The organism is Aeromonas sp. R1-1 (assembly GCF_040908495.1).
Lineage (GTDB): Bacteria > Pseudomonadota > Gammaproteobacteria > Enterobacterales > Aeromonadaceae > Aeromonas > Aeromonas veronii.
On sequence record NZ_JBFODV010000272.1, the window covers coordinates 1 to 53,025 of the forward strand.

At 57.5% G+C, this 53,025-nt stretch carries 53 protein-coding genes and 2 pseudogenes; 7 read left to right on the top strand and 48 right to left on the bottom strand.

Translation table 11 applies throughout. The annotated features are described in order from the left end of the window. Window positions 1–147: 147 nt before the first annotated feature. From AB5Y92_RS18270 to fliE, 39 genes are all read right to left on the bottom strand, one after another. Entirely contained in the window at window positions 148–960 is an 813-nt protein-coding gene (locus AB5Y92_RS18270; protein ID WP_164536348.1) for a VacJ family lipoprotein, read from the bottom strand. Window positions 961–1,045: 85 nt separating this feature from the next. Next, complete coding sequence (gene ccmI / locus AB5Y92_RS18275; protein WP_201987459.1) at window positions 1,046–2,314, bottom strand: c-type cytochrome biogenesis protein CcmI; 1,269 nt, start codon at window positions 2,312–2,314, stop codon at window positions 1,046–1,048. Next, window positions 2,311–2,793: a cytochrome c-type biogenesis protein gene (locus AB5Y92_RS18280; protein ID WP_368215590.1), complete on the bottom strand. Its 483-nt coding sequence runs from the start codon at window positions 2,791–2,793 to the stop codon at window positions 2,311–2,313. Before AB5Y92_RS18280 ends, ccmI begins: the two co-directional genes overlap by 4 nt. Before the next feature lie 11 nt (window positions 2,794–2,804). Beyond that, entirely contained in the window at window positions 2,805–3,335 is a 531-nt protein-coding gene (locus AB5Y92_RS18285) for a DsbE family thiol:disulfide interchange protein (RefSeq protein ID WP_368227333.1), read from the bottom strand. After that, the gene (locus AB5Y92_RS18290) at window positions 3,332–5,287 is read right to left on the bottom strand and encodes a heme lyase CcmF/NrfE family subunit (RefSeq protein WP_263085795.1); all 1,956 of its coding nucleotides are present in this window, start codon (window positions 5,285–5,287) and stop codon (window positions 3,332–3,334) included. The genes AB5Y92_RS18285 and AB5Y92_RS18290 overlap by 4 nt, the downstream gene beginning before the upstream one ends. Window positions 5,288–5,369: 82 nt before the next feature. Beyond that, entirely contained in the window at window positions 5,370–5,861 is a 492-nt protein-coding gene (gene ccmE / locus AB5Y92_RS18295) for a cytochrome c maturation protein CcmE (protein ID WP_005334685.1), read from the bottom strand. After that, window positions 5,858–6,064, bottom strand: a complete 207-nt coding sequence (gene ccmD, locus AB5Y92_RS18300; RefSeq protein WP_005353657.1) for a heme exporter protein CcmD — start codon at window positions 6,062–6,064, stop codon at window positions 5,858–5,860. Before ccmD ends, ccmE begins: the two co-directional genes overlap by 4 nt. Window positions 6,065–6,066: 2 nt before the next feature. Beyond that, a complete protein-coding gene (locus AB5Y92_RS18305; RefSeq protein WP_368227334.1) occupies window positions 6,067–6,807 on the bottom strand; it encodes a heme ABC transporter permease in 741 nt (246 codons plus the stop codon). Window positions 6,808–6,977: 170 nt separating this feature from the next. Then, window positions 6,978–7,646, bottom strand: a complete 669-nt coding sequence (gene ccmB / locus AB5Y92_RS18310) for a heme exporter protein CcmB (protein WP_005353658.1) — start codon at window positions 7,644–7,646, stop codon at window positions 6,978–6,980. A gap of 4 nt (window positions 7,647–7,650) precedes the next feature. Further along, window positions 7,651–8,295 (bottom strand): cytochrome c biogenesis heme-transporting ATPase CcmA, encoded by a 645-nt coding sequence (gene ccmA / locus AB5Y92_RS18315; protein ID WP_368227335.1) that lies wholly within the window; start codon window positions 8,293–8,295, stop codon window positions 7,651–7,653. A gap of 198 nt (window positions 8,296–8,493) precedes the next feature. Then, the gene (locus tag AB5Y92_RS18320) at window positions 8,494–8,871 is read right to left on the bottom strand and encodes a DUF2802 domain-containing protein (protein ID WP_005353661.1); all 378 of its coding nucleotides are present in this window, start codon (window positions 8,869–8,871) and stop codon (window positions 8,494–8,496) included. 28 nt (window positions 8,872–8,899) lie between these two features. Continuing rightward, complete coding sequence (locus tag AB5Y92_RS18325) at window positions 8,900–9,388, bottom strand: chemotaxis protein CheW (protein ID WP_005298836.1); 489 nt, start codon at window positions 9,386–9,388, stop codon at window positions 8,900–8,902. Between the two features lie 69 nt (window positions 9,389–9,457). Continuing rightward, window positions 9,458–10,330: a chemotaxis protein CheW gene (locus AB5Y92_RS18330; RefSeq protein WP_368227336.1), complete on the bottom strand. Its 873-nt coding sequence runs from the start codon at window positions 10,328–10,330 to the stop codon at window positions 9,458–9,460. After that, the gene (locus AB5Y92_RS18335) at window positions 10,327–11,121 is read right to left on the bottom strand and encodes a ParA family protein (protein ID WP_019444728.1); all 795 of its coding nucleotides are present in this window, start codon (window positions 11,119–11,121) and stop codon (window positions 10,327–10,329) included. Before AB5Y92_RS18335 ends, AB5Y92_RS18330 begins: the two co-directional genes overlap by 4 nt. A 4-nt stretch (window positions 11,122–11,125) precedes the next feature. Beyond that, complete coding sequence (locus AB5Y92_RS18340; protein WP_164536345.1) at window positions 11,126–12,046, bottom strand: flagellar motor protein MotB; 921 nt, start codon at window positions 12,044–12,046, stop codon at window positions 11,126–11,128. A 2-nt stretch (window positions 12,047–12,048) separates the two neighbouring features. Continuing rightward, window positions 12,049–12,786 carry a flagellar motor protein gene (locus AB5Y92_RS18345; RefSeq protein ID WP_164536344.1) on the bottom strand — a complete coding sequence of 246 codons (738 nt, stop codon included), beginning with the start codon at window positions 12,784–12,786 and terminating at the stop codon, window positions 12,049–12,051. Window positions 12,787–12,788: 2 nt separating this feature from the next. Further along, window positions 12,789–13,904 (bottom strand): chemotaxis response regulator protein-glutamate methylesterase, encoded by a 1,116-nt coding sequence (locus AB5Y92_RS18350; RefSeq protein ID WP_164536343.1) that lies wholly within the window; start codon window positions 13,902–13,904, stop codon window positions 12,789–12,791. Window positions 13,905–13,936: 32 nt separating this feature from the next. After that, window positions 13,937–16,129: a chemotaxis protein CheA gene (locus AB5Y92_RS18355; protein WP_368227337.1), complete on the bottom strand. Its 2,193-nt coding sequence runs from the start codon at window positions 16,127–16,129 to the stop codon at window positions 13,937–13,939. 11 nt (window positions 16,130–16,140) lie between these two features. Further along, a complete protein-coding gene (locus AB5Y92_RS18360; protein WP_005353668.1) occupies window positions 16,141–16,881 on the bottom strand; it encodes a protein phosphatase CheZ in 741 nt (246 codons plus the stop codon). Window positions 16,882–16,893: 12 nt separating this feature from the next. After that, entirely contained in the window at window positions 16,894–17,277 is a 384-nt protein-coding gene (gene cheY / locus AB5Y92_RS18365; RefSeq protein WP_013723552.1) for a chemotaxis response regulator CheY, read from the bottom strand. A gap of 111 nt (window positions 17,278–17,388) precedes the next feature. Further along, window positions 17,389–18,108 carry an RNA polymerase sigma factor FliA gene (locus AB5Y92_RS18370; RefSeq protein ID WP_164536341.1) on the bottom strand — a complete coding sequence of 240 codons (720 nt, stop codon included), beginning with the start codon at window positions 18,106–18,108 and terminating at the stop codon, window positions 17,389–17,391. Beyond that, window positions 18,101–18,976: a MinD/ParA family protein gene (locus AB5Y92_RS18375; protein ID WP_013723550.1), complete on the bottom strand. Its 876-nt coding sequence runs from the start codon at window positions 18,974–18,976 to the stop codon at window positions 18,101–18,103. Before AB5Y92_RS18375 ends, AB5Y92_RS18370 begins: the two co-directional genes overlap by 8 nt. A 1-nt stretch (window position 18,977) precedes the next feature. Further along, window positions 18,978–20,402 (bottom strand): flagellar biosynthesis protein FlhF, encoded by a 1,425-nt coding sequence (flhF, locus tag AB5Y92_RS18380; RefSeq protein WP_164536340.1) that lies wholly within the window; start codon window positions 20,400–20,402, stop codon window positions 18,978–18,980. 16 nt (window positions 20,403–20,418) lie between these two features. After that, a complete protein-coding gene (gene flhA, locus AB5Y92_RS18385) occupies window positions 20,419–22,521 on the bottom strand; it encodes a flagellar biosynthesis protein FlhA (RefSeq protein ID WP_005353675.1) in 2,103 nt (700 codons plus the stop codon). 107 nt (window positions 22,522–22,628) lie between these two features. After that, a complete protein-coding gene (gene flhB / locus AB5Y92_RS18390) occupies window positions 22,629–23,759 on the bottom strand; it encodes a flagellar biosynthesis protein FlhB (RefSeq protein ID WP_019444721.1) in 1,131 nt (376 codons plus the stop codon). Then, entirely contained in the window at window positions 23,752–24,549 is a 798-nt protein-coding gene (fliR, locus tag AB5Y92_RS18395; RefSeq protein ID WP_019444720.1) for a flagellar biosynthetic protein FliR, read from the bottom strand. Before fliR ends, flhB begins: the two co-directional genes overlap by 8 nt. Continuing rightward, window positions 24,546–24,815: a flagellar biosynthesis protein FliQ gene (gene fliQ / locus AB5Y92_RS18400; protein WP_040065332.1), complete on the bottom strand. Its 270-nt coding sequence runs from the start codon at window positions 24,813–24,815 to the stop codon at window positions 24,546–24,548. Before fliQ ends, fliR begins: the two co-directional genes overlap by 4 nt. 25 nt (window positions 24,816–24,840) lie before the next feature. Next, the gene (gene fliP / locus AB5Y92_RS18405) at window positions 24,841–25,614 is read right to left on the bottom strand and encodes a flagellar type III secretion system pore protein FliP (RefSeq protein WP_047439655.1); all 774 of its coding nucleotides are present in this window, start codon (window positions 25,612–25,614) and stop codon (window positions 24,841–24,843) included. After that, window positions 25,601–25,981 carry a flagellar biosynthetic protein FliO gene (gene fliO / locus AB5Y92_RS18410; protein ID WP_164536339.1) on the bottom strand — a complete coding sequence of 127 codons (381 nt, stop codon included), beginning with the start codon at window positions 25,979–25,981 and terminating at the stop codon, window positions 25,601–25,603. Before fliO ends, fliP begins: the two co-directional genes overlap by 14 nt. Further along, a complete protein-coding gene (gene fliN / locus AB5Y92_RS18415) occupies window positions 25,978–26,370 on the bottom strand; it encodes a flagellar motor switch protein FliN (protein ID WP_005298791.1) in 393 nt (130 codons plus the stop codon). The genes fliO and fliN overlap by 4 nt, the downstream gene beginning before the upstream one ends. Before the next feature lie 49 nt (window positions 26,371–26,419). Then, complete coding sequence (fliM, locus tag AB5Y92_RS18420; RefSeq protein ID WP_005334736.1) at window positions 26,420–27,490, bottom strand: flagellar motor switch protein FliM; 1,071 nt, start codon at window positions 27,488–27,490, stop codon at window positions 26,420–26,422. A 7-nt stretch (window positions 27,491–27,497) separates the two neighbouring features. Continuing rightward, window positions 27,498–28,013: a flagellar basal body-associated protein FliL gene (gene fliL, locus AB5Y92_RS18425; RefSeq protein ID WP_043822474.1), complete on the bottom strand. Its 516-nt coding sequence runs from the start codon at window positions 28,011–28,013 to the stop codon at window positions 27,498–27,500. Window positions 28,014–28,070: 57 nt separating this feature from the next. Further along, entirely contained in the window at window positions 28,071–29,999 is a 1,929-nt protein-coding gene (locus tag AB5Y92_RS18430) for a flagellar hook-length control protein FliK (protein ID WP_368227338.1), read from the bottom strand. A 67-nt stretch (window positions 30,000–30,066) separates the two neighbouring features. Next, window positions 30,067–30,507 carry a flagellar export protein FliJ gene (gene fliJ, locus AB5Y92_RS18435; protein WP_151285827.1) on the bottom strand — a complete coding sequence of 147 codons (441 nt, stop codon included), beginning with the start codon at window positions 30,505–30,507 and terminating at the stop codon, window positions 30,067–30,069. 27 nt (window positions 30,508–30,534) lie between these two features. Beyond that, window positions 30,535–31,866 carry a flagellar protein export ATPase FliI gene (gene fliI, locus AB5Y92_RS18440; protein WP_005334747.1) on the bottom strand — a complete coding sequence of 444 codons (1,332 nt, stop codon included), beginning with the start codon at window positions 31,864–31,866 and terminating at the stop codon, window positions 30,535–30,537. Between the two features lie 52 nt (window positions 31,867–31,918). Next, complete coding sequence (gene fliH, locus AB5Y92_RS18445; RefSeq protein WP_368227339.1) at window positions 31,919–32,743, bottom strand: flagellar assembly protein FliH; 825 nt, start codon at window positions 32,741–32,743, stop codon at window positions 31,919–31,921. A 68-nt stretch (window positions 32,744–32,811) separates the two neighbouring features. Beyond that, complete coding sequence (fliG, locus tag AB5Y92_RS18450; RefSeq protein WP_005334749.1) at window positions 32,812–33,873, bottom strand: flagellar motor switch protein FliG; 1,062 nt, start codon at window positions 33,871–33,873, stop codon at window positions 32,812–32,814. Then, a complete protein-coding gene (gene fliF / locus AB5Y92_RS18455; RefSeq protein WP_368227340.1) occupies window positions 33,866–35,575 on the bottom strand; it encodes a flagellar basal-body MS-ring/collar protein FliF in 1,710 nt (569 codons plus the stop codon). Before fliF ends, fliG begins: the two co-directional genes overlap by 8 nt. A gap of 62 nt (window positions 35,576–35,637) precedes the next feature. Beyond that, window positions 35,638–35,955 (bottom strand): flagellar hook-basal body complex protein FliE, encoded by a 318-nt coding sequence (gene fliE, locus AB5Y92_RS18460; protein WP_005362062.1) that lies wholly within the window; start codon window positions 35,953–35,955, stop codon window positions 35,638–35,640. A gap of 154 nt (window positions 35,956–36,109) precedes the next feature. Between fliE and AB5Y92_RS18465 the strand changes: the two genes are divergently transcribed. Both AB5Y92_RS18465 and AB5Y92_RS18470 read left to right on the top strand, forming a co-directional pair. Further along, entirely contained in the window at window positions 36,110–37,021 is a 912-nt protein-coding gene (locus AB5Y92_RS18465; RefSeq protein ID WP_368227341.1) for a GyrI-like domain-containing protein, read from the top strand. 66 nt (window positions 37,022–37,087) lie between these two features. Then, complete coding sequence (locus AB5Y92_RS18470) at window positions 37,088–38,839, top strand: amidohydrolase (protein ID WP_368227342.1); 1,752 nt, start codon at window positions 37,088–37,090, stop codon at window positions 38,837–38,839. Between the two features lie 91 nt (window positions 38,840–38,930). On the opposite strand, the gene AB5Y92_RS18475 is transcribed toward AB5Y92_RS18470, so the two are convergent. The 3 genes from AB5Y92_RS18475 to AB5Y92_RS18485 form a co-directional block, all read right to left on the bottom strand. Continuing rightward, window positions 38,931–39,716: a hypothetical protein gene (locus AB5Y92_RS18475; protein ID WP_368227343.1), complete on the bottom strand. Its 786-nt coding sequence runs from the start codon at window positions 39,714–39,716 to the stop codon at window positions 38,931–38,933. 213 nt (window positions 39,717–39,929) lie between these two features. Continuing rightward, entirely contained in the window at window positions 39,930–41,369 is a 1,440-nt protein-coding gene (pyk, locus tag AB5Y92_RS18480) for a pyruvate kinase (protein WP_005362071.1), read from the bottom strand. Window positions 41,370–41,532: 163 nt separating this feature from the next. Beyond that, entirely contained in the window at window positions 41,533–42,387 is an 855-nt protein-coding gene (locus AB5Y92_RS18485) for a MurR/RpiR family transcriptional regulator (RefSeq protein ID WP_005334759.1), read from the bottom strand. A 347-nt stretch (window positions 42,388–42,734) separates the two neighbouring features. On the opposite strand from AB5Y92_RS18485, the pseudogene glk reads away from it, so the two are divergent. After that, window positions 42,735–43,706: pseudogene (glk, locus tag AB5Y92_RS18490) on the top strand (glucokinase); the annotation flags it as partial. A gap of 205 nt (window positions 43,707–43,911) precedes the next feature. Here glk and AB5Y92_RS18495 read toward each other — a convergent pair. After that, entirely contained in the window at window positions 43,912–44,412 is a 501-nt protein-coding gene (locus tag AB5Y92_RS18495) for an SRPBCC domain-containing protein (RefSeq protein ID WP_139741077.1), read from the bottom strand. A 160-nt stretch (window positions 44,413–44,572) separates the two neighbouring features. Here AB5Y92_RS18495 and AB5Y92_RS18500 point away from each other — a divergent pair, with 160 nt between their 5' ends. Next, window positions 44,573–44,992, top strand: coding sequence for a GNAT family N-acetyltransferase (locus AB5Y92_RS18500; protein ID WP_144714606.1), 420 nt, complete (start codon window positions 44,573–44,575; stop codon window positions 44,990–44,992). On the opposite strand, the gene AB5Y92_RS18505 is transcribed toward AB5Y92_RS18500, so the two are convergent. The 5 genes from AB5Y92_RS18505 to AB5Y92_RS18525 all read right to left on the bottom strand — a co-directional run bounded on the left by AB5Y92_RS18505 (window position 44,982) and on the right by AB5Y92_RS18525 (window position 50,773). Next, entirely contained in the window at window positions 44,982–45,500 is a 519-nt protein-coding gene (locus AB5Y92_RS18505) for a hypothetical protein (protein WP_005353702.1), read from the bottom strand. The genes AB5Y92_RS18500 and AB5Y92_RS18505 overlap by 11 nt on opposite strands. A 10-nt stretch (window positions 45,501–45,510) precedes the next feature. Beyond that, entirely contained in the window at window positions 45,511–46,284 is a 774-nt protein-coding gene (locus AB5Y92_RS18510) for a transcriptional regulator (RefSeq protein WP_368227344.1), read from the bottom strand. A 376-nt stretch (window positions 46,285–46,660) separates the two neighbouring features. Further along, the gene (locus AB5Y92_RS18515) at window positions 46,661–48,187 is read right to left on the bottom strand and encodes a methyl-accepting chemotaxis protein (protein WP_368227345.1); all 1,527 of its coding nucleotides are present in this window, start codon (window positions 48,185–48,187) and stop codon (window positions 46,661–46,663) included. A gap of 64 nt (window positions 48,188–48,251) precedes the next feature. Beyond that, entirely contained in the window at window positions 48,252–48,983 is a 732-nt protein-coding gene (locus AB5Y92_RS18520; RefSeq protein WP_005334783.1) for an ABC transporter substrate-binding protein, read from the bottom strand. Between the two features lie 551 nt (window positions 48,984–49,534). After that, complete coding sequence (locus tag AB5Y92_RS18525) at window positions 49,535–50,773, bottom strand: uracil-xanthine permease family protein (protein WP_368227346.1); 1,239 nt, start codon at window positions 50,771–50,773, stop codon at window positions 49,535–49,537. A gap of 306 nt (window positions 50,774–51,079) precedes the next feature. Here AB5Y92_RS18525 and AB5Y92_RS18530 point away from each other — a divergent pair, with 306 nt between their 5' ends. The 3 genes and pseudogenes from AB5Y92_RS18530 to AB5Y92_RS18540 form a co-directional block, all read left to right on the top strand. Then, window positions 51,080–52,498 carry a hypothetical protein gene (locus tag AB5Y92_RS18530; protein ID WP_368227347.1) on the top strand — a complete coding sequence of 473 codons (1,419 nt, stop codon included), beginning with the start codon at window positions 51,080–51,082 and terminating at the stop codon, window positions 52,496–52,498. Continuing rightward, window positions 52,495–52,836: an RT0821/Lpp0805 family surface protein gene (locus AB5Y92_RS18535; protein ID WP_368227348.1), complete on the top strand. Its 342-nt coding sequence runs from the start codon at window positions 52,495–52,497 to the stop codon at window positions 52,834–52,836. The genes AB5Y92_RS18530 and AB5Y92_RS18535 overlap by 4 nt, the downstream gene beginning before the upstream one ends. 90 nt (window positions 52,837–52,926) lie before the next feature. Next, a pseudogene (locus tag AB5Y92_RS18540) lies at window positions 52,927–53,025 on the top strand (IS1595 family transposase); the annotation flags it as partial.

The window sequence follows — 53,025 nt, forward strand, 5'->3', positions numbered from 1 at the left end:
AGCGAGTAATCGCGCTGTGTCCGTTTCACACCTTGTCCCATCGGGCTCTCCATTTATTAGGGGGAAAGGTGTAAACCATATTCAGGACGGGACAGCGTAAATGAATAAGGCGCCCGCAGGCGCCTTTTACATATCGAGATAGCCCGTTTACTGGTCCAACTCGTCCATATATTCATCCAGATTGGTATCGTCGGCCTGCTCTTGCTGAGACGCTTTCAGCTCGGTCTGCTTGCCCGTCACCTTGCCCTGGTTATATTGCAGGTAGAAGTCCTTGGTCAGCGCATAAGGATCGAGGGAGTTGTCGATGATCCGCTCCTGATCGATCAGCTTGGCACGTGTGCCCAAGCCATCCAGTGCCCAATGTGCAACCTTCATCGGGAAGGTTAACAAGGCATAGGGGAAGTAGAAGCTGTCAATCGCATCGCCAACCAGCTCCCGGGTGGTAGTCGGGCCGTAGACAGGCACCATGATGTAGGCACCATTACCGATATCGGCCCTGCCCAGCACGGTGTCCATTTCCAGCTTGTTACGCTCGAGGCCAGCATGTTTGGCCACATCGAAGATACCCAGCAGACCGACCGTGGTGTTGAGGGTAAAGCGCCCCAGGTTGGTGCCCGCCCCCTTCAAATCACCGGTGATCAGATGGTTCACCATGCTGCTTGGCTCATCAAAGTTGGCAACAAAGTTGGCAATGCCATCCTTCACCCCTACCGGAATGTAGCGGGCATAGGCATGTACCACAGGACGTGCCACATAGGGTTCCAGCACATCATAGTTGACCGCCCACATGGCCCGGTTGGCCCCCTGGAAGGGATCGCGGGGATCGGCCGCCGTACTGGTGGCACCCGGATTATTCATGCCGGGATTGAGATCCAGACTCTCTGGGCCAGGCTTGGGTGGGCCACCGGCACAGCCAGCCAGCAAGAGTGCTGCCAGTATGGCCCCTGAACGAAGATACATATGATTGTCCTGACGTTTTATTTTGATTTATCAGAAGTATAGATAACCCGGCTCCTATCCAGGAGCCGGGTTATCCAAAGGCATATTAGAGGGCGTGATCGATACGGATGTCAATCGGAGCAGCAGGGATCTCGGCCGTCTTGACCGGCACGGATACCCCTTCGAAGGCTCCTTCCTTGTTCATCACATTACCACCGCGCGAGAGACGTGCCTTGAACTGCAGCTCCGGATAGGCCGCCAGCTTGCTGCCTTCCATCATGGCATCGCCATCCCCTAGTGACAGGGTAACTGGCAGGGTTGGCCCTGCGATACGCTTCACGGCGATGGGCATGGGCGGCCCGTTGGGCACCACGGCAAAGACGAAGAGATGGGCATCTTCCGGCATCTGAATGCCCGCCGCCAACGTGACGTGGATGGGGAATTCCCCCTCCTTCACCGCCAGCGGTTGCCCCTCAACTGTGCCCGCTTTGGCTGCGCCTGAATTCGTCACCTCGATGCCGCGCTGCTTGAGCTGCGCGCGGGCATACTCCATGGAGCGCTCGACCATCACGTAACGAGGAGTGCCTTTCTCCATGAGTGGCAACATCGCCTGCCAGCGAGCCAGCGCGGTCTGGAAGTCCTCTTTTTGCAGCGCCATAAAGGCATAGACGGAACGCGCTTCAATATTGTCCGGATCCTGCGCGATAGCAGCCTGCAACAGGGCATCCGCTTGCGCCTCATCCCCCGTCATCATCAGCGCCTGCGCGTAGGGTACCGCCACCAGCGATTTCTGGGGAGCTAGCGTGTAGGCCCGCTCCAGCGCCTCGCTGGCCATCTCGGGATCATTGCCATCCAGCGCCAAGCGTCCCAGCAGCAGCCAGCCACGGTAGTCGTTCGGTTCATCCTTGAGGCGGGTACGCAGTGCCAGCGTGAAATCCAGTAGATCCTGCTCGGTCACCTGGGCATCGCGTTCCACCAGAATGCGGTTGCTCAGCTCGCCAAGACGGCTGCTGGCATCTTGCCAGCGACTCACCTCTTGCCAGGAGCCCAACTTGTAGTAGAGCCCCAGACTCACCACCAACAGCACCAGCACACCCGGGATCCAGATCAGACTCTTGCCACTGCGGGCAGTCTGCTCCACATCGGGAATATCATCCAAGAGGCTTCGTTGCAGCTCGACCAGCGAGTCGGACTCCTCAGCCAAGACACCCTGCTCGCGCTCTTCACCAATCTCCAGCAGCCGCTGGCGATAGAGCTGTTTGTTGAGCGCCGAGCGACTGATGCTCTGTTTGCCTTCACCACGCCACAGCGGCACGACGAGCGCCAGACTCACCAGCACCAGCAAGCCCGCAATCACTATCCAAAAAGCGGTCATTGTTTCTCTTCCTCTTTGAGCAGCTCGGCCAGTCGGCGCTGCTCCTCCTCGCTCAAGGCGTTATCCAGTTGTTTTTTCACCGCAGGGGGCCGGCGGCTGCGCATCACGACCACGGCGCCACCGATCAGGATCACCAGCAGCGGGCCGAGCCAGAGGATCAGAGTGGAGGCCATCAGGGGCGGGTTATAGAGGATAAAGTTGCCGTAACGGGCCACCATGTAATCCACGATCTCCTCTTTATCCTTGCCCTCGCGCACCATCTGGTAGGTCTTGTCGCGCAAGTCCTTGGCTAGCCCCGCATTGGAGTCGGCGATATCCTGGTTCTGGCACTTGGGGCAGCGCAGCTCCTTGGTCAGTTCGCGAAAGACCTGCTCCTGATTGTCGTTGTCGAAGGTGTAGACATCGATAGCGGCCATGGCGGGTGCTTGTACCACCCATCCCAGCAACAGCAGCAGCAGGGAAGCAATAAATACTCTCATCAGGACTCCCCTCACTTCATGGCATCAAAGATGGGTTTGAGGGTCGACGCCCAGTTCTCGGGGTTGATATCCCCCACGTGGCGATACCGGATGATCCCATTGCTGTCGATAAAGAAGGTCTCCGGCGCGCCATATACCCCGAGATCCAGCCCCAGCATGCCGTCCGGATCATAGAGGTTGACCTGATAGGGGTTGCCCAGCTCAGCCAGCCACTTGATCGCCTTGTCGCGCTCATCCTTGTAGTTCATGCCGATGATGGGAATGCCCTGCCCCGCCAGTTGTTTGAGGTAGGTGTGCTCGCCATAGCAGGTCGGGCACCAGGTGGCCCAGACGTTGAGCAACATGGGGCGACCGGTCAGGATACTGCGATCGTGCTGTTTGTTCAGATCGTAAATGTCCTGCAGGGTGAACACCGGCACCTCTTTACCCACCATCACGGACTCAAGCTTGGTGGGATCGGAGTAGAGCCCTTTGAACAGGAACACAGCCCCCAGCAAAAAGACGATAAAGGGGATTAAAAACAACCAGGTCTTTTTGTTCATGCCTTGGCCTCCTCCTCACGACGGCCGAAACGGTAACGCTTGTCGAGCATCGCCAGTACGCCACCAATGGCCATAAAGACGCCGCCGAACCAGATCCAGCGCACGAACGGCTTGTAGTAGATCCGCACCGCCCAAGCACCGTTGTCGAGCTGCTCCCCCAGCGCCGCATAGAGATCGCGGGTGATACCGGCATCGATGGCCGCTTCGGTCATCGGCATCCGGGTCACCTTGTACATCCGCTTCTCGGGCTTGAGCAGGGCGACCTGCTTGCCATTGCGGTGCACTTCCAGAACCCCCTTGAAGCCATCGTAGTTGGGGCCGTTCTTCTCTTTTATCCCGGTAAAGACGAACTCGTAATCGGCAAAGTGCACCCGATCACCCGCCTGCATTCGCAGATCCTTCTCGATGCTGTAGTTCTGGGTGCAGGCGATACCTATGATGCTGACTGCCAGCCCCACATGGCCAAGGATCATGGCCCAGTGGCTGTTGCCAAGCTTGCGCACACCGACCGCAAAGCTGTGCTTGTGGGTCGCTCGCGCCCAAGTCTCCTGCACGCTGGTGACGATGATCCAGGCCCCCAGACCAATCCCTACTGCCGCCCACGGCTTGAAGGTTTCGGCAAAGAGCAGCGGCAACAGCAAGGCTGCGGCCAGACTCAGCACCAGTGCCACAACCACCTTGCTTTTGAGTTCCCCCAGCTCCTGACGACGCCAGCGAAACAGCGGGCCAATCCCCAGCAGCAGGGCAAACGGGATGATCAGCCAGCTGTAGATGTGGTTGAAGAAGGGAGTACCGATGGAAATGCTCCCCAGCCCCAGCTCCTTGTGCACCAGCGGCAGCAAGGTACCGAGCAACACGGTCAGCAGACCCGCCACCAGCATGATGTTGTTGCAAAGCAGCAGGGTCTCGCGGCTCCACAGCTCGTGTTTGCCGTGGCTCTTCACCTGCGAGCCTTTAAAGGCAAACAGCAGCAAGGAGGAGCCGATCACCGCCAGCAGGAAGCCGAGAATAAACAGACCGCGGGTCGGATCGGAGGCAAACGCATGCACCGAGACCAGCACGCCGGAGCGCACCAGGAAGGTACCCAGCAGGCTCAGCGAGAAGGCTGAGAGGGCCAGCAGCACGGTCCACGCCTTGAAAGTGGCGCGCTTCTCGCTCACCGCAAGCGAGTGCAGCAGAGCGGTGCCCGCGAGCCAAGGCATAAACGAGGCGTTTTCTACCGGATCCCAGAACCACCAGCCACCCCAACCGAGCTCGTAATAGGCCCACCAGGAGCCGAGCACGATGCCAAGGGTCAGGAATACCCAGGCCGCCATGGTCCAGGGGCGCGACCAGCGGGCCCAGGTCGCATCGAGACGACCGGTCATCAGCGAAGCAATGGCAAAGGCAAACGCCACCGAGAAGCCCACATAACCCATGTAGAGCATCGGCGGATGGAAGATAAGACCCGGATCCTGCAGCAGCGGATTGAGGTCACGACCATCTACCGGGAAATAGGGCAAGGTGCGGGTGAAGGGATCGGAGGTGAACAGCACGAAGGCAGTGAAGCCGACCGAGATCAGCCCCAGCACACCGAGTACCCGTGCGACAGCATCGAGCGGCAGACGACGACTGAACATGGCCACCGCCGCAGTCCAGCCACCCAGGGTCAGTACCCACAGCAGCAGGGAGCCTTCGTGGGCGCCCCATACGGCGGAAATGCGATAGGCGAGCGGCAGCAGGCTGTTGGAGTTAGTGGCCACATACTGCACGGTGAAGTCGTTATCGATAAAAGCCCAGGTCAGGCAGAGAAACGACAGCAGCAGCAGCAAGAACTGGGCATAGGCGAGCGGACGGGCCGCCGACATCATGCCAAGACGCCCCCAACTGGCGCCCAGCAGCGGGTAGCTCCCCAGCAGCAGGGCAGTGGCAAAGGCCAGGATCAGCGCAAACTGACCTAATTCCGGGATCATGAAGGCATTCCTTTCAATTGAACGGTGACAACAGCCGCACCACGCACGGCAGGCAAAGCGGAAAAGGCAAACACCACAGGGATCACTGCTTGGCTCCCTTCAACTGCGCCTCGGTATACTCCGGCTTGAAGTGCATGCCGTTGGTGGCATCGGCCACTTCCGGCGGCATGTAGTTCTCATCGTGCTTGGCCAGCACCTCGAACGCCTCTACGGTCGTGGCATCCTTGAGGGTGCCCTGGGCAACAATCCCCTGCCCTTCACGGAACAGATCCGGCAGGATGCCGTCAAACTCGACCTTCACCAGATGACCGCCGTTATCCACCAGCTTGAAGGCAACCTTGAGGCTCTGGGGATCCCGCTGTACCGATCCCGGCACGACCAATCCACCGATGCGCAGGCGCTGCCCCTCTTCCGGCTTGATCTTGTCCGGCCCCTTCCCCTCCACCAGCTCGCTCGGGGTGTAGAAGAGGTCGATATTCTGACTGAGGGCGTAGAGCACCAGCCCGCTGACGGTCGCCAGACCCAGGGTAATGGCCAGAATGATGGTGAGGCGTTTTTTGCGTCTCGGATTCATAGGGTGTTCTCCATCTGCTGGGCCGCCTTGCGACGGGCCTCACGCGCCTGTTTGCTGCGCAACTCGGCGAGCAGGCTGCGGGTTTTCATGCGGGTAGAAATGATGATGCCGACCAGACACACCAGCGTCAGGCCAAATGAGAGCCAGACATAGAAGGCGTAACCGCCCATCGCCATAAAATCACTGAAAGAGGCAAAGTGCATGCTTACTTCTCCTGCTCTGCAATCTCTTTGACCCAGGGGCGATGCCACTCCCGCATCAGGAGTTCATTGCGAAAACGCATCAGGGTCAGAGCCCCGAGAAATGCGGCAAACGCCAGGATCATGATGAGCAGCGGCCAGAGCATCTCGGGTGAAATGGAGGGTTTGTCAAATTTGGTGATGGTGGCCCCCTGATGCAAGGTGTTCCACCACTCCACCGAGTAGTGAATGATCGGCAGGTTGATCACCCCAACCAGTGCCAGAATGCCGGCGGCACGGCCAGCGACCACCTTGTCGCTAAAGGCGTTGTAGAGGGCTATCACGCCGAGGTAGAGAAACAGCAGGATCAGTTCAGAGGTGAGCCGTGCATCCCACACCCACCAGGTACCCCACATCGGTTTGCCCCAGGCGGCACCGGTAAAGAGGGCAATAAAGGTAAATACGGCGCCGACCGGCGCAATGGCTGCAACCGTCATGTCCGCCATCCGCAGCTGCCACACCAGGCCGATAAAAGCGGCCACCGCCATGGTGGAGTAGGCCCCCATGGAGAGAATGGCGGAAGGCACGTGGATATAGATGATCCGGAACGAATCTCCCTGCTGGTAATCCGCTGGCGCAAACACGAGGCCCCAGACAGTACCGATCACAAACGAGAGCAGACTAATCACCGCAAACCAGGGCAACAGCGTGCCTGCCAGCTGATAGGCACGCTCCGGTTTGGCATAAGGGTGCAACCATTTCCACATAGCTCACAAAACCTTTTTGTTATTAATCGTTTGGCGAGGCCTACCATACCGACCGCAGGGCAGCATCAAATACCCCGAAAGCAATAAGCGGCACTCTCCTTGATCCATCGCAACATTATTTTTTGCAAAAAGACTCCGTTCGGAGCCAAATCTGGTTCAGCTCACGGCCATCAGTTAAGGCTGACCCGCAACGCCGCCGACACAGCCAGCGGCGTCAGTGTCAAAGCCCCCACCAGCATGGCGGCCAGAATGGCAAGCTGCCCGCCATAGGGCAAGCTCATCCCCGCGGCATCGATGGCTGAGGTGGCAAAAATCAGTACCGGAATATAGAGCGGCAGGATCAGCAGACTGAGCAGCACCCCGCCTTTGCGCAATCCCACCGTCAACGCGACCCCGACCGCGCCGAGCAGGCTCAATACCGGAGTGCCAAGTGCCAGCGTCGCGACGACAGCCAGATAGGTGTTCATATCCAGCGAGAGCAAAATCGCCAACAAGGGAGAGATCAGTAGTAGCGGCAATCCGGTCAGCAGCCAGTGAGCGACCACTTTCGCCAGCGCCAGCAAGCCCAGCGGATGAGGCATCAGCATCATCTGCTCCAGCGCGCCATCGGCAAAGTCGTCGCGAAACAGCCGCTCCAGCGACAGCATGGCCGCCAATAGCGCCGCCACCCAGATGATCCCCGGGGCAATACGGGCCAGCAGTTTGGGCTCCGGGCCAATGCCTAACGGAAACAGGGTGATAACGATGAGGAAAAACCAGAGCGGGTTGAGAATATCGGAACGCTGGCGCAGGGCCATCAGCAGTTCACGGTGAATAAGGTGCATAACAGCGCGCAACATGGCGTTACTCCTGCAATGTCGATGCGGAGGGGGTCAACGAGATAGTCTTCAGCCGTCCCTGCATCAGGGTCAGATCCTGATGAGTGGTGAGGATCACCATGCCGCCCCGCTCGGCGTGGGCCAGAAAGAGCTGCTCGAGCACCTTGACCCCTTGCTTGTCGATGGCGGTAAAGGGTTCATCGAGGATCCAGAGTGCCGGTTTCTGTGACAGCCAGAGTCTGGCCAGAGCCACCCGGCGTTGTTGGCCGGCAGAGAGTTGCCCGGTCGGGTTCTCTTCAAATCCGGCCAGCCCTACTCGGGCCAATATCTGCCACAAGTCGATCTCTGATTGCTGCGGGTGATGTAACTGCTGGTAGAACTTCAGGTTTTCAAAAGGGGTCAGCGCCGCTTTGACACCGGGCTGATGGCCGAGATAGAGCAGATTGGCATGATACTCATCGCGACAGTGACGAATATTCTCCCCATTCCAGCACACCTCACCGGCAAACGGCTGCGACAGCCCTGTCAACAACCGCAACAGACTGGTCTTGCCGACCCCGTTGGGCCCTTCAATTTGCACCAGATCGCCGGGCGCAACAGAGAAAGAAAGGTGTTCAAACAGAGTGCGATCTTCGCGCACGCAGCTCAGATTGTTAACTTGAAGCAGCATGGGGATTTTTTCAGAGAAAATGAAGCGGTCTGCATCTTAACACAGTATTGGAATACGTCTTTTCAAAGATGCAACAATTGAACTGACTGGCGACCGGGATCACAAAGAAAATGCGGTAGAAACCATCCGCTCAACGCAGTTGGGGGACAAGCGGCTGCACGCCATAAAATTCAGGAAGGCAATTGCCTTCCTGAATCATCAAGAGCGACCTTTTCGCAACGATATCAAGAGCTCAGCCTCTGCCTTTGGCAACTCGCACTCACTCATGACTTCATCAAGATCGGCGCCCAGTTCGACCATCTTTGCCGCTCGGCTGTAGAGCCTGCGTTCGGGATCCTGCATGGTCAGCTCTTGCTGGCGCTCATTGACCTGCTGCATCGCCCCTTCCACCGACTGCAGACGCTGCCCCATGCCAATGGCACCGGTATGGAGCTCCATCATCTGCTTGCGCAAGCTTTCCAACTGACCTTGCAGGGTTGCCACACTGGCCTCGGACTCCTGCTTGCTGCGCTTGCTCTTGAACCAGATATAAGAGGCAAACGCCAAGGCAATCAGGGACACCCCCAAGGCAACCATCTCGATTATCAAAACATCACCTTACTTATCAGAGGGAACCGATATCTTCCCACTCTTCATCGGAGAGCAGCTTGTTCAAGTCAACCAGGATCAGCAGTTGCCCATCGCGGTTGCTCACCCCCTGAATAAACTTGGCGCTCTCTTCAGTGCCGACCGCAGGTGCCGCATCGATTTCGGAAGAACGCAGATAAACCACTTCCGCCACGCTGTCGACCATGATGCCGATCACCTGCTTCTCGGCCTCAATGATCACAATCCGGGAGTTTTCACTCACATCACCGGAAGGCAGACCGAAACGGGAACGGGTATCGATGACAGTCACCACATTGCCACGCAGGTTGATGATCCCCAGTACGTACTCAGGCGCACCCGGCACCGGTGCAATTTCGGTGTAGCGCAACACCTCCTGAACCTGCATCACATTGATGCCGTAGGTTTCGTTTTCCAGTTGGAAGGTTACCCATTGCAGCACTTCATCTTCGGCCAGATTCTGTGCAATATTGCGCTTTTCTGTCATGTTTTTATTCCTTTTATGAAAACGTCTACTGCTAAAACTAGCAATAAAACAGCTCGATTGCAGAAGTTATCAGCGACCTTCTATGTTCACCCCACGCTCCAGCAACAGGAGCAGTTCGCGAACGTGTAACAGGGCACACATTTTTTCTTTGACCATGCCAGCCAACCAGGGGCGCTTACCCTCCTGATGGCGCCATTTCACCTGGTCACGGTGTAACAATTCAGTCCCTTTGAGATGATGGCACGCTAGTCCCCACGGCGATTCACCAAGCATAATCAGATACTTGTAATCATCCATCTCGAGATGCTGACCCGGCATGACCCACTGGGCAGTATCGACCACATTCATCTTCTGCTCGCGAGAGGTCATGATCCCCTTGTACCAGCCCGGCTGGCCAAACAGGGAGGTGATCTCGCCCAGCTGATGAATACCACCCAGCTCGGTCAACGGGACCGCAAACGTCACACCCGCGACTTCAAAGAAAAGGGCCTGGAACTCTTTGCCGGTATCGATATTTTCCCAGGCAACAGGTTCACTGGCCTCTACCGGAGCAACCTCCAGCGCTGTCTCGGTCAGGATAGTAGTATGGGGCTCCGCAACCTCGGGGAGCAGCACCTCCGCAGGCCACTCAGGCTCCACCGGCAACAGTGACTCCTCCGCCACAATCTCCAGCGGTGCGGTGAGAGTCGCTTCCTGGGTGAAGGCGTCATTCTCAAACTGGACTTGTCCCACCTGAGCCAATAGCTCACCGAGCTGGGCAAGCCGTGGATCGCTTTCAAGGTAAGGTACGGCGACGACCTCGGGGACGCTTTGAGGCTGACGTTGCAACTGTAAAAAAGGGGTAGATTGAATCTCTTCCGCCTCATCCAGCACCAGTGGCTCATCGAGCAGCAGGGAGTGGAAATAGTCATCCATCGCCCGAACTTGAATGGTATCTCTCATACCGTCACCTCATGAACCCGTTGCCGCTCAAGGGCATCAAGATGGTTGAGCAGCGTTTCATATGCATAGGTTCCACGACTCCCGGGAGAATAGATAGACGGGGGGATATGCAGCAAGCTAGCATCCCGAAACTTGGTATCAATAGGGATCACCGCGTTCCACACCGAATCCCCATATTGATCCTTGATCGACTTCAAGGTCATCAGAGAGGCACGGGTGCGCTTGTCGAACATGGTCGGGATCACGGTATAACGGAACTTGTCACGCTTGGAACGCTGCATGATCTCGAATGTTTTCATCATCCGCTCCAACCCCTTGAGGGCCAGAAATTCGGTCTGGACAGGCACCAGAATGCGATCGCAGGCAGCCAGCGCGTTGACCATCATCACCCCTAGTACTGGGGGACAATCGATCAGCACATAATCATATTGCTCCTGAATGCGCAGCAGTGCCCGCTTCAGTACCAGTCCCATCCCCTCACGATTGCCCATCACCCGATCAAGGGTCGCCAAGGTAATAGATGCTGGCAGTAAGTTGATATTTTCAAACTTGGTCTTGAGCGTCAGTTTATTGACAAGCTCGGCTGTCGGTTTGACAGCTTGAAACAACTCATAGAGGGTTCCATCCAGGCGATCTGAATCAAAATCAAGATATGCAGTCAGCGAAGCATGGGGGTCGGTATCAATCAACAGCACCCGCTGGCCACGCTGGGCCAGGATCCCCGCAAGCGAGACCACTGTGGTGGTTTTACCCACACCACCTTTCTGGTTGGCAACCGTCCAAACAATCACTGTATCAATCCTGCCTTGTTGTTATGCGTATGCCACCACCGGGCAAGGTGATCACCTTTATCTCTCCTGCATCCACCGCCTGCTGTACAGCAGGAACCGGTTCGGCAACTACCGTAGGCGTTGCAACCACAGGTGCCGGCGGCACCCAGGCAAATTTGGAGATAGCGACCACAACCTTGCGATTCTGCAGTCTGCCCTGCTCACTGCTGTTGTCAGCAAAGGGGGAAAACTCGCCATATGCCTCGAACGCCAGACGCTGGGGGGCGATCCCATCTGCAATCAAACCATTGAGTACCGCTTCTGCCCGAGCAGCAGAAAGCGCCCAGTTAGAACGATAAATTTCATTATTTATCTGTTGGTTATCGGTATAACCCCGAACCCTTACATAGTTATCGACCGGTTTGAGAATACTTGAAAGAGTATTAATGACCGGTGCAGCGTTTGGTCCCAAAAAGGCACTGCCGCTGCCAAACAACAAGCCGGAACTGAGTTCAACCGTCAGCCAATTCTCATCTTGCGTCACTTTGACGATACCTGCATCCACCAGCGAGCCCATGCTCTGCTGCAACTGCATATCGAGTTTTGCAAGTGTCGCGCCATCTTGCAGCACTGGCACACCAGAAATAGGAGCAAGTGAAGGAGAGAGGGATGCTGGGCTTTCCAGCAACGATGGAGAGGCAGATACCGGGTTATCCAGCAGGGAATTACCCTGCCCTTCAAGCAAGCCATTGCCGCCAGACTGCATGACACTGAACGCCTGGCTCATACCATCAATCACCGCGCGATACTTGTCCTTGTTCACCAGCGCAACAGAGTAGAGCACCACGAACAAGGCAAAGATCAGCGTCATATAATCGGCATAGGAGACCAGCCAGCGGTCAAGATGCTCGCGACCCTGCAAGTGCAACCGATAGCGCTTGCGCATGGCTACTCTCCTTTCAAATAGGCCCTGAGCCGGCGTTCAACCTGCAAGCCGTTTTCACCATGAGCGATAGCCAGCAGCCCTTCCAGGGTCATCTCCTGAAAGAGTGCATAGTGGTAGTGAAATGCGCGTAGCCGATTGGCGATAGGCAGGTAGATGAGGTTGGCAAACCCCACTCCATAGATGGTCGCCACGAATGCCACTGCGATCCCCGCCCCCAGCGCTGACGGGTCTTCGAGATGAAACATGGCCTGAATCAGGCCCAGCACGGCACCGATGATCCCGATGGTCGGACTGTACCCCCCCATGGCTTCAAATACCCTGGCGGCATGTTCATTGCGCTCCTGCTCGATATCGATGTCCGCTTCCAGCAGCATACGGATATCCTCTGTGGAGACCCCATCGACAATCAAACCAAGCCCTTGGCGGGTAAAGTTGTCTTCCTCCTGCTCGGCCTGATTTTCAAGGGCAAGCAGCCCTTGCTGGCGCGCAAAGACTGCCCATGACTGCAACCGTTCGGCCTGCGTCGCAAGATCTTGGTGGGGAGGGGTAAAAATCCATAACAGCTGGTGCAACGCCAGCAAGATGTACTTGGCTGGAGTCTGCAACGTGACAGCACCGACGGTACCGCCCAGCACGATCAAAAAAGCAGGGCCGTCCACCAGCGTCAACAGGGAGCCGCCATGCCACAGTTGGGCAATGGCAATAGCCCCCAATGCCAGGAGCAGACCGAGCAAGCCCATGATTAGCGCCCCAACTCAACCAGAATACGCTGGGCCACCTTGTCCAGAGGGAGTGATTCGCTGGCAATCCCCGCTTTAGCTACTGCTTGGGGCATACCATATACCACGCAGGAAGCCTCATCCTGAGCCCAGATAGTTGATCCCTGCTCTTTCAGCAGTCTGGCGCCATCACGGCCATCTGCGCCCATACCGGTCAGCACAATCGCCAATACCTTGTCGGCATAGGTCTTGGCCGCAGAGGCAAAGGTAATGTCCACACAAGGCTTGTAATTGACCTTGTCGTTGCCATCCACGATGCGAATGCGGGCCCCTGCACCACGACCTTCCAGCAGCATCTGTTTGCCACCGGGAGCAAGGTAGGCATGCCCTGGTTTAAGCACATCGCCATCTTCCGCTTCCTTGACGCCAATCTGGCATAACCCGTTGAGACGGGCAGCAAACGCGGCAGTAAAAGTAGCTGGCATATGCTGGATAAGCAGGATGGGATGGGGAAAATCCCCCGGCAACTTGGTCAGCACATTTTGCAAAGCAACAGGTCCGCCGGTAGAAGTACCGATCGCCACCAACTGATAACTCTTGCCACTGCGCTTGAATGAAGCACTTGGTACAGTGCGTTGCAGGTCAGGCTGACGATCAGGAGTTCTGGGCACTGTGCTGCCCAGAGGAGCACGAGCAACCGGTTCAGGTGCTTTGGGACGAGCAGCGGATGTCATCAGGAAGCGCTTGCGGGAGATCTCCTTCACCCGTTGTTGCAACAGTCTGACCGCTTCATCTTTGTCTCTGGCAATGTCCTCAAACTTCTTGGGTAAGAAGTCGAGTGCACCGGCGTCCAGCGCATCCAGCGTAGCCTTGGCCCCTTCATGAGTCAGGGAGGAGAACATCAGAATGGGGGTTGGGCACTTGGCCATGATCTCCCGCACCGCACTGATGCCATCCATCACGGGCATCTCGATGTCCATGGTGATCACATCAGGGCGCAGCGACATCGCCTTGTCCACCGCCTCACGTCCATTCTGGGCCGTATCAATCACCGTCAGCATGGGATCCTGATTGATGATCTCGCTCACCCGACGGCGAAAGAAGCTCGAATCGTCGACAACTAATACCTTGACTGCCATTGTTGTTTTTCTAACTCCTTGGGCCTGAGCTATTAATGTCTACGCGCATATGCTTTGAGCAGACTCGGCACATCCAAAATAAGGGCAATTCCGCCATCACTGGTAATGGTCGCCCCGGCCATGCCTGGGGTGCCTTGCAGCAGATTATCGAGTGGCTTGATCACCACCTCTTCCTGACCAATCAGGCTATCTACCACAAACCCGATTTGCTGAGTGCCAATCTGCACGATCACCACATGTCCGGTATCCTGACGTGAACGCTTGTTGGCGCCACGAATCAACCATTTGTGCAGATAGAAGAGCGGTATCGCCTTCTCGCGCACAATGATGGTGAGCTGGCCATCAACCATGTTGGCTTTTTTCAGGTCCAGATGGAAAATCTCGTTCACACAACCAAGGGGAAGCGCGAAGGTCTGCTCCCCCACTTCAACCATCAGAGTCGGCAGAATGGCCAGCGTCAACGGAACCTTGATTTCGAGACGGGTACCTTTCCCCCAAGTGGAATCTATATGCACCGACCCATTGAGGCTGACAATACTGGTTTTAACCACATCCATTCCGACACCACGGCCAGAGATATCGGAGATCTCGGCCTTGGTTGAAAAGCCCGGGGCAAAGATCAGGTTATAGGCATCGTTGTCGCTCATGCGAGCGGCAGTATCTGCATCCAGAACACCGCGACTGATGGCGATGGACTTGAGTTTTTCAGGGTCCATCCCTGCCCCATCATCCTCGATGCAAAGCAGAATATGGTCACCTTGCTGGGAGGCGCTAAGGGTGATCGTCCCTTGCCGCGGTTTGCCCGCTTTCTCCCGCACATCAGGCATTTCGACCCCGTGATCGCAGGAGTTGCGAACAAGGTGAACCAGAGGATCGGCGAGCGCCTCCACCAGGTTTTTATCCAGATCTGTCTCTTCCCCCACCATCACCAGCTCAATCTCTTTCTTGAGGGTTCTGGCCAGATCACGCACTACGCGCGGGAAACGACCAAACACCTTCTTGATTGGCTGCATGCGGGTTTTCATCACAGCCCCTTGCAGGTCAGCCGTTACCACATCCAGATTGGCAACCGCTTTTGACATCTCTTCATCATTGCTGGCAATACCCAGGCTCACCAGCCGGTTACGGACCAGTACCAACTCACCTACCATGTTCATGATGACATCGAGAGTCTTGGTATCCACCCGCACCGTCGTATCGCTTTGCACGGCACTGTTTTCTGCTGGTGTAGGCGCAGCCTTGGCGGCAGGCGCTGGCACCTTGGCTGCTTCGGCAGGTTTTGCGGGGGCTGCCGGTGCTGGTTTGGCAACAGGAGTGGCCGGTTTGGGCGGAGTCACCGCGGCAGGTGCGGCAGGTGCGGCAGGTGCGGCAGGTGCGGCAGGTGCCATAGTACTCTGAGGCCCTTGACCACGACCATGCAATTCATCAAGCAGGCGTTCAAACTCATCATCATCGATAAGCTCGTCCACCTCTTTTTGCACCGACTTCAGAGGATTCACCTCTGGCGCCCCCATGTGCTGTCCCTGGCCATGGAGCTGGTCCAGCAAGGCCTCAAACTCATCATCGGTGATATCGCCAGAGCCACCGGCTATCGGGGCTGCTGCAGCCGCCTTGGTCGGAGCCCCACCCACGCCGTGGAGCTCGTCCAGCAGACGCTCGAATTCGTCTGCAGAAATTTCATCGATCGAGCCGCCGCCATTGACAAGAGCAGGCGAGCTGCTGATGGCTGCGGGTTCAACAACTTCTGGAGCAACTTCTTCAACAACTACCGGTGCTGCAGGTTTAGATTCTACAGCCGCAGCCGCACTGGTAGCAGTGCGTAGTTGCTCTTCCCCTTCTGGCTTGCACAACTCATGGAGGTCATGAAGCAAATCATCTGACGCAGGGCTGGGTGCTTCGCGATTTTGAACCTGGGCGAACATGACATTGATGGCATCCAGCGCTTGCAGGATCACATCCATCAGCTCCGCAGTAACGGTTCGCTTGCCATTACGCAAGATATCGAACACGTTTTCCGCACCGTGGCATACATCAACCAGTTCACCGAGCGACAGAAAACCTGCCCCCCCTTTCACGGTATGGAAACCGCGAAAGATGGCATTCAACAGGTTCTTGTCATCGGGCCGCTTTTCCAAGTCGACCAGTTGTTCAGACAACTGTTCCAATATTTCGGATGCTTCGACCAGAAAGTCTTGCAGTATGTCTTCATCAACTTCGAAGGCCATGCGTCACTCCATTAGAATCCCAAGCTAGACAGCAGATCGTCCACATCATCCTGACCATTGACCACATCGGCACGAGCCTCGGGGTTCATGATAGGGCCCTCTGCTTCAATCCCGTTGACAGGAATACTACGAGTTGAATGCTCAGCAGAAGCCTCACCAAACATGGTCAGCATTTCTATTAATTTTGTTTCAACTTCCTGAACAAGCTTGATGACCTTGCGGATCATCTGACCTGTCAAATCCTGAAAATCTTGTGCCATCAGAATTTCTGTCAGCAGTTGCCGTAATTTATCGGCATCAGACTCTGAAGCCTTAATAAAATCATCAAGTTGGTGACATAAGGATTTGAACTGTCCCACGCTCATGTCACGAGACATGAGGGCATTCCAGTTCGGCATCACCAGCTGGATATTGTCATTCAGGCGATCCGCTATCGGCAAACTGGCTTCCACCGCATCCATTGTGCGATTGGCCGCTTTGTCGGTCATATCGATAACGTAGCTCAAGCGTTCCCGAGCATCGGGAATATCATGAGTAGCCAAATCCGGAATACGGGGATCGAGGCGAAATTCTTGAAGTGAATCATGCAGTTGTCGGGTCAGCTGACCTACTTTTTCAAACAGATCGGCTGCGTTGGGGGCACATACTTCGGCAAGCAGTTCATCGGCCAGCTCAAATTCGCCTTGCTCCAGATGAGCAACAAGCATCCTTGCCTGGTCGAGCGAAATCATTGCTCTCGTTTTGGCCATCATCCCTGCAGCTCCTTAGCCAATTCGTTCGAAAATTTTGTCGAGTTTTTCTTTGAGCGTTGCTGCGGTGAAGGGCTTGACGATGTAACCGTTGACGCCAGCTTGGGCGGCTTCAATGATCTGCTCACGTTTGGCTTCAGCGGTTACCATCAGTACCGGCAGATGCTTGAGCTTCTCATCGACACGGATGGCTTTAAGCAGGTCAATACCTTGCATGCCAGGCATGTTCCAGTCGGTAACTACAAACTGAAAATCACCATTTTTCAGCATCGGCAGCGCTGTATTGCCGTCATCCGCCTCATGGGTATTGTTGAATCCCAAGTCGCGCAGCAAGTTCTTGATAATCCGGCGCATCGTTGAAAAATCGTCAACAATGAGGATTTTCATGTTCTTGTCCAAAATTCCCTCCTAAATAGCCACCAGAGTGGCTCACTTACATGATGCTAAAAACGGGTTGTGTCGTGCGGATTATGCCTTAGAGTTTCATCTCAGTGTAGCCAGTACAAACACTTATAGATGCCAATCTCTCAAACGAGCACGCAATCTGTGCATTGCCTGACTGTGGATCTGGCTCACACGCGACTCGCTGACATTCAAAACCTCGCCAATTTCACGCAAATTCAGCTCTTCATCGTAGTAAAGAGAGAGAACCAAAGCTTCTCTCTCTGGTAGACGACCAATTTGCTCGGATAATTGAATCTGAAATCGCTCGGCAGCCAATTCATCGAATCCCGAGCCTGAAGGAGCATCATCGGGGTTACCGATCACATCCTCGCTGACCCCCAGATCCTCGATACCGATAATTTTGCCGCAAGAGACGTCTTGCAGCATCGCATGGTAATCAGCGATGGAGACCCCCATCACGGCAGCAACCTCGGTATCTCGCGCGTCACGCCCGTGAGTCTGCTCGACATTCTCGATCGCTTCTGCAATAGCGCGACTGTTGCGATGCACAGAGCGGGGTACCCAATCACCACGCCGGATCTCATCCAGCATGGCGCCTCGGATGCGGATCCCGGCATACGTCTCGAAGCTGGCCCCCTTGCTACCGTCAAAATTGCGGGAAGCTTCAAGCAGCCCAATCATACCTGCCTGGATCAGGTCATCCAGCAAGACACTGCTGGGCAGGCGAGCCAACAAATGCTGGGCAATTCGCTTGACCAGGGGAGCATGACGCTCCACCAGCACATAGGAATCCTGATGACGCAAGTACGCTTGGGCTTTATTCACGGGAACCTTCCTGTGTTGTGGCCGGTTTCTGCAACAAATTTTCCAGGAAAAACTCCAGATGGCCGCCCGGCTGGTTGGGCACCGGCCAGCTCGCCGCCTTGTTGGCGAGGGCCCGGAACGCCAGTGCGGCCGGCGACTTGGGAAACGCCTCGACAATCAGCTTCTGCTTGCGCACGGCGGCACGCAGATTGGTGTCATAGGGTACACAGGCGACCAGCTCCAGGGAGGTGTCGAGGAAACGATCCGTGACCCGGGTCAGTTTGGCAAAGAGCTCCTGGCCTTCGCGCAGACTGCGCACCATATTGGCCACCACCTTGAAACGAAACACGCCGTGATCCTTGGAGAGGATCTTGATGAGGGCGTAGGCATCGGTGATGGAGGTCGGCTCATCACAGACCACCACCATGATGTCCTGAGCTGCACGGGTGAAGCTCAGCACCATGTCGGAGATCCCAGCAGCCGTATCCACCAGCAGGATGTCGACCTGGGTCTTCATCTCGCTGAAGGCACGGATAAGCTCGGCATGCTGCACCGGAGAAAGCTCGACCATGGACTGGGTGCCCGAGGTCGCAGGCACGATCATCATGCCGTAGGGGCCTTCGACGATGATATCGTCGATGGTGCATTCACCCGCCAGGACATGAGAGAGGTTGCGATGAACCCGCAGCCCCAGCATGACGTCGACGTTGGCCAGACCAAGGTCGGCATCCAGCACCATCACCCGCTTGCCTTGGGCGGCCATGGCTCCGGCCACGTTCAGGGTCACGTTGGTCTTGCCCACGCCACCTTTACCACCGGAAACGGCGATTACTTTTACTCGATTGTTTTGACGCATTTTGCGCAGACCACTCGCCTGATCCATATACATGTTACTCATAAAACTCCGAATCTTCGGCCTCGCCAAAGCCTGCGCCCCAGAAATAGGGCTCCTCTGTTTCTCGCTCCAGCGAGCCCATGGCAGCCCCGACGAGCTGCGCCGCATTGGCAACCTGAATATCTTCCGGAACCCTTTGTCCGTCAGTGATATAGCTGATGGGCAATGAATTCTGGATACACACGTTAATCACTTCGCCCAGATTCAGACTTTCATCCAATTTGGTAAGTATGCAGCCGCTTAATGGAATACGCCGGAAATGGTCAACCGCCTCCTGCATCACCCGACGCTGGGAAGTTGCCGACATCACCAGATAACTGCGGATCCGCACCTTGGCATTCTTGACCAGGGTATCGAGCTGCTCGGTCAACCGGATATCCCGTTGGCCAACCCCGGCCGTATCGATAAGTACCAGCCGACGATGGCGAAACTGATAAAGGGCATTGGCCAGCTCTTCGGCATCACGCACCTGCCGCACCGGACACCCCATGATGCGGCCATAGGTCTGCAGCTGTTCATGGGCACCAATCCGATAGTTGTCGGTGGTGATCAGCGCCACCTGCTCGGCGCCATACTTCATGGCGAAACGGGCCGCCAGCTTGGCGATGGTGGTGGTTTTGCCCACCCCGGTCGGGCCAAGCAGCGCCACCGCGCCGCCCTGACGCATGATCTCGTCCTCGCTGATCTTGAGCTGGGCCGTCAGCACTTCGGCCAACTGGGCCATTGCCTGATGGATGGACATATCTTCGGGGATCAGTCCCGCCAGTTGATCGGCAAAGGCATCATCAAAGCCGAGCTTTTTGAGCTCCTTGATCAGCAGGGCCCGCATCGGTTCGCGGCGCTCCACCTCTTGCCACATCAGCCCGGAGATCTGGTGCTCCAGCAATTTGCGGATGCTGGCCATCTCCTTGCGCATCCCCTCCATCTCCTGATCCCGCTGGGCAGGTTGAGGAGCACGCGGGCCGGACGCAACCCGGGCCTTGGGTTTGGCAGGTTCGGGGGCTGCGCCCCACTGCCCCTGCTCGGCCAATGTTCTGGGCGCTGCATTGGCAGCGGCCAGACCGGCCGATTGGGTATTGCCCATTGGCGCCCCATTGCCCGGCTTGAGCTTCTGCTGGCGCGCCAGCAAGGCGGCCAGGGTATCGGCATAATGTTCGTTCTGCTCCTTCGCCGGCGACGGCTCGGGGCGGATCATCTGCCGTGCAGCAGACGAAATATTGACGCTCTCATCGTTCAGCTGACGGCGAACCGGCGCATCTTTGGGCCCCGGAACCTGGGATTGATAATCGACTGCGGCGACTATCTCTACCCCTCCGGTGACCTTCTTGTTGGACATGATGACGGCGTCAGGCCCGAGAGTCTCCTTGACCTCGGCCAGAGCCGTTCGCATATCCTTGGCAAAAAACCGCTTAATCTTCACCCGTCGTCTCCGCTAACTAGTTCTGCCCTACCGCACTGACGATGCGGATCTGCTTGTCGTCGGGCACTTCCTGATAAGACAGAACGCGCAATCCAGGAATGGCATTCTTGACAAATTTCGCCAGGGTATTGCGCAAGATCCCCGATGTCAGAAGCACGGCCGGTTGGCCTTCCAATTCTTGTCGTTGAGTGGCTTCCACCAGCGAGCGCTGCATCCGCTCTGCCAGACCCGGTTCAATACCGGCACCATCACCGCCACCAGCCTGCAGGGATTGATGCAATATACGTTCCAATTCCGGCGCCAAGGTAATCACCGGCAGCTCGGGATCGGGGCCTGCAATCTCCTGCACAATCAGGCGACGCAGGGCAATCCGGCAAGCGGCTGTGAGCACTTCCGGATCCGGACTGCGCGGCGCGTATTCAACCAGGGTCTGCAGGATAGTGCGCATATCGCGGATTGGCACGCCTTCATTGAGCAAATTCTGTAATACCTTCACAAGGTTACCCATGCTGATCACTTCCGGCACCAACCCTTCGACCAGCTTGCTCTGATGTTTGCCAATCATGTCGAGCAGCTGTTGTACCTCGTCATGACCCAGCAACAGAGCTGCATGGTTGGTCAGGATCTGGCTCAGATGGGTAGCCACCACGGTCGCGGTGTCTACCACCGTATACCCCAGCGTCTGTGCTTGAGATACCATCTCCTTGGCAACCCAGACCGCTTCCAGCCCGAAGGCGGGATCCCGGGTCGCTATCCCCTGGATCTGGCCGAACACCTGCCCCGGATTGATGGCCATCTCCTTATCATGGTAGACATTGGCCTCGCCGGTACTGACCCCCATCAAGGTGATGCGGTATTGGTTTGGCGCCAGATCCAGGTTGTCGCGAATGTGGACGGCAGGGACCAGAAAACCCAGCTCTTGCGAGAGTTTCTTGCGCACCCCTTTGATCCGGTTGAGCAGTTCGCCACCCTGATTGCGATCCACCAGCGGGATCAGCTGATAACCCACTTCCAGCCCGATGATGTCCACCGGCATCACATCATCCCAGCTCAGCTCTTTCTGCTCATGAGGTTGTTCGGCAGTGGCAGGCAGCAGCTCGCCCTTGGCCGCTTTGGCGGCAGCCAGTTTCTCGCGGCGCAGCAACCACCAGGCGCCAGCGGCGGCAAGAGCCCCCAGACTCAGGAAGGCGAAATGCGGCATCCCCGGCACCAGCCCCATCATCAGCAGAATCCCGGCCGAGATGATCAGCGCCTTGGGATTGTCAAACAGTTGACCTAGCACCGCAGTTCCCATGTCCTGATCGGTATTCTGACGGGTCACTATGATGGCGGCGGCGATGGAGAGCAGCAGGGAGGGGATCTGCGCCACCAGACCGTCACCGATGGCCAACAGGGTATAGATCTCGGCCGATTCGCTGAAGGTCAGCTGGTGCTGCATCATCCCGATGATGAAGCCGCCGATGATGTTGATAAAGAGGATCATAATGCCCGCAATGGCATCCCCTTTGACAAACTTGGAGGCACCATCCATGGAGCCGTAGAAGTCAGCTTCCTGGGTTACATCCTGACGACGCTTCTTCGCCTCTTCCTGATTGATGAGACCGGCGTTCAAATCGGCATCGATGGCCATCTGTTTGCCCGGCATCGCATCAAGGGTAAAACGAGCACTCACTTCCGCGATCCGCCCGGCACCCTTGGTAATGACCACAAAGTTGATGATCATCAGAATGGTGAAAACGATGATGCCGACCGCATAGTTGCCGCCGATCACCACGTTACCGAACGCCTCGATCACATGGCCGGCCGCCGCACTACCATTATGACCTTCCAGCAACACCACCCGGGTCGAGGCGACGTTCAACGCCAACCGCAGCAGGGTAGCGAGCAGCAGTACGGTCGGGAAAGCAGCAAATTCGAGGGGGCGGCGGGTATAGACGGATACCAGCAGCACCACGATGGAGAGGGCAATGTTGAAGGAGAAGAGCACATCCAGCATCAACGGCGGGATGGGCAACACCACCATGCCGAGCGCGGCCAATACCAGCAGAGGGGTGCCAAGGCCTTTGCCCAAAACTCCCCGGTACTCTTTGAACTGGCCCAATACTGCCTTGAATTCCATCGCGCTTCTCAATTTCAACCTGCTGGTGCTAGATTAAAGCAAACATCAAGCCAACAATACAAGACATTGAAATGCAATGGATTTATTTTGACTACGTCAGAACTTTGTCATTTTCGATATTCGGTCGGAATGGGCAGATCTTTAGCCAGCGGTTGGGGACGGCGCCCCTGACCACGGCGGAATTTCTTGAGCTGGAAGACATAAGCGAGCACCTGGGCAACCGCCGCAAACAGCCCTTCCGGGATCTCGTGGCCCAGCTCGGTTGAGTGGTAAATAGCCCGGGTCAAGGCTGGTGACGGCATGATGGGGATCTCGTACTCTCTGGCGATCTCCCTGATCTTCATTGCAATTTCATCTGTGCCCTTGGCCACGACCTTGGGCGCGGCACCGGGTTTGCCCGCATCATACTTGAGCGCTACCGAGTAGTGGGTCGGGTTGGTGATCACCACATCAGCCTTGGGTACATCCCCCATCATTCGACGCATCGCCATCTGCATCTGCAACTGACGGATCTTGCCCTTTACCTCGGGCTTGCCTTCGCTGTCCTTGAACTCGTCCTTGACCTCCTGCTTGGTCATCTTGAGCTGACGCATGTGGTTCCACTGCTGGAACGGCACGTCGATGGCAACGATGGGAAGCAGGGCGCAGCAGAGGATGATCAACATCCAGAGAAACAACTCCAGCGCATCGATAATACCGCCGGGGAAACCCTCCATAGAGAGGTTAAGCAGGTGATTGAACTGGCTGGATAGCATCCACCAGGCAAACAGGGTGATGAACACCACCTTGGCGATGGATTTGACCAGCTCGATCAGCGACTGCACCCCGAACATGCGCTTGAGGCCGCTGAGTGGACTCAGCTTGCTCATCTTGGGCATCATGGCTTCAGTGGAGAAGTTCATCCCCCCCATCAGGGTGTTGCCGATAAAAGCGGCAATCGCCACCAGTGCAAACAAGAGTCCCAGCGGAAGCACCAGTTCCCCCAGCAGCGCCGGCACCATAGCGATCATGGCATTGGGATCGAACGCCTGCTCCCGGTCCAGGGTAAAGCCCATGGTGACAACCTTGACCATGGCGGTCGCCAGCGAGCCCTTGAGCATCAACAGGCCAAAGACCGCCGAGAGCAGAACGCTGGCGGTCCCCAGCTCTTTTGAACGTGCAATCTGCCCTTTTTCACGGGCCTGTTGCAGTCGTTTGCCCGTGGGTTGTTCGGTACGTTCCTGGTCGGTATCAGCCATGAGCGCCCCCGAAGCACTGGGTGTTGATCAGCTCGCAGCTGACCTCCTGCACCCGCTCCCACATGATGTCGAAGTGGCCGAGAAACCCGCCGATAGTGAGCCAGAGGATGAGTAGACCCGACATCATGCTGACCGCAAAACCGATACTGAAAATGTTGAGTTGCGGCGCCGCCCGGGTCATGACACCAAAGGCGAAGTTGATCAAGAGCAAGGCGACGATGGCAGAAAGGGCCATCACCAGTGAAGCCTGATACATCACACCGAGAAAACCGATCAGGGTACGAATGGCCGGTAAAGTGAGCCCGGCGTCCGACACCGGCAAGGTCTCAAAACTGAGGATCACCAGCCGCAGCATTACCAGATGACCATCCAGCGCCAGAAACACCAGGGTCGCCAGCATCAGATAAAACTGACCCACCACGGGGGCCGACTGGCCATTCATCGGGTCCACCAGGGTGGCAAAACCCAGACTGGTCTGCATGGCGATGACCTGACCGGCCATCACGAAGCTCTCCATCAGAAACTGGGTCATCAGACCGAGAGCAATACCGATCAGCAGTTGCTGGCCCAATACCAGAAAACTGCCGGCAGAGAAGAGTTCAATGGGGGGCATTTTCGGGAGCAGCGGGGCAATCAGAAAGGTGATGGCAAGCGCCAGCCCCATCCGTACCCGCGCAGGAGCAAGGCGGCTGCCAAACACCGCCATCACCATCAGCAGACTGCTCACCCGCGCCAGCGGCCAGAGGATGGAAGACAACCACTCCATGATCAGAGCGGTTGTGTAGGTCATCCCACCACCTCGGGGATTTGATTGACCATCAGTACAAAGAAGTCCATCAGACTCTGCAGACCCCAGTGAGCACCAGCACCCAGCGCAAACAGTGTCACGATGAGACGGGGCAGAAAGCTCAGGGTCTGTTCGTTGATGGAGGTGGCCGCCTGAAAAATGGCGACCACCAGGCCGATAGCGAGACTGGGCAGGATCACGGCGCTGACCATGATATTGACCAGCCAGAGCGCCTCGCGAAAGACGTCGACAAAGGTTTCAGGGCTCATGTTCGGGCTCCTTGCGCTCGACCGGCTAACCGGCACCCAGTCCGAAACTGTTGGCCAATGACCCCAGAATGAGATTCCAGCCATCCACCATCACGAACAGCATCAACTTGAAGGGCAGCGAGACGATCATCGGTGAGAGCATCATCATCCCCATCGCCATCAGGATACTGGCGACCACCAGATCGATGACCAGGAACGGCAGGAACAGCATAAAACCAATCTGGAATGCGGTTTTCAGCTCGCTGGTGACAAACGCCGGGATCAACACTCGTAGCGGCACATCGGCAGGTTTCTCCACCTGCACGTTGGCGATCTCCATAAAGGTGTTGAGATCCTTGATCCGGGTCTGGGCCAGCATGAACTGATGGATGGGCAACTCGGCCCGCTCCAGCGCCTCCTTTGCCTGAATGGTCTCGGCCAGATAGGGCTGCAACGCCTCATCATTGATGCGATCCAGCACCGGCGACATGATGAAGAACGACATAAACAGGGCGATGCCGATCAACACTTGGTTGGAGGGACTCTGTTGCAGACCGATCGCCTGGCGCAAGATACCCAACACCACAATGATGCGGGTAAACGAGGTCATCATGATCACCATGGCCGGCAAGAAGGAGAGCGCGGTCATCAGCGCCAGTACTTGCAGGGTCAGGCTGTACTCCTGAGAGCCATCCCCCATGGTCTTGACGGTCACCGCCGACATGGCGTCCTGTGCCAGCGCGGGCCAAGAGCAAAACAGTGCTATCAGCAGGCTGACCAGCAGCCCCGTTTTCAGCCATAAGCCGTTAGCTTTTTTCATGCTTGCCCATCAATTTGCCAAGCTGCTGGGAAAACGCCTGAGGCTGGTTTTCGTCCAGCGGCTCCTCCAGCCGGTAGAGAAAGTTGACCTGCTGCGGTGTTACGCCGACCAGCAGTTGCTGTTCGCCCACCTTGACCACCAGCAGCTTCTCTTTGTAACCCACCGGCAACGAGGCGATGACCCGCATCTGGCCGCCCCCCATGGCGGTTGCCAGCTTGCTCTTCTTGAGCAGAAAGCCCAGCACCAGAATGAGACAGATCACCATCAGACTGGAAAGCAACCAGGAGCTCAGACTAGGCACGTTGGCAGATGCCGCTGTCTCGGCAAAGGCCGGAACAGGCAGCAATAACAACAGGAGGCGCATCATTTGAGCTTCTTGATCCGTTCAATCTGGCTGATGACGTCGGTCAGGCGGATACCGAACTTGTCGTTCACCACCACCACCTCGCCGTGAGCGATCAGGGTACCGTTGACCAATACATCCAGCGGCTCGCCTGCAACACGATCCAGCTCCACCACCGAGCCCTGGTTCAGCTGCAACAGGTTGCGGATGCTGATCTGGCTGCGGCCCACCTCCATGGCGATAGTGACCGGAATATCGAGAATGGTGTCGAGCTTGCGACGCTCCTCGGCACTGATAGGGGCATCATCTTTCAACTCTTCCAGCGGGGCTGGCTTGGCTTCCGCCGTCACCTGCTCCTCCAGAGCCGCAGCCCAGGCATCAGCCATCAGATCCTCTTCCTCAGTTCCGCTCATCTTGTTTCCTTATGCTACTTCGTGACCGTTTACCGTAATAAACCATCAATTATCGCTGTTGATCTTCGATACTGCGCTCGAGCTCTTCCAGCTCGGCCTCGCCATCAATTCGTACCCCGCCCCGGGTCACCAGATGCATCTCCGTCTTGACCCCTTCCGGACGTTTGAGTTTGTCGGTGATCTTGAGCGCCACATTATCCTTGGTCCGGCCCATCTTGGCGTGGAAAGTGGGCAAGTCCTCGACAAAAACCAGCAGATTTTCCGGCATATCGACCGGAATGATATCGCCGGGTCGCAGCTCCATCAGTTCACGCAGGGTGAGTTCGGTCTCCAGCAGCTTGGCCCGCAGCTCCACCTTGACGTCCATGATCTCGTCACGCAGCGCCTTGCTCCAACGTACGTCGGTATCCCCCTTGTCACTCTGCACACCGGCATCCAGCAGCTCGCGAATCGGTTCCAGCATGGAATAAGGCATCGCCACGTGGAAGTCGCCGCCGCCACCATCGAGCTCGATGTGGAACGAGCTGACCACGATCACCTCGGTCGGGCTGACGATGTTGGCCATTGCCGGGTTCACTTCGGAGTCGAGATACTCGAACCCCACGTCCATCACCGGCGCCCAGGCATCCTTGTAATCCTCAAACACCAGTTTGAGCAGCATCTGGATAATGCGCCGCTCGGTCGGCGTAAACTCGCGCCCTTCAATCTTGGCGTGATAACGGCCATCACCACCGAAGAAGTTCTCTACCAGGATGAAGACCAGTCGGGCCTCCATGGTGATGAGTGCCGTCCCCTTGAGCGGGCGGAAGCGCACCATGTTGAGACTGGTCGGCACAAACAGGGTATGAACATACTCGCCAAACTTGAGCATCTGCACGCCGTTGATGGAGACCTCGGCGGTACGACGCATCATGTTGAACAGGCTGATTCGCATATGGCGGGCGAAACGTTCATTCACCAGCTCCAGCGTCGGCATGCGACCACGGACGATGCGGTCCTGGGAGGAGAAGTCAAACTGGGCTACGCCGGGGTCTCCAGCGCCGCCTATCTCTTCCTCTTCGACATCATCGACACCGTGCAAGAGGGCATCAATTTCGTCCTGACTTAACAGATCGCTCACGCTTCACCTACTGCATTACAAAGCCGGTAAACAGCACTTGTTCGATAACGGGGGAAGAGACCAGGTCCTTGAGCACCCGACGGCACTCTTCCAGTGAATCCTTGCGCAGCTTCTCCTTGCCTTCGAAGGTCATCAGCTGTTCGGCACTGGCTGCGCTGAATACCCGCAGCAAAGTGCCTTCAATCAGGGGGATATTCTGTTTGGCCAGCGTCTCGTCGGCGGTACCGCGCACCATCAGCTGGATCTTGATCTGCACCAGTCGATCTCGCTGGGCACCTGCGACGTTGAAGACAAAGGGGCGCGGCATACCGACATAGAGGGAAGGTTTAGGCGCTTCCTCCTTGGGTGTGGCCTCGGCACCTTCCGCCGCTTCAGCAGGCGGTTTATCGGAGCCGGAGAGCATCAGGAAGGCGCCAGCACCACCACCGCCCAGCAAAATAACCGCCAGGGCAATGATAATGATCAGCTTCTTTTTCTTGCCCGCAGCCGGGTCTTTTAGCGTCAACTCGTTATCGTCAGCCATCCCTTGTCCACCCTAGTCTCAAACTTGTTCGATATCATAAACTTACTCGGGATTGCATCAAGCATAGAAATCAATTCCGGAACCGTTTGTCGATTCCACCAGCAAACTGGGGTTGGAAGTGGTGAGTTCCCCTTCAACCAGCCCGTTACCGGACCGCGGCTGACCACTAGTCTGACCTTGCTGCCCCTGCCCGTTAAAGGTGGGCTGGCCCTGTTGCTGCTGTTGTTGCGACTGCTGCTGCACCTGCGTCTGACCAAGCTGGATCCCCTGCCCTGCCAGCATGTCACGCAGCCGGGGCATCGCCTGCTCCAGCATCTCGCGGGTCTGGCCATGTTGTACCACAAAATGGACGTTGGCCTGGCTGTCAGCTCCCATCTGGATCTGGATCTTCATCTTGCCAAGGCCGAGGGGGTCGAGCTGAATTTCCGCCTGTTGCAGTTTCTCGGCCAGCATCACATTGACCTTCTGGTGCAATTCGGCAGGCGCTTCCTGACTGGCCAGTTTCAAATGAGGTAAATTCTGCGACTCACGGCGCAGCGTCGTCTCAGCGGCGGGCGCCCGGCTATCGGCCACCTGTGGCTGAGTCTGGCTGTTCTGGCCATGCTGAACGGTCTGGCTCGGGCTGCTCTCACTGTTAGATGTCGTCGCAACCAGGCTCTTCTCCGCCTCACCGGCCTTCGGTTTTACCTCAAGCGAAACCGCTTTTCGCACCTCGTCGGTGCCCGTCACTTCCATCTGTTTGATGCCGGCTGAAATGGTCGACAGCGGCGCTTGCGGCCCCTGAGATTCGGCCTGTGCCAACACCTGCTGCGGCGCCGCCATCACGGGGGCGGCAGCGCTATCGCTCTGAGTCGTCGCATTTGTCGTTACGCTGCTCTGGGCTGCGGCACTTTCTGCGGCACTTTGCGCCGTCATCACGTGCGCCGAACCTTGATTAGCGGCGGTGGCTGGCTGCTGGCTTCCCTCGGCAGCACTCTTTTCTGTCCCCTTGCCAGCTACCCCACTTCCATCCGCAGTTGCTGAAGTGGTTGCAGCGCCCGCCTCAGGCTGCTTGAGCCCCTCGCTGAAGGCCTTGAGCGCAGCCCCCTGAGTCGCGGCTTGTGTCGCCTGCCCCTTGTTAGTCAAAACATTACCGGCGACGAGATCGGATTTGCTGTCGCCAGTCTCTTTGGTTGCAAGAGACTCCACGGATTTGGCGGTTCTTGCCGACTCATCGACCGGCAGCACCTTGGCCAGCTGGGCCATCCGCTCTGCCCCCGTGAGGGGCTTGGTGTGCTTGCCATCTGCTCCGAGGGTTTCTCCCTTGGCCGAGGCTTTCTCCCCGGACTGCCCATCCGCAGTAGTGGCGGCATCTTCACCTTCAGAGGAGAGAACGGCAGCAGAGGCATCGCCCTGCGCCACTACTCGCGCCGCAGAGGACGATACCGTGGTATCAAGAGTCGAGTTGGCGGTCGTCGCCAGCGGCGACTGCGCCCCGGTCTGACCGGCAAGCTGTTGGGCAATCCTAGCTGCGGCTGGGGTCTGCTCGCTTTCATCAAGCACAATCCCCTCCAGCTCACCCTCTTGCGGCAACGGATTGCCGTCTACCACAGTGGCGCTCTGTTGGGCTGCTACCGCCAGCTGGGGTGTCACTAGCGAGGTATCGAGCTTGAGGGAGTCTTGCAGACGGAGCAGAAAGTCGGTGGCAGGGACCTCACCCACCTTGTTGTCGGCGTCAGGATCCTGCTCCTTGCTGGTCTCCTCTTTGGGAGAGGCGCTCTCGGTCGCCAAAGATTTGGCTGATCGGACATGGTTACCGCCCTGAGTGGCTTCGGGGGTGCCCTGCTCGCTGTTCCGGGCCTTGGCAATCAGGGTGGCGAAGTCCCCCTTGCTGTCGCTGCCGGTTCCCCCATCGATACTTTTGCTCTCGACGGAACCGCTCAGAGGCGCTTTGTCCAACCCGTTGGCCGCAGCCGAAGGCGTTTGTGTCAACAGTGTCTGCATCATGATGGGATCCCTGAATTCTGGTGGCCCCCAGAGAGATGGCCGCCGACAATGTCCATATCAAAGCAAGTTACAGGCCAGCTTGATGAAAGCGTCGCAACATAGCGTACTCATCCAGCATCTTCTGCTCCTGACGCTGGGCTTTCTGCTGCTCGCGGCTCGCCTGTTTCTCCAGCAACAGCTCCACCGCCTTGCGCCGCTGCTGGGCAGCCAGCCACTCTTCACGGCGCTGTTCCAGCGCCTGACGCACCTGCAACACCCCTTCGTACTGCTGGGTCGCTGCCTGTTCGAGCTTGTTGATAAAGGCGTGATACTGGGTATTTTGCTGGGGCGAAATCCCCTGCAGGCCGCGATCGGTCCACTGCTGGTGATAGATCTGGCGGTACTGGTTGAGGGCATTTTGCTGATCCATGAACAGCTTGAGATCCTGCTGCGCCTTCACCAGTGCCAGCGCACACTGCTGCTCCGCTTCCACCAGCCGATCGGCCAACAATACCAACCCTTTACTCATCGTCGACCTCTCTGTTACCGACCATCATCAGCGCATCAATGGCATCGCCACCATCTGCAAGGCTTGCAAGCCATCATCGTAGTGAATGACCTCGCGCATCCCCTGCTGCAAGAACTGATCCAGATAGGGTTTTTGAATGATGGCGCGGTCAATACGCGGATCGGAACCCTGACTGTAGGCGCCAATGGTGATGAGATCCCGGTTCTGCTGATAGAGGGAGTAGAACTGCTTGAGGGTGCGCGCCAGATCCATATGTTCCGGCGAGGTCACCATGGGCATAACCCGGCTGATGGACTTCTCGATGTCGATAGCCGGATAGTGGCCCGCATCGGCCAGCTCGCGCGACAACACTATGTGGCCATCGAGGATCGCCCGCGCCGCATCGGCAATGGGATCTTGCAGGTCATCCCCCTCGGTCAGGACGGTGAAGAAGGCGGTGATGGAGCCCTGGCCGTCACTGCCGTTACCCGCCCGCTCCACCAGCGCCGGTAATTTGGCAAATACCGAGGGCGGATAACCCTTGGTCGCCGGCGGCTCGCCCACCGCCAGCGCGATCTCACGCTGGGCCTGGGCATAACGGGTAAGAGAGTCCATCAAGAGCAACACGTTGAGCCCCTGATCGCGGAAATACTCGGCGATGGCCAGCGCCGTTTCACACCCCTTGAGCCGCATCAGCGGCGAGGCGTCGGCGGGAGCCGCCACCACCACGGAGCGGGCTCGCCCCTCCTCTCCCAAAATGTCTTCGATAAACTCTTTCACCTCACGACCCCGTTCACCGATGAGGCCGACCACTACCACATCTGCCACCGAGCCGCGGGTCATCATGCCCAGCAGTACCGATTTACCGACACCGGAACCGGCAAACAACCCCATCCGCTGGCCCTGACCAACCGTCAGCACGGCGTTGATGGCGCGCACCCCCACGTCCATCGGCTGATGGATCGGGCGGCGAGAGAGCGGGTTGATGCGGTGCTGGGCAAACTGCACGGTCTGGGAGGAGAGAATGGGACCGAGCCCATCGAGTGGCTGACCGATGCCGTCGATGACCCGACCAAGCAGGTTCATCCCAACCGGAATGCCGTGCTCTTCGGTGATGGGCACCACCCGGGCACCGGGGATCACCCCCTTGAGCTGCTCGCTCGGCATCAGATAGAGGCGATCGCCAGAAAAACCGACCACTTCAGCCTCCAGCGTCCCATCCAGGGTATCGATGCGGCAGAGGGCACCGATGGCGGCACGGCAGCCGATGGCTTCGAGGGTCAGCCCCACCACCCGGGTCAATTTGCCGGCGACCGGCGGTTTGGGGGCGCTGTCGCGTACCTTGTACCCTTGCAACCGGTTCAGTAGCGAGCCGCTCATCTGGCCTCCTGAGAGCTAAAAAGTGCAGCCGGACGGCAACGTCCGGCATCGGTTATGGGCGTGAGTCCTGCGAAGCCGGTTTCTGCGACGCATTGTCCCGCAAGAAGTTGCGCAGCAACTGATCGATGCGCCCGGAGAGGGTCAAATCGATGCTAGAGAGCTCGGTAGCCAGTTGCAGATCGCCGGGGGAGAGGGTGGGATCGCTCTGCAATCGCCAGTGGCGCTTGGCGCACTCGTCGGCGCCAAATGCCTGCTCGATTCGCGCGATATCGTCGGGATGCAACATCAGGGTCACCCCCTGTTCGGCGGCGGGCAGCAACGCCAGCCCCTCTTTGAGCGCCTCCAGCAAAATGCGAGGAGAGGTCTCCGCTTCGTGACGAATAAGCGCGCGGGCCAGTTGCATCACCAGCGAGACCAGTTGCTGCTCCACCGCCTGATCCAACTCGTTAAGCGGATTGGCAAGGCGGGCGGCGAGCCCCTGCCAGTGGGCGATCTCCTGCTCCACCAGCTCGCGGCCCATGGCCACCCCCTCCTCGCGCCCCTGTTCGAGACCAGCGGAATGACCCTGTTGCAATCCTTCCAGCTTGCCCTCTTCCATACCCTTGGCATAACCGGACTCGCGCCCCTCAGCCATCCCCTCTTCCCAGGCGGCCTGACGGATCGCTTCAAGCTCTTCGGCGGTGATGCTGGGGGTCGGCTCCTGCTCGGACTCCGGCTCCACCACCTCCTCTTCCTGCTGATACCAGTCAGGGGCCAGGCCAAGAGCATTGGTAGGCGCTCCCGCCTCTACCTCAACCTCCATCTCGGGCCAGCCCCAGGTCTCAACCCGGGCATCATCACCCTCGGGGCGCACATAACCACGCAGTTTGTTGTTCATGCTTTGCGCGGCTCCTCACCACTGCCTGATGCGGGTTTGGCATCGCAATTCGGTTTATGGGCCATGGCTTAGAGGAACTCCTCACCGCCACCGGCACCCAGCATGATTTCGCCAGCATCCGCCAGACGACGGGCGATGGAGAGGATCTCTTTCTGGGCCGCTTCCACTTCGGAGACCCGGATCGGCCCCATGGCCTCCAGATCGTCTGCCAGCATTTCGGCCGCCCGTTTGGACATGTTCTTGAAGATCTTCTCGCGCATCTGATCGTCGGAGCCCTTGAGGGCGCGTTGCAGCAGATCCCCCGGCACTTCCCGCAGCATGGTCTGGATGCCGCGATCGTCCACATCGATGAGGTTTTCGAACACGAACATCAAATCCTGGATCTGCTGGCTCATCTCTTCGTCCGACTCGCGGATGGAGTCCATCAACTGGCCTTCGATATTGGTATCCAGGTAGTTCATGATGTTGGCGGCAGCCTTCAGGCCGCCCATCTTGGCTGCCTGGGCACCGGCCGCACCGGCAAACTGTTTCTCCATGATGTCGTTCAACTCTTGCAGTGCCGCCGGTTGTACCTCTTCGAGGTTGGCGATACGCATCACCAGATCGAGGCGCACCTGCTCCGGGAACTGGCTCAGGATCTCGGCGGACTGCTCCGGCTCCAGATAGGAGAGCACGATAGTCTGGATCTGCGGGTGTTCGTTCTGGATGATACTGGCCACCTGACGGGCATCCATCCACTTGAGCGAATCGAGGCCGCGGGCGCCGGAACCGAGAATGATCTGGTCCACCAGGTTGCTCGCCTTGTCCTCGCCAAGGGCCGCCACCAACGCCTTACGCACGAAGTCTTCGCTGCCGATACCGATGTTGGTGTACTTCTGGATATCGTCGATGAATTGACGGTGCACCGCCGCCACCCGATCGTGACTGAAGTCGGACATGGAGGCCATCGACATACCGAGCCGCTGCACCTGCTTGGGCTCGAGATGACGGAAGATCTGGGCGGCATCCTCTTCATTGAGGCTCAGCATCAGCACCGCAGCCATCTCCATCCCCGACATCTGGTCGAGGATCTGGCGCTGACTGTCGGTGATGTCATTGCCGGTGACTTGACTCTTCTTTTCTTCAGGCATCTTTGTTCGTTACCCATTCTTTAATGACCTGAGCGGCCAGATCCGGCTCGTTCGCCACCAGCGCACGTACCGCCTTGAGCAAGTCTTCGTCACGGTGCAGATCCGGCAGTTTCAGCTGGCCATCGCGTACACCAAACACCTGATCGCTCTCGACTTGTGCTGACAGCAGACTCAACTCGTCGTCGCCACCCAGTACGGTGTGGTTGTCGAAATCCACTTCCCCTTCCGGTTTGGCATCCGGGTAGAGCAGTCGCTTGAGCATGGGGCGAACCACGGTGACGATCAAGACGATGATCACCAGTACCGAGGCGGCAATCCGCACCGCACGCCAGAACCAGGGCTGATCGTAGAGCGGTACCTCGGCCACGGTATCCAGCTCTGGGCGATTGAACGGAATCGCGACCACCTCAAGGGTATCACCGCGGGTCACATCAAAGCCAAGGCCACCGCTCAGCAAACGGCGCAATGTATCGAGTTCTGCCTGGGTGCGCGCCTCACGAGTCACGGCCCCGTCGGCACCGGGTACCGCTTTGTAATCCACGGCAACCGAGACGGTCATGCGGCGAATGCCACCCATCTGGCGACGGGTATGGCTGACGGTGGTATCCAGTTCGAAGTTGCGGGTTGCCTCTTTGCGGGAGCGGCCCGAAGCGGCAGCGCTGGCACCATCACCACCGGTCGCCTCCTCGGGAATATTGGAGGCGGCAGGGGGCTGGTTGGAGAGGGCGCCAGGCACACCACCGTTACTACCGCTGGCGCTGTTCTCTTCCATGGTCATCTCGGAGCGCACTGCAGGCAAGTCAGGGTTGTAAGTCTTGCGGGTCTGCTCCTGCTGGGAGAAGTCGAGGGAGAGATCCACTTCCGCCGTATAGTTGTCGGCCCCCAGCACCGGGATCAGGATGGCGTCAATTTTTTGTTTGTACTCCAGCTCCTGCTTCTGCTGCATGGCAAACTCTTTGCGAGTCTGGGCCGAGATCGGGTCTTGCGAGCCGGAGTTAAGCAGGCGGCCATTCTGGTCGGTGACGGTGACGCGGGTCGGCTCAAGGCCATGTACAGCGGAGGCCACCATATCGACGATGGAATCCACCTCCCCCTGCCCCAGCGCCGCCCCTTTCAGGTTGAGCACCACGGTGGCACTGGGTTTACGTTCGTTACGGGCAAACACGTTGTCTTTCGGGATAGCCAGCAGCACCTGGGCCTTGGCCACATTCTGGAACTGCTCGATGGCGCTCGCCAGCTGGCGCTCGCGGCTCAGCTTCAGACGTTCGCTCTCCATCCGCTGGCTGACGCCGAAACTGGAATCTTTCAGCAGGATATCTTCACCACCGATGTTGCTATCGGTGGCATTGGCGAGACCGGCACGGGTCAGAGCCAACTGGATAGTGGCGTAATTTTCGGCGTTGACCAGCACGCTCTTGCCATCCACCTCATAGGGGATCTTCTGCTGATCGAGGAAGTCGAGGGTCTTGACCAGCTCCTGGGTGGTGTAGGTGCCGAGGGGACGCATGTCCGGCTCCTTGCCCCACAGCAGGATAAACACCGCAATGGCCAGACAGATGGCAAGCCCCAGGATCAGGGTGATTTGCCGCAGCACATCGGTGTTGGACAGGAAGCCCAGCGCCGAACTCTTCTGCTCATTTTCATCGAGGGCGGCGGTGCCCTCATCGTTTATCAGCAGATCGCCGTTTTGGTCAGTAGCCACGATTTATGTCCTTATTGCTGACATGTTCATGATGTTCAGTCGTCATGGTTTATTGGCGTCGCTTATACCGGCATGTTCATGATGGTCTTGTAGGCATCGACCATCTTGTTGCGCACCTGTACCGTGGCTTCAAAGGCGATGGACGATTTTTGGCCCGCGATCATCACTTCGGCCAGATCCACCGACTTGTCGCCCATATCGAAGCGGGTGCGCAGGTCATTGGCGGCCCCTTGCAGTTCGTTGACGTTGCCAAGCGCCTGTTGCAGCAGCTGACCAAAGTCGGAGGTTACCTGACGACCGGGTTGTGCCAGCGGCGTTGCGCCTGCTTCGATCTTGAGCGCCTGCATCTCTTGCATCAGGCTGCTTGCACTAATTTCCATTTTCCATCCCCAGACAAATCATTGACGCTGGCATGCAACAAGCAATTAGAGTGCCAATGCGTTAAAAACGCGATGAGGATGAGTGGCCAGACCAGGCCGGACGGGTTCGACAACGGCAGATGGCTCTGATTAAATCCGACTCTGACGCCCACTTTTGCTGGCTGGCAAGGAGTCCGCTCTGGATTATCGCAAACCCGTGTTCAAGGCGATGGACTACATCAGCCACCATCTGGATGACAATCCGGGCCTGGATGAGGTCGCAGCGGCGGCAGCCATCTCCACCTTCCACTTCCACCGTATTTTCAAGACGATGGTCGGCGAGACCATTGCCGGATTTACCCGGCGCCTGCGTATGGAGCGCGCTGCCCGTCGCTTGTTAGCCTCCCCCCAAAGCGACATCACCCCCCTCGCACTGGCCGCTGGGTTCTCCAGCTCCCAGAATTTCGCCAAGGCCTTTCGCCTGCACTTCGCCATGAGCCCTTCGGAATACCGCCAGCAGCAGGGGGGAAACTGGAAAAGCAAGATTGGAAACGATCCCCTTCCCTTTGACACCTATGATGGCCTGGTCATGCACCCGGTCACCGAACACCCGGGTCTGTTGCAGGGGACAAGCGTCATGCAGATGCCCGCTAGGCGCGTGGCGTACATGCGCCGCCTGGGCCCCTATGGCAAAGAGACCTGCGAGCAAGCTCATCGGGATTTGCTCGCGCTGTTCGCCTCAGACGAGGCGATGACACCGGCGGGTACCCTGAGTCTCTATTGGGATATCCCCGACATCACCGATGAGACCCGTTGCCGTACTGACGTCTGCATCGAGCTGGGGCCAGAGATCCCCGCAGGGCGCCAGTTAACCACCCAGACCATCGCCGCGGGCCCCTATGCAGTTTGTCAGTTTATCGCTCGCGGCGATCAACTGGTCGCTTGCTGGGAAACGGCGTTTCGCTGGGTAGTGGGCCAAGGGCTGAACTGCGACGATCGCCCGTGTTACGAGCAATACCACGCAGGCACGGACCCCGACCGGGAGCATTACGTGTTTGATATCTGTATCCCGCTGATCAACCGATAAGCCGATACCTCATTTCCATTTACCCACTTCGGTGCCTTCGGGCACCGAAGCGACGGAGTCATGCCCATGAATATCAAAACGCTGTTTCTCGCCAGCCTGCTGGTGACGCTTCCCGCTGCCGCCAATGCCCAGTCACAGAGCCAGACGCTGATCTTTGGCGGCACCATCTACAGTGGTGATCCGGCGAACCCTCACCCGGAAGCGGTCGGCATTGAAGGTAAAAAGATAGTGGCAGTCGGCAGCTATCAGGAGGTCAGTGCCCGCCTCGGCAACCATGCCAAGCGTCTTGATCTGAAAGGAAAGTACCTGATGCCAGGGCTCATCGACAGCCATGTTCATGCGGCATTTGCCGGTTTTCAGGGGATGACGGTTAACTTTCCTGACGCCATGAGTGAGGTTGAGCAGGTGCAGCAATTTCTGACCCGCAGCAAGGATGATCCCCGCCTGACACTGGGCGATGTAGAGCTATACAGCAATGTCTCCCTCGACTACTGGCATCAGCTTCCCCTGCTCGATCAGGTGTTCAATGGCCCGCAATACCGGCAGATCCCGGTAGTGCTTGCCGGTTCGGATGCCCACACCGGTTGGGCCAATCAGGCCATGCTGCGCAAGGCTGGCATTGATGCCGACACCCTTGACGGCCGTTATGCTCCGCTGAAAGGCAATTTTGGCCTCACCCCATCCGGCAAGCTCAATGGCTTTGCCTCGGAAGGCGGCTGGGATGCCATTCTCAAGGCGCTGCCCCCCGTCAGCGACGAGACGATTGCCAGTGCCATCATGACCGCCGCCAAACAACTCAATCAGGTGGGCATTACCGCCTGGATGGACCCTATCAGCAACATTCGCCCCCTCGCCCCCATCTTCAACGCCGAGCCGGATCGCCGCGATACCGGCCTGCTGCCGGCGTACAGCATGCTCTCCCGGGAAGGCAAGCTGACCGGACATGTGTCCGCACTGGCACTGGTGGGGATACATGCATCACCCGTCATCATTGATGACGTATTGGCGCTGCAACAGCAGTTTCAAGATGCCCCGGACGTTAAACTGGTGGGGATAAAGATCCTGCAAGATGGTGTCATCGAGTATCCATCCCAGACCGCCAAGTTGAGCGAGCCCTACCTCAACCGTCCCGGTTACAGCGGCAAGGACGATCTGGACAAGCAGCGTTTCAACGAGCTGATCCGCACCGCGGATGCCCATCAACTTATCGCTCACTTTCATGCCATCGGCGATCGGGCCGTCCGAGAATCCCTCGATGCCATCGCCTATGCCCGGGCCCACAATCAGGATCACCGCCTGCTGCACAGCATCACCCATCTGGAGGTGGTGAGCCCGGCCAGCATTGCCCGTTTCAAACTGCTCAATGTGGCCGCATCGATGCAACTGTTATGGGCCGGGAAAAACGTGGCGACCACCCTGCTGCTTGAAGGAAAAGTGCCCCCGGCACTACTAGCCCGCCTCTATCCGGCAGGCAGCTTGCTGCAAAGCGGCGCCATTATCGCCGGTGCCAGTGACTGGCCGGTCTCCAGCCCCAACCCTTTCCTCGCCATGTATACCGCGATCACTCGTCAGGGGGAGCTTGGCTTGCTGCCCCCCGCCAGCGAGCAGATCAGCCGTCAGGCCATCTTGCAGGCCTATACCCTCAACGCCGCCAAGGTAATTGGACGGGAGAAAGAGATTGGCTCCATCAGCGCGGGCAAGAGTGCTGACCTGACCTTGCTGGATCGCAATCTGGAACAGGTAGCAAGCGAAGAGCTCAAGGAGACCAAGGTGCTCTGGACCATGTTCAAGGGCAAGCAGGTCTATTCAGCCCACTGACACCGAGAGAACAAACAGGCCCGCACTGCGGGCCTGTTGGCAAGATCACGACAAGCGCATGGCGTGCAGTGAGCAACCGATAACGGCGGGATTAGCGGCTCGTTTCAGTCAAGTCCTTGTCAATCCAGTACTTGGAGCCGGAGATATTGGCATCGAGCAGCAGGCCCTTCTCACCAATCTGGTAGATGGCCATGCCGCCGTTGTACTTGGCGGTCAACTCGGCGCTCTCCTTGCCGGCCACCACGCCCACTTCGGAGGTGGCCTCCCACCCCTGGGTCACGAAGGCATCGAATCTGGCCTTGTCTTCAAACAGGATCACCTGCTGATAGAACTTGCCGCCAATCCCGGCCGCCAGACCCGCACCAAACATCTTCATATAGGTGTGCTTGCCGGTTTTGCGATTGACCGCCACCCCGGTCCCCTGATTGGTATGCAGCATCAGGGAGAACTTGCGCGAATCGAACACTGCATAGCCATAAGCCTTGTCAAACAACAACTTGGCTGATGGCTGCTCGTTGAACAACCGGATCAGCGCAGTGTCGGCCATGGTATTGAGCGCAACTCTCGCCTCTTTCGCCGTCTTGGGGTTGAGCATCTCGTTGAGCTCCTTGTCGGCCGCCTTCAGCCACTCCTTGCCGGTGGCGATGCTCTTGTCGGTCCAGACCCCGGCGGTATTGAAGGCATCTTCCCCCCAGGCCGAGATGGAAGCCCAGCTCTTCTTGGAGAAATCGCTGACATCCTGCCACACCTCCTTGCTGGTCTCGCTCACTGCCGCTCCCAGATCGGACGCTACGGCCTTGAGCTTGGCCCAGTCGGCATAACAGGGTGAGATGGCCAGACTCAGTGACAGGGCCAGCAACCAGTTACGCTTGTTCATTTTTTCACTCCCGTATTGTCGAGTGTCTGGGTTACCTAGGGGGATCACCTACAACAGGCTACCCGCTGAAAATCACTCCCGCATTATCGGAAGGGGAATCCGGTTAAGCAATCATTGAGTCCTGTTTATACCGCCACAGCCCGACTGCGGTTAACAAAAAGGCTGCTCATCAAAGAGGAGCAGCCTTTTTAAGCACAGTAAAACCGGACGGGCTTATTCGACCATCATCACCTTGCAGGTGTTGGTACTACCCACGGTTTCCATCTTGTCACCGTGAGTCAGCAGCACCATGTCACCGCTCTGCAACAGCCCCTTCTCCTTGAGCACGGCCAGCGCGTCGCGGCACACTTCGTAGACCGGTTTGGTCTCGTCACCGTCAAACATCACCGGAGTGACGCCGCGGTAGAGGTTGGTCCAGGCCAGGGTCTTGTTGTGGGGAGACATGGCAAAGATCGGCAGACCTGAGCTGATACGAGACATCAGCAACGGCGTGGTGCCGGACTCGGTCAACGCCACGATCGCCTTGACCCCTTCCAGGTGGTTGGCCGCATACATGGTGGACATGGCTACAGCTTCTTCAACGGAAGTGAAGGTGTAGCTCATGCGGTGGTTGGAGACGTTCAGGCTCGGGTGCTTCTCGGCACCGACACAGACGCTCGCCATGGAGGTCACGGTCTCGATGGGGAACTGACCGGCAGCAGTCTCGGCGGAGAGCATCACCGCATCGGTACCATCCAGCACGGCGTTGGCCACGTCCATGACCTCTGCACGAGTCGGCAGTGGCGCATTGATCATCGACTCCATCATCTGGGTCGCGGTGATCACCACACGGTTCAAACGACGGGAGTGGCGGATCAGCTTCTTCTGTACGCCAACCAGCTCGGGGTCACCGATCTCGACACCCAGATCGCCACGGGCGACCATCACAGCATCGGATCCGAGGATGATGTCTTCCATCGCCTCATCGGTGGCGACGGTCTCGGCACGCTCAACCTTGGCCACGATCTTGGCATTGGAACCGGCTTCGCGGGCCAGCTCGCGGGCGTAGCGCAGATCATCGCCACAGCGCGGGAAGGAGACAGCCAGATAGTCCACATTCATGCGGGCAGCGGTCTTGATGTCTTCCTTGTCTTTCTCGGTCAGGGCCGGAGCGGAGAGACCGCCCCCTTTCTTGTTGATGCCCTTGTTGTTGGAGAGCGGCCCGGCCACGGTCACCGTGGTGTGAATGCGGGTGCCTTCAACCTGCTCGACCTTCAGCTGCACACGGCCATCGTCCAGCAGCAGGATGTCGCCCTGTACCACATCGTCTGGCAGGCTCTTGTAATCGATGCCAACCTGCTCCTGACAACCTTCACCCTTGCCGAGTGCCGCGTCGAGAATGAACTTGTCACCGATGGCCAGATAGATTTTGCCATCTTTGAAAGTGGAAACACGGATTTTCGGGCCTTGCAGATCACCCATGATGGCAACGTGACGACCGAGCTTGGCAGCAATGTCACGCACCTGATTGGCGCGCAGGATATGGTCTTCAGCAGTGCCGTGAGAGAAGTTCATCCGCACCATGTCGGCCCCGGCGCGGATGATCCCTTCGAGGATCCCTTCGCGGTCGGTAGCCGGACCGAGTGTGGTTACAATCTTTGTACGTCTAGGCATGAAAGACTCCAATATGAAGTTGATATGACTTGAGATTCTGCCCCATCAAGCCCATGGCTCGATGCACCCGTTTGCAAACCATCTGGGTGGTTTTTGTTATTAAATTACAATACTACACCAAGGCGGGTGGCATAGACAGTCGGGGGCCGAAGCCCCCAACGGTTCAGGAAGAGTGCGGGGTTTCGAAGCGGGATTCGCGCAATCCCTCTTTTACTTTCTTCAGATTTTCGCGAAATTTCATCCCCCGGCGCAGGGTAAAACCGGTCGCCAGCACATCCACCAGCGCCAGCTGGGCGATGCGGGATGCCATCGGCATATAGACATCGGTATCTTCCGGCACATCCATGGAGAGCACCAGATTGCACTCGCGGGCCAGCGGGGAGTCCTTGGCGGTCATACCGATCACGGTGGCGTCGTTCTCGCGAGCCAGCGCGGCGATTTCGACCAGCGCCTTGGTGCGACCGGTGTGGGAGATCAGCACCACTACATCCCCTTCGCTGCTGTTGATGCAGCTCATGCGCATCATGACGATATCGTCAAAGCTCACTACCGGAATGTTGAAGCGAAAGAATTTGTTCTGGGCATCGCGGGCAACGGCGGAGGAGGCACCAAGGCCGAAGAAGCTGATCTTCTTGGACTGGGTCAGGATATCGACGCAGCGGTTGATGGCAGAGATGTCCAGGCTATTTTTGGCGGCATCCAGACAAGCCATGGTGGATTCGAAGATCTTGGCGGTGTAGGTATCAGGCCCATCTTCCGCTTCCACATGACGATTTACGTAAGGGGTGCCATTGGCCAGGCTCTGGGCCAGATGGAGTTTGAAATCAGGAAAGCCCTTGGTATCGAGACGGCGGCAAAAGCGGTTGACGGTCGGTTCACTGACATCGGCCATCTTGGCCAAAGCAGCGATGCTGGAGTGGATGGCGGTCTGGGGAGACGCCAGGATCACCTCGGCAACCTTGCGTTCTGATTTACTGAAACTTTCCAAGTTGTTCGTAATTTTATCAAGGGTATTCATCATCACCACCAGGCGTTTTTGTAATTTAGCTTCAGTGTCTTTGCACTCAATCTACGGCTAAGCAAGTTTCCATTCAAGCTAAGGACTATACAAGACAAGCGGTTATCGCAACTAACGCCTGCCATACAAAGTATGACTCATCTCTAATTATTTCGTACTTTTCGTTACAAAACGTCACCTAGCCATGAAAGCGCTTACAAATGTTGCAAAGCAACAACACTGTGAGCAGGCGCACGTTTGTATCGATCCGGCGGGTGAGCAAGCCTGAGCTCGGATAGAATGGGCCGTCATAATCCAACAATAATCTCGGGACACCAGAGTCGTCCCCATCCTGTAACGAAGGAGTTGTTATGCAGCATACCCATGCGCTGGTCGGCGATGTCGGCGGCACCAATGCGCGTCTGGCCCTGTGTGAGCTGGCCACCGGTACAATATCTCAAGCAAAGACCTACTCAGGTCTGGCCCATCCCAGCCTTGAAGCCGTGGTACGCCTCTATCTGGAGGAACACAAGGTTCAGGTGGCTGAAGCCTGCATTGCCATCGCCTGCCCCATCAACGGTGACTGGGTTGCCATGACCAACCACAGCTGGGAGTTCTCCATCAGCGAGATGCAGAGCAATCTCGGGTTGGCACGCCTGCAAGTGATCAACGACTTTACTGCGGTCTCGATGGCGGTGCCGGTATTGGCTGAATCGGATCGCATCCAGCTTGGCGGCGCCGCGCCGGTAGCGGGCAAGCCCATCGCCATCTATGGTGCGGGCACCGGCCTTGGGGTCGCCCATCTGGTCAAGGCGGGTGAGCAGTGGCTGAGCCTGCCGGGTGAAGGTGGTCATGTGGATTTTGCTGCCAACACCGAAGAGGAAGATGCGGTACTGCAAGTAATGCGAGGCGAATTGGGCCATGTCTCGGCAGAGCGTTTCCTCTCCGGCCCGGGCCTGGTCAATCTCTATCGCGGGCTGGTGAAATCCGATGGCCGTGAGCCAGAACCGTTTGCCCCCAAAGACATTACCGAGCGCGCACTGGCCGGGGAGTGCCTCGATTGCCGTCGCACCCTGAGCCTGTTCTGCGTGCTGATGGGCCGCTTTGCCGGCAATCTGGCCCTCAATATGGGTACCTTTGGCGGCGTCTATATCGCAGGTGGCATAGTGCCGCGCTTCCAGGAGTTCTTTACCGGTTCCGGTTTCCGGGTCGCCTTTGAAGACAAGGGGCGCTTCAAGTCCTACCTCAAGGAGATCCCGGTGTTTCTGATCACCCATGAAGGGCCGGGGCTACTCGGTGCGGGCGCTTACTTGCGCCAGTCGATGGGGATCACTATCTGATTGAAGAGGGGAACGAGGCGGGATCATCCATGGTTCAGCCTCGATTCAGTGTGAATGGCATAAAGTAGCCGCACGTAACCAAGAGTGTTGTGCTTCACAAGGAGTGGAAAGCGACTCTCATCCGCTGGATACGTTTGTCACCTGACAAGCCTGAACTGTTTCAACCGGCCTTTTGGCCGGTTTTTTTTATGTCTGACACCTGGGATTACTGGGCCAGCGCCTTCAACTGCGCCTTGTCTGGCGGATTGTTCCAGTCGATGGGACCATGGGTAAAACGGTACTGCAACCGTGGCAGGCTGGTCTCCAGCCACTCTTCCCGAAAATAGGCATAACCCTGATCCCAATCCGGATCATTGGCCCAACCGCTCTGGAGGAAGTAGAGGCGAGTACCCTGCCCTTCCGGCACAAATCGCAGGCAAACCTGGGTCTTTTGCTGGCGGATATGGGGCAGGGTGGGCGGGAAATTCCAGCTGAAACTGAGCAGGTCATAGGGCATGACGGCCATGACCCGGCACCCTTCGCTGCCACGTTCACCCAGCGGGGCATCAGGCCTGAAGTAGATCTCGAAAGGACCATTCGGTTCGGCCACCATCAAACATTCGGGAGCCAGAAAACTGCGCAGACCGCTTTCGGTAGTCCAGGCGTGCCAGACATCGTCTATGTGCGCCGGAACAAAAATGTTGCCTTCAATCAGTTTATTGTCCATAAATCAGCGATCCTCAAGCCATCCATACAAGGGACTCCGGCAGTATAGCCCCATGACAAATACAATGGACAGTGCTTAATCACACCCTTGTCATTTGCCTCGATTAACCTGCCGCTGTGCAGCTGCCTCAATGAACATTGGCTTGATCCGGGAGGGCATCATGATCCGGCTCATGGAAGAACACGACATTCCCCAACTGGCCCGGTTGTTTTTAAAGAGCCGCCGCCACACCTTTCACTGGGTCGATCCCGCCCGTTTCCAACTCGAGGATTTCGAGGAACAGACCAAAGGTGAACGGGTGTGGGTAGCCGAGCAGGGGGGCAATATCTGCGGCTTTATCGCCATCTGGCAGCCCGATCACTTCGTCCATCACCTCTATGTGTCAAGCGACTGGCACGGTCAGGGGATAGGGCGCGCCCTGCTGGAGCGGGGCCTTGCTGATTCGCCGCACGGCTCGCTCAAAGTTGCGACCCGCAACACGGCGGCAGTAGCCTTCTACCATCGGCTGGGCTGGCAAAACAGTGATGAGACAGGCCATTGCGAGGTCACCGGCCCCTGGTGCAAGTTATTTAGAAACTAGCGGGACGCCCGGCACCTGCGCTTTGCGGCTGAACAGGCACCAGCGGTGCCGGGGGGAAGAACCAGCGGTAGAGATCGAACCAGCCATCTCGCTGGGCAATCACGACCTCATGCACCGGATCGCGCTGGAAGATCGCCACCTTGTTTTCAGTCAGCGGCACCCAGGCATAGTTGACCAACGCATATTGCGACTGGATCAGGTTGTACTCATTGAGATAAGAGTCATCGTTACCCGATTCGTGCAGTTGGGTACGACTGTCGATGAGGTAAACAAGCTGGTTGAAGAAGGTCAGTTGAAAACCGGTCACTCGCCACTTCTCCCTGGTCGCCTCCTCCTCTTCGATCACGGTAATTTTGCCCCAGCGGCACACCCCGTGATAGTTGACTCCATTGGCCGACATTTTCAGGTCGTAATGGCAGCCCAGACTGTTGATAAACATCCCGACCACAAACAGCAGCACGACAAGCAGTGGCAACAGCAGCAAGGTATTTTTCAGCGTTCGTTTCATCAGAGATCCCTTACAGCGTTTTTTCGAGCTCTTTATAGGAGAGCACGCGAATCTGGTGGCCGGAGACCAGCACCAGCGATGCCGGTTTGACTGGTGGCACATCGCTCCGTGCCTCCATCTGGCAAACAACGCCGGTCGGCGAGTCGGTGCAGTGAACATGGAGCCACTCGAAATGGAGATAGCTGGCGAAAAACGCCACCAGCACAGCCAGTAGCAGATTGACGTACATCAGGCCCCTTGCCAGCATTGGCCGCCCGATACCGCTGAGAAAGGCAAGTTTGGCGCGCTCACCAAAAGAACGGGGAGCGGCGGCAGCAGGCTCTTTGATGACCTCATGGTCAGAACTTGCTGGTGTCGACGGTGACTGCGCAGCCACTGCAGGCGTGGGCTCACTCTCTGTTGGCAGTGCCTTGCCGTAATAGCTCTTCATCTTGCAGTTCAGATGCAGGGAGTACCCTTTTTTCGGGGTACTTCTGATATCCAGCGTCTGGGGGGATGAGGTGAAGTGGCGACGAATATTGGCGATGGCCACGTTCAGGGAGTTGGGGCTGATGGGGCGACCCAACCAGCCGATTTCGAGCAACAGATCCTTGTCGCACACCTCGTCATGGTGATCGAGCAGATAGCTAAAAATGAGGCTCTCTGCCGATGACAAACGCACCACCCGGGCGCTTTGCAAGTTGTCCTTGTCGGCACAGAAGATCAGCTCTCGCCTTTTGACATCAAAGACATAATCACCGAAGTGATAGGCTGATATGTTATTGCCTGGCGCAACCCCCGTCATACCAACCACCTGTTATTTGCATTCATCATGAAGAAGATGTGATTCCACACCTGATAAAGCCAGATGGCGGCTCAGGATTTGCTGTAATTAAATGAAATTCTAAAGGGTCGAGATCAACGGCACAATAGATGCAAGCAGGCATGAGCGGGGAAAATGGAAATATGCGTCCAGCGCTGTCGGACTGCGTATCGGGCAGAGCATGATGCTGCGAGTTTCGCGTATCACAGTCACGCCAATCTCAGCTGAACAGTGACATGGGCATGACGAAAAACGCTGGTGGACAAGGCACCTTGCCCCTCACGACATCTCGCCACGCCTCAAATTAATGGGAACCGGCCTGCCCCGCAGGATGATCCAACGGGGCGAAGTTAACTGACTAGACCCGAAACTGCTTGAGCAGGGTGTCGAGCTGGGCCGACAGCTGCCGCAGATCGCTGCTGGCCTCGGCAACCTTTGCCACTCTGGCTGCACTCTCGCTGTTGAGCGTCGCTATCCGGTTGACACTGTGGCTGACCGCCTCCGCCACCGAGTGTTGTTCTTCCGATGCCTGGGCGATATACATGTTCATCTCGCGGATCAGGCTGACCTGATTTTTAATCTTCTCCACCGATGTCTGCACATCTGCCGCCTCGATGCCGGCGCGGGATGCCTTCTCCTGACTCTGTTGCATGCCGGCCCCGACATTCTGGGTCGCTTGCTGCAACCGCTTGATACTGGCACTGATCTCCTCCGTCGACTGGCGAGTACGGCCCGACAAGGTGCGCACCTCATCCGCCACCACCGCAAAACCGCGCCCCTGATCCCCCGCCCGCGCCGCCTCGATGGCCGCGTTGAGGGCAAGCAAATTTGTCTGCTCGGCAATGCCGTTGATCACCTCAATGATGGTGCCAATGCTGCTGCTTTCGGTCGAAAGGGTGCGCATCAGGGTGGCGACTCGCTCCACCTCCCCCACCAGTTGATGGATGGCCTCATTGGCATGGCCCGCCAGATTGTAACCCTGCTCCACATAGAGGTTGGCCTCATCGGTGGCGCCAGAAGTTTTCACCGCATTGCCAGCCACTTCCTGCACAGCCTGACTCATTTCGGTAATGGCGGTGGCGACTTGATCCAGCTCGGATTGCTGGGCGTCACTGCCTACCCGGGTATCTGCCGAGAGGGAGTCACAGAGTTCGGCGGTTTGCAACACACCGGCAGAGAGCTCGTTGATCTCCGCCACCATCTCCTGCAACTTGGCAATAAAGTGGTTGATGTTGGTGGCCAACGCGCCCATCTCATCCTGGCGGCTAATCTTCAGACGCCGGGTCAGATCCCCCTCTCCTTTGGCCAGATCGAACACCGCCTGATTCATCTGGTGAAGCGGCCTGAGCACGTTGCGATGAATCAGCACCATCAACAGGGCGATGATGCAGAGATCGAGCACCAGGATCTGCCAGACGGTGGTGATCAACTGCTGGCGCAGTTGGGCCTGAATGGCGGCATCACTGGTTTGCACCAGCAATCGGGCCACGGTGTTTTTCTGGCCGCTGTCGTCATAGACCAGATCATATCCCCCATAGGCAGTGGTATCGGCAGGCATGGCTGTCACGGGGGCAATGCTCCCCGCCGTGTCACGGGCAAACCCGGCCACCAGCTTGTCCTTGTTGACCACCAGCAAAGCACTCAGGATATCGGCCGCCAGCTCGGACTTGAGTGATGCCTCGATAAAGGCCGATTCATAATTCCACAGCGGGCCGGGCAGGGAGAGCTGCAGCCGACCGATGGCCTGTTCGACCAGCGCACTCTGTTTGCTGTAGCTCTCCACCTTGACGGCGTGGTAGTTGTAAGCGCCAAACAACACCAGTAGCAGACTCACCGACAGGGAGGTCAACACGGCAATCCTGAACGTCAGACTTTTCCAATCCATGGTTTCCTCCCGGTTTTACGGCAGCCGGCGCAGTGCCATTGAGCGGCACTTGCTATTGGTACTGTTACTGGTACTTGGCATTGATCTTGTCGATGGTGCCATCCGCCTTCATGGCAGCGAGGATCTCGTTGAGCTTGGTGATGAGCTCATCGGGCGTATCCTTGTTAAACGCCAAGCTCATCTGGGTTTCCTTGAACACGAAGACCGGCTTGGGTGAGGCCACCTTCTCCTTGCTGGCCAGATAGGGGGCCAGATACTGGCCGGTAGCCCAGAGATCGATGCGACCCGCCTCCAGTTTTTTCACGTTGGCGGTGTCGTTGGCCGCCAGCTGCAACTTGGCAAATCCCTGGGCCTTGAGATATTCGGCGGCCGCATCACCGTTATAGCCACCCACCGAATACTGCTTGGCATCTTCCAACGACTTGACCGTGATATTGGCGGTCGAGCTGGAGAAAAACACCCAGTTGTTATTGACCAGCGGCCCTACCCACTTGAACAGAGCTTCCCGCTCCGGAGTGCGGGTCGTGGAGTAGAGGGCGGTATTGGGAGTACCGAGGGTATCTTCGTACGCCCGTTTCCAGGGCATCAGGGTCAGCTTGTATTCGACCCCGGCACGCTTGAACAGTTCTTCGACCACCTCGGTCGACAGCCCGACAATCTTGCCCCCCTCCCCCTGCATGTTGAATGGCGGGTAATCCTCGGTCATCACGTTCAGTGGCGCAGCCTGAACAGCGCTTATTGCCATCATGGAAGAGACTGAAAAAATTGCACTTTTCCACAGCAGTTGATAGTTCATTGCAACCTCGCTTTGCTTGCCATTCATCCCTGAACATCCGCCGTTACCGATGGCGGTGCACGTCTGACCCGCTGGGGTCATGCCGGCTTTCACGGCTCGCCGCCCACCCATGTGCAGCAGCAAACAGATCCGGATTTTGCCTGTGCGCAACGAAACGCAACCGGCGAGGCAGGCTCACAACAAATCGAGGTGGAAACATGCCAGGGCAGCATAAGGGGAGTGCGGAGTGGGGCGGATAAGCCTCTGCCATACAACAGCGCCGTGGCAAAGAAAAAGCGCATCGTTTTATGACAGGGGTCTGGAAGAGAAATGATAGAAAACGCCAACATCCATTTTCCCATACTGCTCGAGGAGACCTCAGAGCCAAACCTGTCCTTTAGCTAAGGTCACGAAAAGAGATACGTCAAATGAGAATGCTAACCCCCTCATCTGCTTCCAAATTAGATTCCAGATGAGCTCCGCCGAGCCGAAAAGTGGCGCGATATACCCGAAAAACAGAAGGCCACCGCGAGGTGGCCTTCTCCAAATCAACGATGAACGTCTGGTGGAACTCAATCCTTGGCCGCGTCCATCACACCCTCTTCGGAGTGCGCAGGCAGGATCAGGTTGAGCAGGATGGCGGCAACGGAGGCCAGGCCAACACCGGCCAGCGCGAAGTCGCCAATCTTCATCTCCAGCGCACCGACACCGACGGTCAGAGTCACGGCGACGATGGCGATATTGCGTGACAGTCCCAGATCCACCTTGGATTCCACCAGCGTCTTGAGACCGATGGCAGCGATGGATCCGAACAGCAGCAACATGATACCGCCCATCACCGGCATCGGGATGGAGGTAAGCAGCGCATTGAACTTGCCGAAGAAGGCCAGAATGATGGCAAACACCGCAGCCCAGGTCATGGTAACCGGATTGAAGTTGCGAGTGATCATCACGGCACCGGTCACTTCGGCGTAGGTGGTCACGGGTGGGCCACCGATGAAACCGGCGAAGCAGACGCCGATGCCGTCACCGGCCAGCGTACGGTGCAAACCCGGATCCTTGCTGTAATCCTTGCCAGTCACGCCACCAATCGCCAACACGCCACCGATATGCTCGATACAGGGGGCGATGGCTACCGGCAACATGAACAACGCAGCAGCCCAGTTGATCTCCGGGGTTTCGAAGTGGGGCAGCGCCAACCAGGGGGCGTTCACCATGCCATCGAAACTCACCTGGCCCATGAAGACCGCCGAGACATAACCGGCAATCACGCCGCACAGGATGGGGATCAGCTTGATCCACCCCTTGCAGAACACAGCTGCAATCAGGGTGACCGCCAGCGAGATACCGGCCAGTGTCAGCGCAGTTCCCGCAGGAACCACCTGCTCACTACCGGCGCGGCCCATCGCCATGTTGCAGGCAACCTGCGCCACAGAAAGACCGATCACCATGATCACCGGGCCAATCACCACCGGGGGCAGTAATTTGTGCACAAACCCCATCCCTTTTGCTCGGATCAGCGCAGCCAGAATGAAATACATGAAACCGGCGGCAAACAGGCCAAACATGGTGGATGGCAATCCCCAGGTCTGGGTGGCGTAGATGATGGGGGCGATGAAGGCAAAGCTGGAACCGAGGAAAATCGGGACCTGGCGGCGGGTGCAGAGCTGGAACAACAGGGTGCCCACACCGGCGCCAAGCAGGGCCATGGAGGGGTTCAATCCGGTGAGCAGGGGCACCAGAACCATGGCGCCGAAGGCGACAAACAGGATTTGCAGCCCGGCGACACTTTGCTTGACTAAGGAAAACATGGATGTCCTTAATTTTTTGATAACTGATGGGGATATTTATCACTTTTCAGTTATCACAAGACTTTTCCAAGGCACAAAATGAACACAAATACGTCACTTGTTGCCTTTTACTGCTTGGGAAGGGCATGAAACTGGCTTTTTAGGCGGGATTCGTTGCTACAAGCATCGAGTATGCGATTTTACGCATTATTGTGACGAACGCCAATCGTTTTTCCATCATGTTTATTGTGTTCATGGTCAAAAATGCCGCCGCCAGGGGCGCGCTCTATAATGGATCCTGTGAATCAAGATGGACAAGGAGTCCCCATGTCACAGCCCCCATTCAAGGCCAGCCAGCGCAGATTGCTTATTGGCTCGGCCATCGCACTCGCCCTGTTTGCGAACCCGTTCAGTTATGATTTCGCCCACAATGAGTGGCAAATGAATCAGGCCTATGCCAAGTCCTGCTTTATCGCCGGCACTCGCATCACGATGGCCGATGGTTCCACCCGCCCGATAGAAACGCTCCGGGTCGGTGAACAGGTGCTGGATCAGCACGGCGGCAGTAACCGGATCCTGGCGATCGAACGGGTCATACTGGGCAAGCGCAGACTCTACGGGATCAATGATCTGCCCCCGTTCTTTACCGCAGAGCACCCTCTGCTGACCACCCGGGGCTGGGCGGCCATCTCACCGGCCATGACCCGAACCGAAAACCCGCAACTGGCGGTGCTGCCGCTATTTACCGGCATGCAGATAATGTGTCGCCCGGCACCTGCCATGGTGACGGGCAATCTGGCCCTGCAACCCCAGCCGGAATTACTGCTGGTTGAGTCACTCTGCTGGATCGAGGCATCTCCCACTACCGCACTCTTCAATCTGCTGCTCGATGGCAGCCACAGCTACATCGCCAATGAGCTGATCGTTCACAACAAAGATGGCGATGGTGGCAGTGGGGGCAGCAGTGGTGGAGGCAGCAACAGCGGCGGAGGCAGCAACAGCGGCGGAGGCAGCAACAGCGGCGGTGGCAGCGACAGCGGGGGTGGCAGCAACAGCGGCGGTGGCAGCGACAGCGATGGGGGCAGCAACAGCGACGGTGGCAGCAACAGCGGTGGTGGCAGCGACAGCGGCGGTGGCAGCGACAGCGATGGGGGCAGCGATGACAGTGGCGGCCAGAGCGAGCATGCCGGCGGAGAGCAGCATGGTGGAGGTGAACGGCATGCTGGTGGAGAAAAACATGCAGGGGGAGAACGCCATGGGGGTGGCCGCGGGTTTGGCAATGGCGTTGATGACAACGGTGTGGATGCCGTCGATGCCAACGGCAACAAGCTCAGAGGTGACGGCACGGTCGATGACAACGGCGTGGATGCCGTCGATGCCAACGGCAACAAGCTCAGGGGTGATGGCACCATCGATGACAACGGTGTGGATGCCGTCGATGCCAACGGCAACAAACTCAGGGGTGATGGCACCATCGATGACAACGGTGTGGATGCCGTCGATGCCAACAGCAACAAACTCAGGGGTGATGGAACCATCGATGACAACGGCGTGGATGCTGTCGATGCCAACGGCAACCAGCTCAGGGGTGATGGCACGGTCGATGACAACGGCGTGGATGCTGTCGATGCCAACGGCAACAAACTAAGAGGTGATGGCACGGTCGATGATCGCCAGCAAGTACTTACCGATGAGCAGGAGCGGGCGCTGCTCAACAACGGCTTTCGCCAACAGGGGCAACCATGATGCGTTATCTGCTAACACTCCTCCTGCTCGGCCTCGCTGGCTGCGCCACGGTCGACACTCCGCCGCTTTACCATCAAATGGATAAGGCAGATGTTCAACTGGCCAATCAGGCTCTCGCCAAGGCGCTGGAAACCCGTACCAAAGGCCAAAGCCTCACCTGGTTCAATCCAGCTAACCGTCACTCGGGTAGCGTCACCCCGCTGCGCACCTTCCGCCATATCAGCGGGGAGTGGTGTCGCGACTATCGCGAGCAACTCTATATCGGCAAGGCGAGCCAGCAGTGGCAGGATACCGCCTGTCGCAATCAGCAAGGGCGCTGGCGGCCATTGCGAACTTAGTGAATGCCACGGGGTAAACGAAAAGCTCTGTCCCAATTACGTGTTGAAAGGCTAATCTTGAAGTAGGCCATCACCTTGAGGTCTACCATCATGGATACCCCAGCCTTTCAACACCTGTTGTCCCTTTTTCCCCAGTTAACCCTGCGCCAGCGCCGTGTTGCTCAGCAGGAGCTTACTGCACCCCACACC

What these genes read in the sequence shown, in the direction of transcription:
- AB5Y92_RS18345 (WP_164536344.1), bottom strand. Translation starts at nt 12,786, where the DNA reads ATGGGCTTGCTCGGTCTGCTCCTGGCATTGGGGGCTATTGCCATTGCC.
- fliG (WP_005334749.1), bottom strand. Translation starts at nt 33,873, where the DNA reads ATGCCTGAAGAAAAGAAGAGTCAAGTCACCGGCAATGACATCACCGAC.
- AB5Y92_RS18525 (WP_368227346.1), bottom strand. Translation starts at nt 50,773, where the DNA reads ATGTTTTCCTTAGTCAAGCAAAGTGTCGCCGGGCTGCAAATCCTGTTT.
- flhB (WP_019444721.1), bottom strand. Translation starts at nt 23,759, where the DNA reads ATGGCTGATACCGACCAGGAACGTACCGAACAACCCACGGGCAAACGA.
- AB5Y92_RS18520 (WP_005334783.1), bottom strand. Translation starts at nt 48,983, where the DNA reads ATGAACTATCAACTGCTGTGGAAAAGTGCAATTTTTTCAGTCTCTTCC.
- fliH (WP_368227339.1), bottom strand. Translation starts at nt 32,743, where the DNA reads ATGAACAACAAACTGCGTGGTTATGTGCGCCCCGAGGGTGATGATGCC.
- AB5Y92_RS18495 (WP_139741077.1), bottom strand. Translation starts at nt 44,412, where the DNA reads ATGGACAATAAACTGATTGAAGGCAACATTTTTGTTCCGGCGCACATA.
- AB5Y92_RS18350 (WP_164536343.1), bottom strand. Translation starts at nt 13,904, where the DNA reads ATGGCAGTCAAGGTATTAGTTGTCGACGATTCGAGCTTCTTTCGCCGT.
- AB5Y92_RS18510 (WP_368227344.1), bottom strand. Translation starts at nt 46,284, where the DNA reads ATGACGGGGGTTGCGCCAGGCAATAACATATCAGCCTATCACTTCGGT.
- AB5Y92_RS18285 (WP_368227333.1), bottom strand. Translation starts at nt 3,335, where the DNA reads ATGAACAAAAAGACCTGGTTGTTTTTAATCCCCTTTATCGTCTTTTTG.
- AB5Y92_RS18530 (WP_368227347.1), top strand. Translation starts at nt 51,080, where the DNA reads ATGTCACAGCCCCCATTCAAGGCCAGCCAGCGCAGATTGCTTATTGGC.
- flhA (WP_005353675.1), bottom strand. Translation starts at nt 22,521, where the DNA reads ATGGAATTCAAGGCAGTATTGGGCCAGTTCAAAGAGTACCGGGGAGTT.
- AB5Y92_RS18475 (WP_368227343.1), bottom strand. Translation starts at nt 39,716, where the DNA reads ATGAACAAGCGTAACTGGTTGCTGGCCCTGTCACTGAGTCTGGCCATC.
- fliQ (WP_040065332.1), bottom strand. Translation starts at nt 24,815, where the DNA reads ATGAGCCCTGAAACCTTTGTCGACGTCTTTCGCGAGGCGCTCTGGCTG.
- ccmD (WP_005353657.1), bottom strand. Translation starts at nt 6,064, where the DNA reads ATGCACTTTGCCTCTTTCAGTGATTTTATGGCGATGGGCGGTTACGCC.
- ccmA (WP_368227335.1), bottom strand. Translation starts at nt 8,295, where the DNA reads ATGCTGCTTCAAGTTAACAATCTGAGCTGCGTGCGCGAAGATCGCACT.
- pyk (WP_005362071.1), bottom strand. Translation starts at nt 41,369, where the DNA reads ATGCCTAGACGTACAAAGATTGTAACCACACTCGGTCCGGCTACCGAC.
- fliJ (WP_151285827.1), bottom strand. Translation starts at nt 30,507, where the DNA reads ATGAGTAAAGGGTTGGTATTGTTGGCCGATCGGCTGGTGGAAGCGGAG.
- AB5Y92_RS18270 (WP_164536348.1), bottom strand. Translation starts at nt 960, where the DNA reads ATGTATCTTCGTTCAGGGGCCATACTGGCAGCACTCTTGCTGGCTGGC.
- AB5Y92_RS18305 (WP_368227334.1), bottom strand. Translation starts at nt 6,807, where the DNA reads ATGTGGAAATGGTTGCACCCTTATGCCAAACCGGAGCGTGCCTATCAG.
- AB5Y92_RS18375 (WP_013723550.1), bottom strand. Translation starts at nt 18,976, where the DNA reads ATGTATATGGATCAGGCGAGTGGTCTGCGCAAAATGCGTCAAAACAAT.
- ccmB (WP_005353658.1), bottom strand. Translation starts at nt 7,646, where the DNA reads ATGTTGCGCGCTGTTATGCACCTTATTCACCGTGAACTGCTGATGGCC.
- AB5Y92_RS18430 (WP_368227338.1), bottom strand. Translation starts at nt 29,999, where the DNA reads ATGATGCAGACACTGTTGACACAAACGCCTTCGGCTGCGGCCAACGGG.
- fliO (WP_164536339.1), bottom strand. Translation starts at nt 25,981, where the DNA reads ATGATGCGCCTCCTGTTGTTATTGCTGCCTGTTCCGGCCTTTGCCGAG.
- AB5Y92_RS18485 (WP_005334759.1), bottom strand. Translation starts at nt 42,387, where the DNA reads ATGAATACCCTTGATAAAATTACGAACAACTTGGAAAGTTTCAGTAAA.
- AB5Y92_RS18535 (WP_368227348.1), top strand. Translation starts at nt 52,495, where the DNA reads ATGATGCGTTATCTGCTAACACTCCTCCTGCTCGGCCTCGCTGGCTGC.
- AB5Y92_RS18500 (WP_144714606.1), top strand. Translation starts at nt 44,573, where the DNA reads ATGATCCGGCTCATGGAAGAACACGACATTCCCCAACTGGCCCGGTTG.
- AB5Y92_RS18515 (WP_368227345.1), bottom strand. Translation starts at nt 48,187, where the DNA reads ATGGATTGGAAAAGTCTGACGTTCAGGATTGCCGTGTTGACCTCCCTG.
- AB5Y92_RS18320 (WP_005353661.1), bottom strand. Translation starts at nt 8,871, where the DNA reads ATGGTTGCCTTGGGGGTGTCCCTGATTGCCTTGGCGTTTGCCTCTTAT.
- AB5Y92_RS18505 (WP_005353702.1), bottom strand. Translation starts at nt 45,500, where the DNA reads ATGAAACGAACGCTGAAAAATACCTTGCTGCTGTTGCCACTGCTTGTC.
- fliN (WP_005298791.1), bottom strand. Translation starts at nt 26,370, where the DNA reads ATGAGCGGAACTGAGGAAGAGGATCTGATGGCTGATGCCTGGGCTGCG.
- AB5Y92_RS18360 (WP_005353668.1), bottom strand. Translation starts at nt 16,881, where the DNA reads ATGATGGCCAAAACGAGAGCAATGATTTCGCTCGACCAGGCAAGGATG.
- fliP (WP_047439655.1), bottom strand. Translation starts at nt 25,614, where the DNA reads ATGAAAAAAGCTAACGGCTTATGGCTGAAAACGGGGCTGCTGGTCAGC.
- AB5Y92_RS18280 (WP_368215590.1), bottom strand. Translation starts at nt 2,793, where the DNA reads ATGAGAGTATTTATTGCTTCCCTGCTGCTGCTGTTGCTGGGATGGGTG.
- ccmE (WP_005334685.1), bottom strand. Translation starts at nt 5,861, where the DNA reads ATGAATCCGAGACGCAAAAAACGCCTCACCATCATTCTGGCCATTACC.
- fliE (WP_005362062.1), bottom strand. Translation starts at nt 35,955, where the DNA reads ATGGAAATTAGTGCAAGCAGCCTGATGCAAGAGATGCAGGCGCTCAAG.
- AB5Y92_RS18470 (WP_368227342.1), top strand. Translation starts at nt 37,088, where the DNA reads ATGAATATCAAAACGCTGTTTCTCGCCAGCCTGCTGGTGACGCTTCCC.
- AB5Y92_RS18355 (WP_368227337.1), bottom strand. Translation starts at nt 16,129, where the DNA reads ATGGCCTTCGAAGTTGATGAAGACATACTGCAAGACTTTCTGGTCGAA.
- AB5Y92_RS18330 (WP_368227336.1), bottom strand. Translation starts at nt 10,330, where the DNA reads ATGAGAGATACCATTCAAGTTCGGGCGATGGATGACTATTTCCACTCC.
- fliI (WP_005334747.1), bottom strand. Translation starts at nt 31,866, where the DNA reads ATGAGCGGCTCGCTACTGAACCGGTTGCAAGGGTACAAGGTACGCGAC.
- fliR (WP_019444720.1), bottom strand. Translation starts at nt 24,549, where the DNA reads ATGACCTACACAACCGCTCTGATCATGGAGTGGTTGTCTTCCATCCTC.
- AB5Y92_RS18325 (WP_005298836.1), bottom strand. Translation starts at nt 9,388, where the DNA reads ATGACAGAAAAGCGCAATATTGCACAGAATCTGGCCGAAGATGAAGTG.
- ccmI (WP_201987459.1), bottom strand. Translation starts at nt 2,314, where the DNA reads ATGACCGCTTTTTGGATAGTGATTGCGGGCTTGCTGGTGCTGGTGAGT.
- AB5Y92_RS18290 (WP_263085795.1), bottom strand. Translation starts at nt 5,287, where the DNA reads ATGATCCCGGAATTAGGTCAGTTTGCGCTGATCCTGGCCTTTGCCACT.
- AB5Y92_RS18340 (WP_164536345.1), bottom strand. Translation starts at nt 12,046, where the DNA reads ATGCGCAAGCGCTATCGGTTGCACTTGCAGGGTCGCGAGCATCTTGAC.
- fliL (WP_043822474.1), bottom strand. Translation starts at nt 28,013, where the DNA reads ATGGCTGACGATAACGAGTTGACGCTAAAAGACCCGGCTGCGGGCAAG.